This window comes from Streptomyces microflavus (assembly GCF_014650075.1).
GTDB lineage: Bacteria > Actinomycetota > Actinomycetes > Streptomycetales > Streptomycetaceae > Streptomyces > Streptomyces microflavus.
The window spans coordinates 57,103-99,830 of sequence record NZ_BMUG01000019.1 but is presented as its reverse complement, the minus strand read 5'-3'; the positions used below and the strand labels follow the sequence as shown (position 1 = coordinate 99,830).

Genomic DNA, 42,728 nt, shown 5'->3' with positions numbered 1-42,728 from the left:
TCCGACTCTATCAGACTCTTTCGTGTCCGATTCCCGGTCGAAGCGGGTCAAGCGGTTTTACTGATTTTCGCTTCCAGGTAATTCGCTTTCGCGTTTTTCCCTTTCGGCGAGTCCGACTCTATCAGGCCTTTTCCGTCTTCCTGACCACGTCCCGCGGGCATGCCGAAGGAAGGTTCAGGGTTAGGATCTGGGCTTAAAGGTCGCCGCCGACCCCCGACTCAAAGTCGCGTTGGGGTCAGGCAGGAGTACGACAGTACAGGCAGCCGGGGATCGAGGCAAATCGCTTGCGGTGCACCCCTAGGCCTGTCAACCGGGCGGTCTCGGGCGGAACCGGGACTTCATATGACTTACTCTGCTGAGCAGTACGCCGTCCCTCATCAGCCGCGGCGGCGACACCTGAATCTCCACCCCCTGGGAGGCTCCCCATGACCAACGTGACGTCCCCTCTTGCTGGACGCGCCATCGGACTCACCGCGGTTCCCGACCCGGTCTTCTCCGGCGCGATGGTCGGTCCCGGCACCGCCATCGACCCCGTGCGTGAGCCCTCCGAGGCCGTGTCCCCGGTCGACGGCATCGTCGTATCCCTCCATCCCCACGCGTTCGTCGTCGTCGACGAGCACGGGCACGGGGTACTGACGCACCTGGGCATCGACACCGTCCAGCTCAACGGCGAGGGCTTCGAGCTTCTCGTGAACAAGGGGGACACGGTGACCCGGGGCCAGAGCATCGTGCGCTGGGACCCGGCCGGCGTCGAAGCGGCCGGTAAGTCACCCATCTGCCCGATCGTGGCCCTGGAGGCCACCGCCGAGTCGCTCTCCGATGTCCGTGAGGACGGGGACGTGAAGATCGGCGACACGCTGTTCGGCTGGCAGTAACGCCTCGGGCGCAGTGACAAGCCAGTTGCACAACCACCGCGGTGACTCGGTCGCCGCACAACCGGAGACGGGTGAAATGGAGACAACGCTGCGAGGCGTCGGCGTGAGCCACGGTGTGGCCATCGGCGAGGTTCGGCACATGGGGACGGCGGTGCTGGAGCCGCCCGCCAAATCGATTCCCGCCGAGGAGGCCGGTCGCGAACAGGGGCGCGCCCGGCAGGCGGTGGAGGCGGTCGCGGCCGACCTGATCGCGCGCGGCAATCTGGCCGGCGGCGAGGCACAGCACGTGCTCGAGGCGCAGGCCATGATGGCCCAGGACCCCGAGCTGATGTCCGATGTCGACCGGCGCGTCGCCGTGGGCAGCACCGCCGAGCGCGCTGTGTACGACGCGTTCGCCGCGTACCGGGCGCTGCTCGCCAATGCCGGGGAGTACCTGGCGGGGCGGGTCGCCGACCTCGACGACGTACGGAACCGGATCGTGGCGCGGCTGCTCGGTGTGCCGATGCCCGGGGTTCCGGACAGCGACGAGCCGTATGTGCTGATTGCGCGCGATCTTGCGCCGGCGGACACGGCGCTGCTCGACCCGACTCTGGTGCTCGGCTTCGTCACCGAGGAGGGCGGGCCGACCAGCCACAGCGCGATCCTGGCGCGGGCGCTCGGCGTTCCCGCCGTGGTGGCTCTGCCGGGCGCCGGTGAGCTGGCCGAGGGCACGGTCGTCGCGGTGGACGGCAGCACGGGCGAGATCTTCGTGAACCCGAGCGCCGAGAAGCGTGAAGAGATGGAGGCCGCTGCCGCTGCTCGTAAGGCCGCGCTGTCCTCTTCCACCGGCCCGGGTGCCACGTCGGACGGGCACAAGGTGCCGTTGCTCGCCAATGTCGGCGGTCCGGGCGATGTGCCCGCGGCGGTCGAGGCGGGGGCCGAGGGTGTCGGGCTGTTCCGGACCGAGTTCCTCTTCCTGGACGACAGCAAGCAGGCTCCTTCCGAGGAGAAGCAGATCGCGGCCTACCGTGCGGTGCTGGAGGCGTTCCCCGAGGGGCGTGTCGTCGTACGCGTACTGGATGCCGGGGCCGACAAGCCGCTGGACTTCCTGACGCCGGCCGACGAGCCGAACCCGGCGCTCGGCGTCCGGGGGCTGCGCAGCCTGCTGGACCACCCCGACGTGCTGCGTACCCAGCTGACCGCGCTGGCGAAGGCCGCCGAGGGTCTGCCGGTGTACCTGGAGGTCATGGCGCCCATGGTGGCCGACCGCATCGACGCCAAGGCGTTCGCGGACGCGTGCCGTGAGGCCGGGCTGCAGGCGAAGTTCGGTGCGATGGTGGAGATTCCGTCCGCCGCTCTTCGGGCGCGGTCGATCCTCCAGGAGGTCGAGTTCCTGTCGCTGGGCACCAACGACCTGGCGCAGTACACCTTCGCCGCCGACCGTCAGGTGGGCGCGGTGTCGCGGCTCCAGGACCCGTGGCAGCCCGCGCTGCTCGACCTGGTGGCGCTGTCCGCGGAGGCCGCTCGTGCCGAGGGCAAGAGCTGTGGTGTGTGCGGGGAGGCCGCCGCGGATCCGCTGCTGGCCTGTGTGCTCACGGGGCTGGGTGTCACCTCGCTCTCCATGGGTGCCGCGTCCATTCCCTATGTGCGCGCCACGCTGGCCAAGTACACGCTGGCCCAGTGCGAGCGTGCGGCGAACGCAGCCCGTTCGGCCGACTCCGCCGAAGAGGCGCGCAACGCCGCTCAGGCTGTGCTGTCGGGCGAGTAGCCAGGGTGAGTTGATTGTCGGAGGGGCTTCCCGCCTGGTGGTGGGGAGCCCCTCCTTCTGTGTGCCCTGCCCTCGTCAGTGGTGCCTCTCCGCGGGGTCGGCTCCGATGTCGAATCCCGCGCTGTACTCCACGCCGGATTCCGGGGCGACGGGCTCTCCGGTCTCGGCGTCGGTGCAGTAGGCGTTGAAGACCTCGCCCGCGGTGAGCGGGGCGAGGGTGCCGTGGGCCAGTCGCCAGCCGTGGACGCGGTCCGGGCTGTCGGGGGCACTGGTGCGGAGCACCACTCCCCCGGGTGACTCCAGGGCGATCGCCACCGCGAGCACGGTGGCGAACTCCGCTCCTTCCGAGGTGTCCAGGCGGGCCGGGCCCGTGGTGTCGCGGTGGGTGTGGAGCACCGCCAGGAGCTGGTCGTTCTCCGTCGGGGTGGAGCAGACCAGGTGGTGGGTGCCCGGTCCGGCCGTTTCCAGCAGGCGCATGAGGAGGTGGGATGCCCGGTCGAAGGCCGCGCGTCCGATGTCCTGGCCGCAGTCCGCGCAGGCTCCGAGGTCGGCGAGGAGGAGCGTGGCGTACTCCCAGGTGGCCTGGCGGACGGCGCGGGAGACCAGGAGCGGGATGACGTCGGTCAGGCGTTGGCCGGTGTAGGCGACGGTGGCTCCGGCGGCGGCGATCTCGGCGGTGAAGCGGCTGCGGCTGGCGCCGGTGTCCGCGTCGAGTCCGGACTCCGCGCAGAACTCGGCGTAGTCCTCGGGGTCGAAGAGGGCGATCGTGGTGTGCATGCCCTGGGCGGCCAGGGCCTGGAGCAGGCCCTCGACCTGGTGCAGATAGGCGGTGTGGTCGTCGAAGGGGAAGGTGCCGTAGCGCCGCATGGCCGCGAAGTCCTGCTCGTCGACCAGGAGGCCGACGGTGCTGGGGGCTTCGCGGCGCAGTGTGCGGCGCAGGGTTGGGCCGTGTGGTGTTGTGCCGTGCTTCCTTGTGTGCTTGGAGCTGTTGTGCTTGGTGTTTTCCTGCTGCGCCATGTGTCCCCCTGTGCGCGGTGAATCCTTGCTCACTCAGCGTAACCAGGGGGACTGACAAGCAGACTAGCGGCGGCGGTTCGCGGCCAGTTCGGCGTAGAAGTGGAGGAGGTCGAGGTTGTCGACCGAGCCCGGGTTGACCGCCTTGGCGAGTTCGGTGCCCTGGAGCAGGCGCTTGACCGGGACCTCGATGCGCTTGCCGGTGAGGGTGTGCGGGATGGCGGGGACCTCGATGACCTCGTCCGGTACGTGGCGCGGGGAGAGGTTCTCGCGGATGGTCGCCTTGATCGCCGCTCGCAGGTCGTCGTCGAGGGTGGCGCCTTCGGCGAGGTGGACGAAGAGCGGCATCCAGTATCCGCCGTCGGGCTCTTCGATCCCGATGACGAGGGACTCGCGGATCTCGGGGAGCCGTTCGACGGCCTCGTAGATGTCGGCGGAGCCCATGCGGACGCCCTGGCGGTTGAGGGTGGAGTCGGAGCGGCCGTGGATGATCACCGAGCCGCGGTCGGTGATGGTGATCCAGTCCCCGTGGCGCCAGACGCCGGGGAACATGTCGAAGTAGCTGTCGTGGTAGCGGCTGCCGTCGGGGTCGTTCCAGAAGCGGATCGGCATGGACGGGAGGGGGTTGGTGACGACCAGTTCGCCGACCTCGCCGGTGAGGGGCTTGCCGGCCGGGTCCCAGGACTGGAGGTCGGTGCCGAGGCAGGGGGCCTGGAGTTCACCGATGTGGACCGGGAGGGTGGGGACGGCTCCGGCGAAGCAGCTGCAGACGTCGGTGCCGCCGCTGACGGAGGCGATCCAGAGGTCGTCGGCGACCTCGTCGTGGAGCCAGCGGAAGCCGTCGGGCGGGAGCGGGGAGCCGGTGGTGGCGACGCACTGGACGCGGGAGAGGTCGAAGTCGCGGCCGGGGTGGATGCCGGCCTTGCGGCAGGCCATGACGTACGCGGCGGAGGTGCCGTAGAGGGTGGCGCCGGTCTGTTCGGCGATCCGCCACTGGGCGCTGACGTCCGGGTAGCCGGGGCTGCCGTCGTACAGGACGACGGTGGTGCCGGTGAGGAGGCCGGAGACGAGGAAGTTCCACATCATCCAGCCGGTGGAGGTGTACCAGAAGAAGCGGTCCTCGGGTCCGAGGTCGCAGTGGAGGCCGATCTGCTTGAAGTGTTCGAGCAGGATGCCGCCCTGGGACTGCACGATGGCCTTGGGCAGGCCGGTGGTGCCGGAGGAGTAGAGGACCCAGAGCGGGTGGTCGAAGGGGACCTGCTCGAAGACCGGCTCGGTGTCGGCCGAGGTGAGGGCCGCCCAGGCGAGGGCGCCTTCGGGGGCGTCGGTGCCGAGCAGCGGGATGTGGACGACGGCGCGCAGGGTGGGCAGTTCGCGGCGGAGTTCGGCGACGGTCTCCGTACGGTCGTGCTCCTTGCCGCCGTAGCGGTAGCCGTCGACGGTGAAGAGGACGACGGGTTCGATCTGCTGGAACCGGTCGAGGACGCTGCGGGCGCCGAAGTCGGGGGCGCAGGAGGTCCAGACGCCGCCGACGGCTGCGGTGGCGAGGAAGGCGACGACGGCCTGCGGGATGTTGGGGAGGTAGCCGCTGACCCGGTCGCCGGGGGTGACGCCGAGGGCGCGGAGTTCGGCGGCCAGCGCGCCGACCTGGCGGCGGAGGTCGGACCAGCTGATCGGGACCTGGGTGTGGGTCTCGTCGACGTACAGGAGGGCGGGGGTGTCGGCGCGGGCCGGGTCCTCGGCGGTGCGCAGGGCGTGTTCGGCGTAGTTGAGGGTGGCGCCGGGGAACCAGGTGGCGCCGGGCATGGTGCGGTCGCCGATGACGCTCTCGTACGGGGTGGAGAAGCGGATGTCGAACCACTCGGCGACGGCCTGCCAGAAGGTGTCGAGCTCGTCGACGGACCAGCGGTGCAGGGCCGCGTACCCGCCGTCGGCCGGGGCTCCGAAGCGGCTCGCGGCCCAGCTCTGGAAGCGGGTCACGGCCGCGGCCTCGATGCGCTCGGGGCTGGGCTCCCAGAGGGGTGCGTCGGGTGTGGCTGCGGTCATCGGGCGGCTCCCTGGCTGGACGGGTACGCGGGTGGCGTGTCGGCGCGCACGGGCTGGGGTGTGCGCGTGAGCGGCTGACACGGACGATGCCATGTGATCGTCTTCGGCACCAGAGTGGGCCGGCGTGAGGCGGGGCGACGATCTTCCGTCGGGGTGGGTGAACGGGAGTTGAACGGGAGGTTCTGCGGTCCGGGCGGGTGGCAGGGTGTGCGCCATGGACGGTCGTGACCTGGTGCGTCGGGTGAGGTTGGTCGGTTCGGTGCGGGGGCTGCGCACGGTGCGTGCGGCGTGGCGGCGCCGGTCGGCGGATGCGCGTGCGCTGCCTCCGCGCGGTGCGGAGCGGGCCCGGGTGCCCGGTGCTCTGGTGGGGGCGGAGCCGGGTCCTGGCGGGGGTGTGGTGCGGTTCGCCCGTTCGGAGCTGCGGATCCGGGTGGCGGTGGGGGGTGCGGTGTTCTGGGCGTGGGACGGGGCCGATCCGCTGCCGTCGTACGCGCTGGCGGGTGAGGTGCCGGGGCCGGATCCGCGGGCGGTGCTGGAGCCGGACAAGGACGGTGGCTGGCAGGTGGTCTCCGAGCGGCTGACCGTGGTGGTGTCGCGGACCGGTGCGGTGGAGCTGCGGACGCCGGGCGGGGTGCTGTTGCGGCGGGAGTTGCCGCCGCGCTGGTGGGAGCCGGTGGGTGGGGGTGCGGTGCGGTGGGTGCAGCGGTCGGAGGTGCCGGCGGACGCTCAGTTCTTCGGTCTGGGCGGGCGGGCTTCGGGGCCCCGGCTGCGGGACGGGTCGTACGGGCTGTGGAACACGGACCCGGGCGGGCGGTTCGGCCCGGGGGACGATCCGCTGTATCTGACGATGCCGGTGCAGGTGGTGGTGTCGGACGCGGGCACCCATCTGGCGTTCCACGACAACACCTGGGCGGGCCGGGTGCTGGTGCGGGAGGGCGAGGAGGGTGCGGGCTCCGGGCACGACCGGCCGGGGACCTGTGAGGTGCGGATGGAGGGCGGTCCGCTGCGCTGCTGGGTGGTGGCGGGGACGCCGGCCCGGGTGCTGCGGGGGTGGACGGCGCTGACGGGGGCGCCGGCGGTGCCGCCGTCGTGGGCGCTGGGGCCGCAGCACGCCCGGTGGGGGTTCGGGAGTGAGCGGGAGGTGCGGCGGGTGGTGGCCGGGTACCGGGAGCGGGGGCTTCCGCTGTCGGTGCTGCATCTGGACATCGACCACTACGACGCGCACCGGGTGTTCACGGTCGACCGGGGTCGGTTCCCCGCGCTGCCCGCGCTGGCGGAGGAGTTGCGCGAGGGGGGCGTGCGGCTGGTGTCGATCGTGGATCCGGCGGTGAAGGCGGCGCCGGGTGACGCGGTGTTCGACGCGGGCGTGGCGCTCGGGGAGCGTGGGGCGTACGTCCGGGACGCGCGGGGGCGGGTGGTGGTGGGCGAGGTGTGGCCCGGGGCCTGCGTGTATCCGGATTTCACTGATCCGGTTGTGCGGGAATGGTGGGGATCTCTGTACGAGGAGCGGCTTGCGCAGGGCTTCTCGGGGGTCTGGCACGACATGAACGAGCCGGTGTCATTCGCCGCGTTCGGGGATCCGTCACTGCCGCGTTCGGCCCGGCATGTCCTGGAGGGCGTGGGCGGCGACCATCGCGAGGCGCACAACGTGTACGGGCTCGCGATGGCGCGTGCGGGGTACGAGGGGCTGCTCCGGCTCCGTCCCGAGGCGCGGCCCTTCCTGTTCTCGCGCTCGGGGTGGGCGGGGATGCAGAGGTACGGGGGCACCTGGTCCGGTGATGTGTCCACCGGGTGGCCGGGGCTGCGGGCCTCTCTGTCGCTGGTGCTGGGTCTCGGGCTGTGCGGGGTGCCGTACTCCGGTCCGGACGTGGGCGGGTTCGACGGGTTCCCCTCGCCCGAGCTGTATCTGCGGTGGTTCCAGCTGGGCGCGTACCTGCCGCTGTTCCGGACCCATTCGGCGATCGACGCGGGGCGGCGGGAGCCGTGGGAGTTCGGGCCCGAGGTGCTGGAGCACGCGCGGGCGGCGCTGGTGGAGCGGGAGCGGCTGCACCCGTACTTCGTGACGCTCTCGCACGTGGCGCGGTTGTCGGGGGCGCCCTATGTGCGGCCGGTGTGGTGGGCGGCGCCGGGCGACCGGGCGTTGCGGGGGTGCGAGGACGCGTTCCTGCTGGGCGACGCGCTGCTGGTGGCGCCGGTGATGGAGAGCGGGGCGGAGCGGAGGGTGGTGCGGCTGCCCCGGGGGCGCTGGTACGACACGGCGACCGGGCGGGCGTACGAGGGGCCGGGGCCGGTGGTGATCGACGCGCCGCTCTCCCGGATCCCGGTGCTGGCGCGGGCGGGGGCGGTCATTCCGGTGCGGGACGCGGACGGTGAGCTGGAGCTTGAGGTGTGGGCGCCCGCGCCGGGGCGTACCGGGGGCGGGCTGGTGGTCCGGGACCCGGGTGACGGGTGGGCCGAGGCCGAGGTGGAGCGGTATGTGGCGCGGTGGGAGGGCGAGCGGGTCGTGGTGGAGCGGGAAGGTGAGGAGGGGGCGGCGGCGGTCGGGCTTCCGGTGCGGGTGCGGGGGGTGGCGGGGTAGCGGGGCTCTTCCGGGGGGGGCGCCGTACGCCTGGGGTGGCGGGGCCCTTGGGGCGAAGCCCGGCACGCCCGGGTCGCGGGGCTCTTGGGGCGAAGCCCGGTACGCCGGGGTCGCGGGGCTCTAGGGGTGAAGCCCCGTACGCCCGGGTCGCGGGGCTCTAGGGGTGAAGCCCCGTACGCCCGGGTCGCGGGGCTCTAGGGGTGAAGCCCCGTACGCCCGGGTCGCGGGGCTCTTCGGGCGAAGCCCGGTACGCCCGGGTCGCGGGGCTCTTCGGGCGAAGCCCCGTACGCCCGGGTCGCGGGGCTCTTCGGGCGAAGCCCCGTACGCCGGAGTGGCGGGTCGCTCGGGCGAAGCCCCGTACGCCCTCGATGGGGTGTCAGTCGTAGTTTCCCGCGAACCAGGCGTTCACGGCCTCCGTGTGCAGCGGGAACGCCAGCGGGCGGGGGGCGTACAGGATCTCGTACCCCGACGTCTCGTCGGTGGGGACGGAGGGCGGCAGGCTCGACAGGGGCCGTTGCGGGAGGAGCCCGAAGAGCAGGAGGTGGCCGCCGGTGGAGCTGAGGGCTTCGGCGAGGCGGACGTCCTGTTCGGCGGCCTCGATCCCGGTCTCCTCACGCAGTTCGCGGACGACCGCGTGCCGCCAGTCCTCGGCGTGGTCGATGAAGCCGCCGGGCAGGGCCGTGCCGCCCTTCTGCGGCTGGATGGTGCGCGTGATGACGACGAGTCCGGCCGAGCTCGGTCCGGTCACGGGGAGGAGGGCCACGGCGACCGGGAGCGGGTTGCGGTAGGCGGTGGTGCCGCAGCGTGCACAGGTGCGGGGCCAGGTGTCAGGGGCGGCCGGGGCGGTGTACGGGGCTCCGCAGGTGGAGCAGTGGGAGTCCCTGACGTACGGGGACGGCTGCCGACCGGTCGTCGGGGCGGGGCTGCTGGTGGGCTCGGACACGGGCGGACTGTATCCGATCGTCCTTCCGCGGGGGCCGCGAAGCTGGTAGACGATGTGCCCATGACAGGAATGCGTACCGTTCTCCGCGCTCTGGCCACCGCTGCCGCCGCCCTGCTCGTCGCCACGGCCGTCTCCCCCGCGCCGGCGCAGGCCCGTCCCGAACCGAAGGCGCCTGAAGGGTTCGTGGCGTTGCGGTCGGTGGATCCGACGATCATCCAGGAGATGCGCTACACCACGGCGCACACCTTCCTGGGCGAACGCGTCGACGGATACCGGCAGCCGGTCTGCGTCCTGACCCGGCCCGCCGCCCGCGCACTGCACCTGGCGCAGAAGCGCCTGCTGCGTCAGGGGTATTCGCTGAAGGTGTACGACTGCTATCGGCCGCAGCGGGCGGTGGACCACTTCGTGCGCTGGGCGAAGGATCTCGACGATCATGCCATGAAGGGGGAGTTCTATCCGCTGGTCGACAAGTCCCGTCTGTTCGACGACGGTTACATCGCGGAGAAGTCCGGGCACAGCAGGGGAAGCACGGTGGACCTGACGCTCGTCCGGCTGCCCGCCCTGCCGACCAGGCCCTACCGTCCGGGTGAGCCGCTGGCGCCCTGCTTCGCGCCGAAGGGTGAGCGGTTCCCCGACAACTCGGTGGACATGGGCACCGGTTACGACTGCTTCGACACGCTGTCGCATACGGATGATCCCCGGATACGGGGAGCGCAGCGCGCCAACAGGCAGTTCCTGAAGCGGACGTTGACCGACGTGGGGTTCGTGAACCTGCCCGAGGAGTGGTGGCACTTCACCCACAGGCCCGAGCTGTTCCCCGACACCTATTTCGACTTCCCGGTGGATCGCAGGTCGGTAGCCGGGCACTGAAGGAACGGGCGACCGGGACCACCCCCGTGGGCTCCGGCCGCCCGTTCTTCCTTTCGGACGCGGAAGGGGCGTGTTCGGTTGCCGGTCGGGCGGCTACGGTGCCCGTATGTCACAGCAGACGTTCGATTCGTACGAGGAATTCTGGCCGTACTACGTCGCGATGCACTCCCGTGCCGCCACCCGCTGGGTCCATCTGACCGGCACCCTCACCGGTCTCGCGATCGCCGTCTACGGGCTGGCGCGGGGCCGGAAGCGCTACCTCGCGGCCCTGCCGCTGATCGGGTACGGCACGGCCTGGCCCGCGCACTTCCTGATCGAGAAGAACAACCCGGCGACGTTCGGGCATCCGGCGTGGTCGCTGCGTGGGGACGCGCAGATGATCGGGATGATGCTGGCCGGCCGGGACGCCGAATTGGCGGAGACCGCGGCGAAGTGGCTGACCGAGCACGGCGGGGACGAGCGCGGCTGAGGACGCCGGGCCGTCCCTCTCGCCGGGGGCGGCCGCCCGTGGCACACTTCTGACGTTCCGTCAGATCCAGTGCCGGGGAGGGGCTTTGCCACGTACACGCATACCCGTGGTGGCCGGTTGGTTCACCGAGGACACCGCCGAGGAGGGGTTCCGGCTGCTGGGCACCCGCTGCTCGGGCTGCCGGTCGGTCCACTTCCCCCGTGAGGACGACCACTGCCGCAATCCGGGCTGCCCCGGCGGGGAGCTGGAGGAGGTGGCGCTGTCGAAGCGGGGCACGGTGTGGTCCTGCACCGACGGGCGCTACCGGCCCCCTCCCCCGTACGTCAGCGACCCCGCGGTGCCCTGGGTGCCGTACACCCTCGTCGCCGTGGAACTGGCGGCCGAGCGCATGGTGGTCCTGGGGCAGGCCGCGCCCGGGGTGGGCGTGGGCGATCTGCCCGTGGGCTCGGTGGTGGAGGTGGTGCCGGGTGTCCTGGAGGAGGATCCGGCGGCGGACACCGTACACACGACCTGGCACTGGCGGCCCGTCGCGGTGGAGGCCCTGTCGTGAGCGGCGATGTGGCGGTCCTCGGGGCCGGGATGCACCCGTGGGGCAAGTGGGGGCGCAGCTTCGTCTCGTACGGGCGTGCCGCCGCGCGCGCCGCCCTCGACGACGCGGGCATCGGGTGGCCCGAGGTGGGGTCGGTGGTCGGCGCGCAGACTGTCCGGGGCGGCTATCCGGGGTACGTGGCCGGGGCGACGTTCGCGCGGGCGCTGGGGTGGCAGGGGGCGCGGGTGACCTCCGTGTACGCCGCGTGCGCGTCGGGGGCGCAGGCGATCAACACCGCGCGGGCCCAGATCCTGGCGGGGATGGCGGACGTGGTCCTGGTGGTGGGGGCGGATGCGGCGCCCAAGGGGTTCTTCGCCCCGGCGGGCGGGGACCGGCCGGACGACCCGGACTGGCTGCGGTTCCGGGTGCTCGGGGCGACGAACCCGGCGTACTTCGGGCTGTACGCCCGCCGCCGGATGGCCCTGTACGGGGACTCACCGGACGACTTCGCCCTGGTCAAGGTGAAGAACGCGGCGGCGGGGGCGCTGAACGCGTACGCCCGCTACCGGACGCCGGTGACCGCCGAGGAGGTCGCCGCGTCCGCGGTGGTGGCCGATCCGCTGCGGCTGCTGGACATCTGCGCCACCTCCGACGGGGCCGCCGCGCTGGTGCTGTGCGGCATGGACTTCGCCCGGCGGCGGGGGGTGGCCGATCCCGTGCGGATCCGGGCCGTCTCCACCGTGACGCCGACGTTCCCGAGGACCGTCCTCGACCTGCCGGACATCGGCACCGACTCGGCGGTGGCCGTGGAGCCCTCGCCGGAGAGCTTCCGGGCGTCGATCGCCCGGTCCGCCTACGAGGAGGCGGGGATCGGGCCGGAGGATCTGTCGCTGGCGGAGGTCTACGACCTGTCCACCGCACTGGAGTTGGAGTGGTACGAGGACATCGGGCTGTGCGGTCCGGGTGAGGGTGCGAAGCTGGTACGGGAGGGGGTGACCGCGCTGGGCGGCCGGATCCCGGTCAACGCGAGCGGGGGTCTCGCCTCGTTCGGCGAGGCGGTGCCCGCGCAGGCGATCGCTCAGGTCTGCGAGCTGACCTGGCAGTTGCGCGGGCAGGCCGGAGACCGGCAGGTGCCGGGCGCCCGGGTGGGGATCACGGCCAACCAGGGGCTGTTCGGGCACGGTTCGGCGGTGGTGGCCGTCCGCTGAGCCCCGGTCCGAACCGGTGACCTCACCCGCGTACTTGACGGATCGTCATGGCCGCAGAACACTCACAGCCCGGCCCGCCGGACGACGTGCGACCCGTACCCCTGTCGGCGGGGGTACGGGCCGTACGCGTACCGCTGTCGGGCGGCGGTGCCTGCCGGACGTCCGACGCTGTCAGGTGGCGACGGGCCGGCGGTCCCGGGCCGCGCGCTCCAGGGCGTTCTCGACCACCGCGACCAGGACGTCACGTACCGAGGACCGGTCCCGCGCGTCGCACAGCAGCACCGGGACCCCGGGGTCGAGATCGAGGGCGGCCTGCACGGTCTCGGCGGGGAACTCCCCCGCCCCGTCGAAGCAGTTGACGGCCACCGTGAACGGGATCCGCCGGCGCTCGAAGTAGTCGACCGCCGCGAAGCAGTCCTCAAGTCGCCGGGTGTCGGCGAGGACCACCGCCCCCAGGGCGCCCTGGGCCAGTTCGTCCCAGAGGAACCAGAAGCGGTCCTGCCCGGGCGTGCCGAAGAGGTAGAGGACCAGGTCCTCGCGGAGCGTGATCCGGCCGAAGTCCATGGCGACCGTGGTGGTGGTCTTGGACTCGACCCCCTCCAGGTCGTCCACCGGGCGGCCCGCCTCGCTGAGACGCTCCTCCGTGCGCAGCGGTCTGATCTCGCTGACCGCGCCGACCGCGGTCGTCTTGCCCACGCCGAACCCTCCCGCCACCAGGATCTTCAGGGTGACGGGCTCGACGGGCCGCTGCTTGACGCGGCTAGAGCGCCCGAAGGCCATTGATTACCTCGCGAAGAATGTTCACGTCCGGCAGCTCGGCCGGCGGAACGGGTCGGGTGACGTGCACCAGCTCGTCCTCGACGAGATCGCCGACCAGGACCCGTACCACCCCTACGGGCAGGTCGAGTTCGGCGGCGAGCTCGGCGATCGACTGGGGCATGTCGCTGCAGAGTTCGACGATCGTGACGTGTTCGGGCGCGAGCGTCTGGTCCCGGCCGGGGTCCTCGGCGGCCGGTTCGGGCACGACGAGGGCGATGAGGTCGAGCCGGTGCCGGGAGGCACTGCTGGTACGCCCCCGGGTCATGGCGTACGGGCGGACCACCGGCCCGGCCTCCGCGTCGTACCAACGCGAGGACTGCGGGTCGGTGGTCCCGTCCGGGGATCCGGGGTCCGTGCCCCGGGGGGAGTCAGCGCTCATGCCCGCCACTCACCCTCCGGCGGGCAGACCGGTCGTCCGTGGGGCGTTGGCCAGGTGGGCCCCCACGCGCTTGACCATCAGCGTCATCTCGTACGCCACCTGGCCCACGTCGGAGTCGGCATCGGCCAGGACGGCGAGACAGCTGCCGTCCCCGGCCGCGGTCACGAAGAGGAACGCCTCGTCCAGTTCAACGACGGTCTGGCGGACCCGGCCGGCGTCGAAGTGGCGTCCCACGCCCTTGGCGAGGCTGTGGAACCCGGAGGCGACGGCGGCCAGATGCTCGCTGTCCTCGCGGGTCAGATCCTGCGAGGTGCCGGTGGCCAGCCCGTCGCTGGAGAGCACCAGCGCCTTGCGGATGCTGGCGACGCGCTGGACGAGTTCGTCGAGCAGCCAGTTCAGTTCGCCCGAGCCGTGGCGTGCGGGGTTGGGTGCTGCGGCGTTCGGTGCGGTCATCGACCGTCCCCTCCCGGAGTGGTTCCTGGTGCTGTTCCCTCGGAGCCGGCCGCGTCCTGTGCGTCCTCGGCGTTCTGCCGACGACCGCGCTGCCAGCCGCGCTGGAGTGAAGCCATGCGATTGCGTACCTCGTCCGCGTCGCGCTCGACGTCGTCGAACGTGTCCACGGGCGCCCGGTGCGGAGTCCGGTCTGCGGATTCCTCACGGAGCTGGTGGGCGAGGCTGGCCTGCCGGACCCGGCGGGGCAGGCCGCCCACGGTGTCGGGGGCGGGTGGCCCGTTCGGCGCCGGGGGGTTCTCGGGGCGCGCCTCGGTGGTGCGGGGTGGTGCTGGGGTGTTCGGTGCCGCTGGGGTGTTCGGTGGTGCTGGGGTGTTCGGTGGTGCTGGGGTGTTCGGTGCTGCGTCTGTGGTGCGTGATGCGGTGGTGGTGCGTGGTTCGGTGGTGCTGCGTGGGTCTGTGATGCTCAGTGGTGCGGGTGCGCGGTGTGCTGCGCGGGCGGCCCAGGGGGTGGTGTGCGCGACCGGGCCGGTCGGGGTGCGGGGAGCGGTCGCGGGCGGCTCGGCGGTGGCGGCGGCCCGGTCCTCGTCGTCCGCCCGGCGGCCCCGGTCGGTAACCAGCGTCGGCGGGGTGCGGCGCGGCAGCGGTACCGGGCCCGCGGGGCGCATCGGGCGGACCTCGGCCGTGGGGCCTTCGCCGTGGTCGCGGGCCTGCTGGTGCTGTTCGCGGTCGGTGGCTCGGCGCCGGTCCCGGCCGTCGTCACCGCGTCGGTCCCGGCCGTTGTCGCCGCGCGGGTCCCGGCCGTCGTCGCGGCGCAGGTCGCGGGCGCGGAAGATGCCGCCGCGCTCGCTCTCGGTGTCCTCCAGGTCGGAGACGCCGTCGAGCACGGGTCCCAGGGCCGGATCGAGGGCCGGGTCCGAGGCGCGGTCCAGGGGGTCGCCGGCGAGGTCCAGAGGGCCGACCGGGCCTTCGAGTTCGACCGGGCCGTCGAGCACCGCCGGTCCGGTGAGTCCGGTGGGGACCGGGGAGAGGACGGCGGACCGGCCGTTGGCCCTGCGGTCGCCGCCCGGAGAGGTGCTCCCGGTGCCCGGTGCCGTGTCGGCGCCCCGGCCGCTGCCGATCGCCCGCTCGGCGCGGCGGTCGAGACGGAAGCCCGTGCCGTGGGTGTCCGGGGCGTCGGTGAGGAGGGCGGCGGGGATGAAGACGACCGCGGTGGTGCCTCCGTACGGCGATTTCTGCAGGGAGACCCGGACGTTCTGGCGCTGGGCGAGCCGGCTGACCACGAAGAGGCCGAGGCGGTCGGTGTCGGAGAGCTCGAAGTCGGGGGTCTCCGCAAGCCTCAGGTTGGCGTCGAGGAGGACCTCCGGGGGCATGCCGAGGCCGCGGTCGTGGATTTCGAGGGTGAAGCCGTTGGAGACGCGTTCGCCGAGCACCTGGACCGCTGTGTGCGGGGGTGAGAAGACGGTGGCGTTCTCCAGGAGTTCGGCGATGAGGTGGGTAAGGTCGGCGACGGCGGGGCCGCCCACGCCGATCCGGGGCAGCCGCCGGACCTCGATGCGTTCGTAGTCCTCGACCTCGGCGACGGCGGCGCGCACCACGTCCATGAGCTGGATGGGCTTGCGCCACTGGCGGGAGGGGGCGGCGCCGGAGAGGATCACGAGCCCTTCGGCGTGGCGCCGCATGCGGGTGGTGAGGTGGTCCAGGCGGAACAGGTCGGCGAGTTCGTCGCTGTTCTCGGTGCGGCGCTCCATGGTGTCCAGCAGGGTCAGCTGCCGGTGCAGGAGGACCTGGTTGCGGCGGGCGAGGTTGACGAAGACCTCGGAGACGCCGCGGCGCATGTCCGCCTGCTTGACCGCGGCCTCGACGGCGGCGCGCTGGAGGGTGTTGAGCGCCTGGCCGACCTGGCCGATCTCGTCGCGCTCGTAGGTGAGGTGCGGCGCCTCGGTCTCGACGTCGACCTGCTCCCCGGCGGCCAGTCGGCGCATGACGCTCGGCAGCCGTACGCCGGAGACCTCGTGGGCGTCCTTGCGCAGCCGGGAGAGGTCGCGGACGAGTTCGCGGCCGATGCGTACGGAGACGAAGATCGAGACGATCAGGGCCAGGAAGCCGAGGACTCCGGCGACCCCCGCCTGGGCGAGGACCCGGTATCCGGCCGGTTCCGCACGGTCCTGGAAGCGGTTGCCCATCTCCGTGGAGTCGTTGGCCAGCCGGTCGAGGACGGGCGGGGCCGCCTGCTGCCAGCGCTCGGTGTCGACGGCGCCCGGGCGCTTGGTGGGCCCGGCGGCGATCAGGGTGTCCTCGGCGGTGCGCAGCGGTTCGGCGTCGGGGCTGCTCCAGAACTGCTCGACCCGTCGGCGTTCGGTGGCGGGGAGGTTTTCGAGGCTGACCTCGTAGAGCAGTTGGCGCTGGGCCACCAGACCGGATACCTGGCGCAGTTCGGAGGTGGTGAAGCGGCCCGCGATGAGGCCCGAGGCGACCAGTGCGTCCTCGCGCGACAGCATCTCGCGGGCCCTGGATATCCCGACCAGCGCCCGCATCTGCTTGTCCATCGAGCCGTTCTCCGTGGTGTGGAGTCCGTTGAGGAAGCGGTACGCGGGGTCGACGAGGCCGTTGTAGAAGTCCAGCGCCTTCGCCCGGCCGATGGTGCGCTTCTCGACCGATTCACGCAGGGAACCCAGGCCGTCGACAGCACTCAGGATGGCGTCGAGACGGGTCCGGGCCTCCGCGTCGAGCGCCTCGCGGACGTCGTTCTGCCGGGCGCTGTCCCGGACCTCGGCCACGATCCGGTCGGTGTCGGCGCGTTGGCTCAGCAGGAGCGGAAGGGCGTCGGAGGCGCGGGGGTCGGCCAGGAAGACCAGGGTCTGCCGTCGTTCCGCCTGTACCACCCGGACGGCTTCCTCCAGTGGACCGGCGACCTTGTCCACGGTGGTGCTGACGCTCATCAGCTCGGTCGCCTGGCGGCCGGTGACGTACGTGGCGAGGACCCAGAGACCCGTGAGGGAGACGAGCGGCACCAGCAGCAACGCCACGATCTTCCTGCGGATGGACTTCCCGCGAAAGCGCATGGCCTCCCCCAGATCGGCCCCGCATGGCGGGGGTGGTCTTGTCTCGGTCGTCCCTCGACCCTGCCCCGACGTTCGCCGTGTGTACACCGGCGCGCATCGGACCGACGGGGGCGAGGGTCCGTCCTGCGTCAATAAACGGCGCGAGCCTACTACTGACACAGAGACAACTCGAAGACACGTCCGGATGATTTTCAGCCGTCCGATCGGGATTTGATCATGAGTTGCCCCGGTATTCCCGGAGATGAAATTCGCGAAAGCGACAGAGGATCCCCACCGATCCCCCAACTGCGGGCCCATATCAGTTGGCTGGAATTATTCGTTCCGTAGCCTTCTGGGCCCTGCGGTGGCTTTCAGGGGGAATCTTCTGAGCGAGTGGTTCGTCCATATGTACGGGGTAGACGCAGGGCGGGGGCGCGCACAGCAGTTGGGAGCCCATCCGCTCGCGTAGAACCGGCGCAAGCCGGGCAGCCACCCTGAAGTCGGACAGTGGTGGGGAGTTGAAGGACCTTGAGCACGCAGGAGCGCGGGAGCGCCGGAGCACCGGTCGGCACCGTGAGAGCGGACGCCGCGGACGGAGCGCGGATTCCGCGGCAGTTGTGGGTGGAGGAGCCGGCCAGGAAGCGGCGGATGCCCGATGCAGTACGGACGGCCGCCGTGCGCGCCGTCCTCATCATGTCGCTGACGATCATCCAGGCGATGGTCGCCTTCCTGAGCACGTTGACCGGCTCCTGGCTGGCCTTCCCGATGGTGCTGAGCAGTGTGGCCAGCACGGTGGTCGCCACGTGGGCGGTGCTCGACGTCTGGGTCACCCGGCAGGTGTGGAACCAGCGCCACGGCGTGGTGTCCGAGCCGAGCAGCACCGCCCGGCAGATGCGCCGGCAGCGGCGCCGGGCCCAGCGGGCGGCGCGAGCGGCCGAGCGGGACGAGGCGGGCGGCAGGATACGCGGCCGCCGGAACGCCGGCGAACTTTCCCGGGCGGGCGATCTCTCCCGGACGGGCGATCTCTCCCGGGCCTGAGGCCGACCTGCGGGCCCGATGCCTCATCGGGCCCGCGGGAGCCGGGGGTCAGGCCTCCGGCTCCTGCTTGGCGGCCTGCTGTGTGCTGCGCTTGAACATGCGGGTCGCCGTGATCTCACCGTGGACCGTCTCACCGTCCGGGTCCTGCTGGGGCAGGCCGGGGCGCAGGTGCTCCTCCACGCTGATGTACTTCAGCCCCGCCCTCAGATCGGCGTCGTTGCGCAACCGGATGACCAGGGGGAATTCGGCCAGCGCGGTCGTGTCGAAGAGACCGGTCGTGTAGAGCAGCTGCACACCCAGGGCGTCGGAGACCGCGCGCTGGAGCTCCAGCAGATACGTGGCGTTGGCGCGGCCGATCGGGTTGTCGAGGAACAGGGTGCCCGCGTGCCGGTGGCGGTCGCGGCCCCGGTCGTTGCTGCGCAGCGCCGCCATCGTGCAGTAGAGGGCGATGGCGGCGGTGAGCAGCTGGCCGCCGGAGAAGACGTCGCCCATCTGGCCGACCGGGACCCGCTCGGCGCGGAGCACCGCGTCCGGCTTGAGGATCTCCACGGAGATGCCCTTGGGCTGCAGGGCCGCCTCGACGCCCCGCAGGAGCAGCGACACACCGTCCCGGCGCAGGTCGGAGTTCTTCTTGAGGGCGGCGCGCGTCGCCTCGTCGATGACCTCGCCGAGGCGTTCGGTGAGGGTGGCCTGGTCGGGCTCCTCGAAGCGGATCCGGACGAACTCCTGCCCCGACCACTCCCCCAGCCCCTCGGGGAGTTGGGAGAGCCGCTGGGCGGAGCGCAGTGTGGCGAGGGCGGACTCGACCAGGCCGCGCAGCCGGTCGACGATGGAGTCGCGGTTGCGCTCCAGCTGGATCAGTTCGTCGGTCAGGACCCGCAGCCGGGGGGCGAAGGCGTCGGCCCACTTCTGGGCGTGCTCGGGCAGCGCCGAGGCGGGCAGTTCGCGGATCTGCTGGCGGGCCGGGGTGCGGACCTGCTCGTAGCGGGTGGAGTTGGCGTGCCGGACAAGGATGTCGCTCGCCTCCCGGACCGCGCTCTCGGCGGCCGAGAGGTCGGTGGTGCAGCCGCGCAGGGAACGGCGGGCCTCGGTGGCGGACTGCCGGGCCTCCTCCAGGGTGCCGGGGTACGGGTCGGGGGCTTCGGTGCCGTCCTCCGTGCCGTGGTCGCGGAGCAGGTCGCGCAGGAGGGCGGCGGTCTCGTCGAAGCCGCCCGCGGAGTCCTCGGCGGTGCGGTGGGCGTGGAGCAGTTCGCTGTGGGCGGCGCGGGCGGTGTCCAGGGCGGCGGTGGCGGAGGCGAGTTCGGCGGTGGCCGTACGCAGGAGGGTCTGGGCCTGTTCGGCGTCGGCCGGGACCAGCTCGTCGGGCAGCTCGGTGTGGTGCGGGCGCTCGTCGTCGGGTGCGAGCCGCTCGGCCTCGCCGCGGAACCGGCCCAGCTGCTCGCTGGCGGTGGAGGCCCGCGTTTCCAGCAGCTGTACGTGGGATTCGGCGCGGGCGGCCGCCGCCTGGCGGGAGGGTCCGTCGGCTCCGTCGGTGCCCTCCAGGAGCTGGGCGGCGCGGGTGCGGACCTTGTTGGTGAGGCGGTCCAGCTCGGCGAGGGCGGCGCTCTCGTCGCTCTCGGCGCGGGCCTGTTCGGCGCGCAGGTCGGCGCCGACGCCGACCTTCTCGTACAGCTGGGAGGCTGCCCGGTACGCCTCGCGCAGTGTGGGCAGCGCGGTGCGGGGCTTGGTCTCGTCGGGCTCCGGGAGGATCTCCGGGGCGCCGGCGATCTCCGCGCGCTCGGCTCGCAGGGCGCGGGCGGTGCGCCGGGCGTCGTCCCCGGCGCGCTGGGCGGCCCTGCGGTCCTCGTCGGCGGAGCGGGCCAGGTCGAGGCAGACGGCGGCGCGGGCCTCGGACTCGGCGGCCTCGTCGACCAGTTCGCGGAGCCGGACCTGCCAGCGGGCCCGCTCGCGCAGCCGGTGGGCGAGCCCGGCCAGCGCGTCGGCGACCCGGCGGGCGCGCTGGGTGGCCTCCTGGCGCTCGTCGCGGACCCGGGCGGTGTCGGCGGCGGCCTCGTCGGCCTCGGCGCGGGCGGTGCGGGCCTCGGTGAGGACGGCTTCGGCGCTCTCGGCCGCCGTACGGGCGGTGGCGGCGGCCTCGGCCAGTTCGGCGAGCATGCCGGGCGGGCAGTCGGCGCGCCAGGAGCCGATGCGGGCGGCGAGTGCGCGGTCCCCGGAGAGGCGGGCGGCGAGCGTCCTGATGTCCTCGTCGCGGGCAGCGGCGCGGGAGCGCAGCGCGTGGCGCTCCTCGTCGGCGGCGTGTTCGTCGTGCATGGCCGGGTTCGGCGGGACGAGGAAGACACCGTCGTGCTGGGCGTCGGAGCCGGTGCCGGGGTCCGGGACGGGGGCGAGGAGGGCGGCCGCGGTGCCGACGGCGACGGCCGAGCGGGGCAGCAGGGCGGCGCTGCCGAGGACTTCGCGGGCTCGGGTGTGGGCGTCGGGGTCGGTGATCACGACACCGTCGACCAGCTCCGGGCGGGCGGCGAGCACGGCGGCATGGTCGGCCGGGTCGACGGCCTGGGCGAGATAGCGCCAGCCGGGCAGGGCGGGGATGCCGTGCTCGCCCAGATACTCGACGGTGGCGAGGACGTCGGGGCCGGGGGGCAGCAGTCCGCCCTCACCGAGGGCGCCGAGGATGCGGGCGTCGTCGGCGGCGGCGGTGCGCAGGTCGAAGAGGCGGCGTTCGGCTGCGGTGACGGACTGGTCGAGGAGTTCACGCAGCTCGTCGGCGCTGCGGTCGAACTCCTGGGCGCTCAGGGGCTGGTGGTGGGACGGTGTGGGCTGGTCGGCGAGGGCGACCGCGCCCTCCGGGGCGGCCTCGGGGGCGGTGCCGTCGCTCTGGTGGCCGGTGCGTGCGGCTTCGCGCTGTGCCCCGCCCGGCGTCTCCTCGCCCGCTCCCCGGCGGGGGTGCGGGACGCCGGTGCCGGAGGGCAGGCCGAGCAGTTCGGCGAGGCGGGGGTCGGCGGCGATGGACTCGGCGGCCCTGAGCTCGTCCTCGTAGCTCTGCTCCGCCGCCTTGGCTCCGTCGGCGGCGCGGGCGGCCGCCAGCTCGGCACGGCTCTCGGTGGCCGCCGCCTCGCGGGCGTGGTCGGCGGCGGTGCGGGCGGCCTCGCGGGCGGCGTCCCAGGCGGCGACGGCGGACTGCTCGGCGTCGCTGGCGGCCAGGGCGGCGCGGGCCGGGTCGGCGTCGGGCGCGGTGTTGTCCAGCCAGCCGGCCTGGACGGCCTCGCTGGTCTCCTGCTCGACCTCGGCGAGGCGCTGGCGCAGGTGGCCGGCCTCGCTGCGGGCGCGCTGGGCCTCGGTGGCGGCGACGGTGGCGTCGCGGTGGGCGCGCTCGCCGGTGGCCTGGAGGGTGTCGGAGCGCTCCTCCTCCTCGTTGGCGACGCGCTCACCGTCCTCGGCGGCGGTGTGGAGCGCCCGTACGAGGTCGGCGGCGGCGGTGGCGCGGGCGGCGAGGGCGGGGGCGGCGTCGCGCTCGGCCTCGCGGATGGCGACGGCGACCCTGGCGGAGCGGTCGGCGGCGGCACGATGGCGCAGGACGGCCTCGGCGGCCTGCCAGGCGGCGTGCAGGGTGCGGGCCTCGGCCAGCTCCTTGCGCCCGGCGGCGGCCCTCTTCTCCGCTCCGGCCAGGGCCAGCGAGGCGTGCCGGTAGGCGAGTTCGGCGGCGATCAGGGAGCGGCGGCCGCGGGCGGACTCGGCCTCGGTGACGGTGTGGGCGGCGGCGGTGACGCGCTCGGCCAGCTCGGCGGTGCGGCCGCGCTCCTCGGCGGCGCGGGCGGAGAGGCGGCGGGCCAGGGTGCGGGTGCGGCGTTCGGCCGCGGTGTGGATGTCGCGGCTGCGGGCGCGGGCCCCGGTGGCTTCGACGATCCGGTTGAGCAGGTCTACGGAGCCCGCGGTGAAGTCGCGTTCGGCGGTGAGCTCGGCGCGGCGGCCCAGCTTGTTGCCGAAGCCGCTGACCAGGTCGGCGAGGCCGTCGGTGTCGCGGGTGTCGGTGACGGCGCGCAGCAGCAGGTCGGTGAAGTCGGAGTCCTTCTTGACCGCGAAGAGTCCGGCGGCCTCACCCTCGTCGGCGTTCATCTCGCGCTGGTAGCGGAAGAGTTCGGGGTCGAGTCCGAGGTCGCCGAGGTGTTCGTTCCAGCGGTCGTGGATCTCTTCCCAGTGCACGTCGAGGTGCTGGTAGAACTTGCCCGCGTCGACCAGGGCGTCGCGGAACCCCTTCATGGTGCGGCGCCTGCCCCGGGCGCCGGAGACCCCTTCGGCGGGGCGGCCGACGGCGGTGGCCTCCGCGACGGGCAGGCTGTCCAGGCTGAGCCCGGGACCGGGGCGGAAGGAGTACCAGGCCTCCGCGAACTTGCGCGGGTCGTTGGAGACCTGCCGTCCCCGCCACTCGCTGACCTTGCCCACGACGACGCATTCGCCGGTGAGGGTGTGCTGCCACTCCAGGGCGACATGGCCGCAGTCGTCGGCGAGCAGGAACTTGCGCAGTACGCCGGAGCTGGCGCCGCCGAGTGTGTTGCGGTGGCCGGGGAGCATCACCGAGAAGATCAGCTTGAGCAGGACGGACTTGCCGCCGCCGTTCTCCAGGAAGAGCACGCCCGCGGGGGCGGGCCGGCGCGGTGGTCCGATCGGCTCGTCCTCGAAGAACTCCGCCTGGGCGGGGGCGGGGCTGGGGACGGGTTCACCGACGCCGCGCAGGTCGAGGACGGTGTCGGCGTAGCGCGCACCGGCAGGCCCGATGGAGTAGAGGCGGACCCGGGACAACTCGTACATGGCGGCGGACTCTCGTCGTTCGGTGAGCGGGTGCGGAGCGGCAGGTGGCGGGCGGAGCGGGCGGGCGCGTCAGGAGTGGAAGGGCAGGCCCGCGTCGGCGGCCAGCTCCAGGTCGTCGGGGTCGGACGGCGGCAGCAGGGTGGCGGAGCCGTCGGTGACGGGGACGACGCCCAGCTCCAGCAGCTCGGCCATGGCGGCGCTGCCCGCCATGTCGCGGACCTGGAGCTGGTAGCGGGCGGTGGTGCGGTAGGCGCCGCCCGCGTCGTCGCCGGTGCGCTGGAGGAAGCCGGAGTCGGTGAGGAAGGCCACGGCCTTGCCGATGATGCCGGTGGTGGATCCGGCGAGGCGCCGGGCGTCCTTGGTGGCGCCGGTGGAGCTGCGGCGGGCGTAGATCCGCCAGCCGGATTCGAGGCCGGGGGTGTCGCTGGCGGGGTCGGTGTTGTCGCCCTGCTCCTCGGCGCGCTCCTCAAGACGCCGGCAGGCCTGGCGTACGAAGGCGTCGACGCCGTTGACCGTGATGCGGCCGATGTACGCGTCGTCGGCGAGGTCCTCGGGGCGGGGGAAGGCGAGGGCGGCGACGGCGAGGTGGGCCAGGCCGTGGAGGAAGCGGTCGGCGGCGTCGGAGGAGGCGCGGCGGGCGTAGTCGCCCATGCGGACGGCGAAGACGGAGTCCTCGCCCGCGGTGACGGCCATTCCGGCGCGCGGGGAGACCTCCAGGACGATGAGGCCGAGCCCGGTGGCGACGGCGTCGGCGAGCCGGGCGAAGGCGCTCTCCTCCCGGTAGCGGCGCAGCAGGTCGGCGTATTCGGCGTCGCGGGCGGGCAGCAGCTTGGGCTGGAGCCCGAAGGAGACCAGCCGGGCCGCGTCGGCGGCGTCGGCCGGGGTGACGGTCGGCGGGCCGGTGGGCCCGGCTCCCTGCGGGGGCGCGGAGTCACCGGCGTACGCGGTGGAGGAACCGGCGTACGCGGAGGGCTCGGTCCACGCGTCGGGGTGCTCGGCGTCGTGGTCGCTCACGGCTGGGACTCCTCGGTACGGAAAGGGTGGGGGTGCACAGAACGTACGGGGCCGGTCATGAGGCCTCCTTGCGGTCCGCGGCCATTCCGGCGGCGTCCAGAAGGGCCATGCCCACGATCAGATCAGCACCGCCGAACTCCGGGTCGTCCAGCTCCGTGCCGTCGTCCACCGCGAACAGCAGGCGGCGCTCGCCCTGACGGTAGGCGGTGCCGACGGGCGGGCTGGCCGCGTGGACGGCGAGCAGGGCGACCAGGTACGGCAGCTCGGGGTCGCTGCGGCGGGCCTCGGCGAGCAGCCCGGAGAGCCTGCGCGGGGCGTCGTGCTCCAGGTCGAGAAGGGCCATGGCACTGGAGAGCTGGGCGTCGCTGAACCGGCTGTCGTCCGGCGTCGCGATCAGGTCGGGCTCGGGCATCTCCATGCCGAGGTGCTCCCGCTCCAGCGGCGGGGTGAGGAGCAGGTCGACGAGGTCGCCGACGCGGACGGAGGTGGGGGTGCGCAGTCCGGTGCCGTGGGCGAAGAACGCGTCGGTGGCCCGGAGGGACTGTTCGACGGCGAGCGGGAGGAGCGGGGCGAGGAGCTGCCCGTACAGATCGAGGCCCGCGTGGGCGGCGGGGGTGGCGAACGCCTGCCGGTCCTGCTCGGCGCGGAAGAGCGGTCCGGCCTCCAGCAGCCTGGACTGGAGCTGGGTGTGGCGGCGGATGCAGTCCTTGACGATGTCGACGAGCTCGGCGGCCCGGCGCTTGTGCTCGGGGTCCTCGGCCTCGTCGCGCGCCTTGCGGATGTTGGTGAGGATCGCGTTCTCGTGGCGGTAGCGGTCGGCCACGTGGTCCAGGGCTTCGGCGATCATGTCCGGGACGGTGGTGAGCCAGTCGACCGCGCGGACGTTGCGCCGGGTGGCTTCCAGGGTGCGGCGCAGCGTCTCGGCGTACTGCACGGTGCGGTAGCGGGCCTGTTCGGCGGCGAGCTGGGCGTCGGCGAGGCGGCCCCGGCTGATCAGGACCTCCAGCTTGACCTCGGCGGCGATCTGGGCGCTGGTGACATCGGTGTCCAGGGCGCCGACGAGGACGTTGACGGCTTCGTCGGTGGCGCGGAGGTAGACCGTGCCGCCGTAGCCGGGAACCTCCTCGATCAGCTTGAAGTCGTAGTCCCGGCGGACGTAGACCCCGTCGGGTCCGAAGGTGCCGTAGACCGCGCGGAAGCCGCGGTCGACGCTGCCGACGTTGATCAGGTTCTCCAGGACCCAGCGCGCGACCCGTTCGTGCTCGGCGACGGGGCGGTCCGGGGCCTGGGCGCCGACGCGGGGCAGCAGCCTGGCCACTATCTGGTCGTGGTCGGCACCGGTGTCGAAGTCCATGTTGAGCGTGACGTGGTCGATCGCCGCGAGGGCGACCTCCGCCATGGCGTAGACCGTGTACTCGCCGGCCAGATTGGCCTTGCGCACGTCCAGGTCGTGCAGCGGCGCCGTGCACGCGAGCGCGCGCAGCCGACGCGAGAGCCCCTCGTCGGCTGCGGGGCCCGGGGCAGGCCTCGGCCCCGCGCTGAGCTGCGGCGCAGCGTTTTCCGTGTCGGCAGGCGAAGTCACGAGGAACAGATTAGGTCCTCGCACCGACAACGGTCGAAACGGCGTTTATGCGACCGGTGCCGGACGGCCGCGCCACGGCTTCCGGGCGGCCCCACGCGCCCCCGGTCACGCCCCCGCGGGCCCGTACCCGCCGCCGCCCGGCGTCCGGACCACCAGCACGTCACCGGCCTCCAGTTCGGCGGTGTCGCACCCCTCCAGCCGGTCGACGCCGCCTCCCGCCCGCTCGATGTGCTGCTCCCCGAGCGCCCCCGGCTCCCCGCCCTCCGCCCCGTACGGCGGGACCCGGCGGTGCCCGGAGAGCAGCGCCACGGTGACCGGTTCCAGGAAGCGGATCCGGCGCTCCACGCCCCCGCCGCCGTGCCACCGCCCCGCGCCCCCGCTGCCTTCCCGGACCGCGAAGCTCTCCAGGAGTACGGGCAGCCGCCACTCCAGGATCTCCGGGTCGGTGAGCCGGGAGTTGGTCATATGGGTCTGTACGGCGTCGGTGCCGTCGAAGCCGTCGCCCGCCCCGGAGCCGCTTGCGACCGTCTCGTAGTACTGGACGCGGTCGTTGCCGAAGGTCAGGTTGTTCATGGTGCCGGACCCCTCGGCCTGGCCGCCGAGCGCCCCGTACAGGGCCCCGGTGACGGCCTGGGAGGTCTCCACATTGCCCGCGACGGTTGCCGCCGGGTAGGTGGGGTCGAGCATCGAACCGGGCGGAATCCGCACGTCCAGCGGCTTCAGACAGCCGCTGTTGAGCGGGATGTCCTCCCCTACGAGCGTGCGGAAGACGTAGAGGACCGCGGCCGTCACCACGGAGCGGGGGGCGTTGAAGTTGCCGGGCTGCTGCGGCGAGGTGCCGGTGAAGTCGAGGACGGCGCTGCGGGCGTCCCGGTCCACGGTGAGCGTCACCTGGATCACGGCCCCGCCGTCGGTCTCGTAACGGAAGCCGCCGTCGTGGAGGCGGGCGACGATCCGGCGTACGGACTCCTCGGCGTTGTCCTGGACGTGCCCCATATAGGCCTTCACGACGTCGGCCCCGAACTGCTCGACCATGCGGCGGAGTTCCGCGATGCCTTTCTCGTTGGCGGCGATCTGGGCGCGGAGGTCGGCGAGGTTGGTGTCCGGGGAGCGGGAGGGGTACGGGGCGGAGGTGAGCAGTTCGCGGGTCTCGGGCTCGCGGAGGCGGCCGTCGCGGACCAGGAGCCAGTTGTCGAAGAGCACCCCCTCCTCGTGGATCGTCCGGCTGAAGGCGGGCATGGAGCCGGGGGTGGTGCCGCCGATCTCGGCGTGGTGGCCGCGCGAGGCGACGAGGAACTGAAGCTCCCCTTCGTGGAACACGGGCGTGACGACGGTGACATCGGGGAGGTGGGTGCCGCCGTGGTACGGGTCGTTGATCGCGTACACGTCACCGGGGCGCAGGGTGCCCTCGTTGCGCCGGAGCACCTCCTTGATGGACTCGCCCATGGAGCCGAGGTGCACCGGGATGTGCGGGGCGTTGGCGATCAGGTTGCCCCGGGCGTCGAAGAGGGCGCAGGAGAAGTCGAGGCGCTCCTTGATGTTGACGGAGTGGGCGGTGTTCTCCAGGCGGACCCCCATCTGCTCGGCGATCGACATGAAGAGGCTGTTGAAGACCTCCAGCATCACCGGGTCCACGCGGGTGCCGACGGCCGTCCGGTCCGGCCGGGGGCGGGCCCGGGTGAGCACCAGGTGCCCGGTGGCGCTGCCCGCCGCCTGCCACCCGGGGTCGACGACGGTGGTGGCGTCGTCCTCCGCGACGACGGCGGGCCCGGTGACGGTGTCGGTGGGGTGGAGGTCCTCACGGCGATACAAGGGCGCCTGCTGTTCCCGGCCCTCGGCGTACATCAGCACGGTGTCGCGCGGCTGGAGGGGGCCCTCGCGGGGTGCGGGCTCGCGGGGGTGGGAAGCCTGTTCGCCACTCGTCCCCGTGGCCTCCACCGAGACCGTCTCGACCACGATCGGCTTCTCCATCGTGAAGCCGAACCGGGTGCGGTGGGCGGCGGTGAACTCCTCGCTCATCGCGGCCACGGAGGCCGGTGCCACGGCGAGCGCCGCGTCGGTGCCCGCGTACCGCAGCAGGACCCGGGCGCGCGTACTGATCGCGGAGTCGGGCACTCCGTCGGCGCGCAGGTCGTCCCGGGTGCGGTCGGCCAGCTCCGCGCAGAGCTGCTCGGCCCGCTGCCGTACGGTCTCGTCGAGCTCCGCCTCCACGGACTGTTCCCGCATCGCGGTGGCGTCGGCCAGGCCGATGCCGTAGGCGGAGAGCACCCCGGCGAGCGGCGGTACGAGGACGGTGTCGATGGACAGCGCGTCGGCGACGGCACAGACGTGCTGGCCGCCGGCGCCGCCGAAGCCGGTGAGGGCGTAGCGGGTGATGTCGTGGCCGCGCTGCACGGAGATCTTCTTGACGGCGTTGGCCATGTTGAGCACGGCGATCTCCAGGAAGCCCGCCGCCACTTCGGCCTCGGCGGGCCGGTGCCCGGTGGCGCGTCCCATCTGGTCGGCGAGGTCCGTGAACCGTTCGCGTACGACGTCGGCGTCGAGCGGCAGGTCCCCGTCCGGTCCGAAGACGGCGGGGAAGTGGGCGGGCTGGATGCGGCCGAGCATGACGTTGGCGTCGGTGACGGTGAGGGGGCCGCCGCGGCGGTAGCAGGCGGGGCCAGGTTCGGCGCCTGCGGAGTCGGGGCCCACGCGGTAGCGGCGGCCGTCGAAGTGGAGCAGGGATCCGCCGCCCGCCGCGACGGTGTGGATGCTCATCATCGGGGCGCGCATCCGCACCCCGGCGACCTGGGTGCCGAGTTCCCGTTCGAACTCACCGGCGTAGTGGGACACGTCGGTGGAGGTGCCTCCCATGTCGAAGCCGATGACCCGGTCGTGTCCGGCCTGCTGCGACGTACGGACCATACCGACGACGCCCCCGGCCGGGCCGGAGAGGACGGCGTCCTTGCCGCGGAACCGGGCGGCTTCGCGCAGTCCGCCGTTGGACTGCATGAACAGGAGCCGGATGCCTTCGAGCCGGGCGGCGACCTCGTCGACGTACCGGCGCAGCACGGGCGAGAGGTAGGCGTCGACGACGGTGGTGTCGCCGCGGGGGACGAGCCTGATGAGGGGGCTGACCTCGTGGGAGGTGCTCACCTGGGTGAACCCCGCCTCGCGGGCCGCCTCGGCGACGGCCCGTTCGTGGGCGGGGTGGCGGTAGCCGTGCATCAGGACGACGGCCGCGCTGCGCAGCCCGTCGGCGTGGGCGGCACGCAACTGCTCGCGTACGGAGTCGAGTTCGAGGGCTCGTACGGTGTGCCCTTCGGCGTCGGTACGTTCGGGGACCTCGATCACCCGCTCGTGGACGGCCTCCGGCAGGACGATGTGCCGGTCGAAGAGGCGGGGGCGGTTCTGGTAGGCGATCCGCAGCGCGTCCCGGAACCCTTCGGTGATGAGCAGGACGGTCGGTTCGCCCCGGCGCTCCAGCAGGGCGTTGGTGGCGACGGTGGTGCCCATCCGGACGGCGGCGACCCGGTCGGCGGGCACGGGCTCGCCGGGGCCGAGGCCGAGGAGCAGCCGGACTCCGGCCACGGCCGCGTCGTCGTAGCGGCCGGGGTCGTGCGAGAGGAGCTTGCGGGTGACCAGTCGGCCGTCGGGGCGGCGGCCCACCACGTCGGTGAAGGTGCCGCCCCGGTCGATCCAGAACTCCCAGCGTCCGGTCATGGCGCCATTCTGTTCCGGCGGGCGCGAACTCGCAGGGAGGGAAGACACCCCCTAGGCCTGGAAGAGTGCCGCCAGCCGGGGCAGGTGGAGGCGCGTGGCGTCGGCGTCCTCCGGGTCCCAGTTCTCGCCGCCCGGCTCCCCCGCCCGTATCCGGCCCCGGTCGGCCGCCTCCACGGCCGCGTGGAAGCCGTCGGCCGCGCCCCCGGCACGCACGTACGCCTCCTTCACCGGCCCGTCCAGCGACTCGTAGCCGATCCAGCCGCTCTCCCCGCGGCTCATCCGGACCACCACGGGCAGCCCGGCCAGCGAGTCGGGACCGGCCACTGCCCGGGTGAAGGCCTCCCGTCCGAGCAGGACGAGCCCGTCGCGGAAGTCCATGAATCCGTCGTCACCGCAGCCGCCCTCGATGAGGTAGGCCGCGTTCCACAGGGGCCACCGGTAGGCCGACGCGGTCACCTCGTACGCCGTCACGGCGAAGTCGATGATCTCCGCGGGCTCCAGGGCGGCGAGCACATCGGTCAGTGCGCCCGGCAGCGGGTCGTCGGGCAGGTCCCGGTCGTCCGCCCGGTCCCCGGCCGCCTCACGAGCCCGTCCGACGAGCCCCCACCACTCGTTGATGTCCATGGTGAGAAGCGTAGGAGGGGGGTCTGACAATCCCCCTCCCACGCACCATCACGCGGTCAGAGGGCCGGTGCGTCCGGTCCGATCCGGCTCCGTACCGCCGTCTGCACCTCGGCCTCCTCGGCCGGGTCGGCGGCGAGGCGGCGCAGCCGTTCGGCGACGCGGATGTCTCCGGTCTCGGCGTGCAGGGCGGCCACCTCACGGGTGGTCTCCTCGCAGTCCCAGAGGCACTCCACCGCGAAGCCGGTCGCGAAGGTGGGGTCGGTGGCGGCGAGGGCGCGGGCGGCCCGGCCTCGCAGGTGCGAGGAGGACGTCTCGCGGTAGATGTGGCGCAGTACGGGGGCGGCGCAGGCGATGCCCAGGCGGCCGGTGCCGTCCACGAGGGTCCACAGCCGGGGGGCGTCGGGTCCGTCGCCGCGTACGGCCTCCCGCAGCGCGCCGAGGACTTGGGGAGCGTCCTGGGAGGCGCCGCGGCAGGCGAGGATTCCGGCGGCGGAGGCGCCGAGGGCGTCGGGCCGCCGGGCCCAGCGCCGGGCGCGTTCCACGGCGTCGTCGCCGCACATCCGCTCGAAGGCGGCGACGGCCGCGTCGGCGACCGTGCGTGAGGGACTGAGGGCGGCGGACTCGATGAGGTCGAGGACGGCGGGGTCGGCCGCCTCGGCGAGGTAGTGCAGGGCGGCGCAGCGGGCGCCTTCGGAGCCGTCGCGGGCGGCCTCGACGATCTGGGGACGGTCGTCGGGTCCGGCGACGGCGGAGAGGCAGCGGGCCGCGGGGACGTGCAGTTCGCTGCCGCGTTCCAGGGCCTGCTGGGCCCAGTCGAAGACGGCCTGGACGCTCCAGCCGGGGCGGGGGCCGCCGGGGCGCATCTGGCGCTGCCACCGGTCGAACGAGCCCTGTTCGGTGGCGGCTCGCACCCGGGCGCCGACCGCTGCGCGCGGGTCGTCGGCCCAGAGCCGCCAGGGGCGTGGCTCGAAGGAGTCCCGTACGGCGGCGGCGAGCTCGGCGGTGCCTTCCTCGGTGGCCGGAAAGCGACCCAGGACGGGCAGGGCGAGGGAGCGCAGGCCCGCGTCGTCGTCGCGCAGGGCGAGCTCGTCCAGGGCCCAGGCCCAGTTGGAGCCGGTGGCCGCGTAGCGGCGGAGCAGCGCCAGGGCGTCGTCGCGTCCGTAGGAGGCGAGGTGGCCGAGGACGGAGAGCGCGAGGCCGGTGCGGGAGTCGTCGGTGTCCGTGAGGTCGTCGGGATCACCGAGGTGGCGTTCGATCTCTTCGATGCCGCCGTCGAGATCCAGGTACAGGCGGGCGTAGTAGAGGGAGCGGTTCTCCACCTGCCAGTCGTGACGGGGGTCGCTCACGACGCAGTGGTTGAGGGCCGCGAGGGCCTCGGGGCGCGGTGCGGCGAGCGCGTGGAGCGTGCCGTCGCCGCGGCCCCTCTGCAGCAGGCCGAGCAGGGTGCCGCTCGGCGCTATGAACGGATCGAACATGGGAGAAAGCCTCACATCAAGCTGTCGACGCAACCGGGACTGTGCAGTGCCCCGTGCCCGTGGGCACGAGGGGGTGTCCGGGGGACACCCCTACGCCGCGCAGCAACATGATCGGCCGACCGCCGTCTTCCGCCTGGTGTAGAGCATCTTCCTCTGCCTCTCGTCGGTGGCCCGAAACGGACCCGCGACGTCATGATGACCCAGCCATTTCGCCACCGCGACCACATTTACGACGGACCGGTCAGCGGAGCCTTCGGCGGACACCCCCGCGGGTGCGTCCGCCGCCGTCTCAGCGGGCACCGAAGCGTTCCAGCAGGTCGGCCTTGCCGAACATCCGGGCCGTGTCCCGCGCGGACGGCGTACCTGCGGCGGGGTCGGCGCCCGCGGCGAGGAGGGCGTCGATGACGCCGTTCTCGCTCTTGAAGACGGCTCCGGCCAGCGGGGTCTGGCCGCGGTCGTTGGCCCGGTCCGGGTCGGCGCCGCGGGCGACGAGGGCGGTGACCGCCTCGGCGTGCCCGTGGTAGGCGGCGAGCATCAGCAGCGAGTCGCCCCGGTCGTTGGTGAGGTTGGCGGGGACGCCGGCGTCGACGTACGCGGCGAGCGCCTCGGTCTCGCCGGTGCGGGCCAGGTCGAAGACCTTGGTCGCCAGCTCGACCACCTCGGGATCGGGAGTTTCGCTCATCGCGCGGGCCGCCTTCCTTGACCGTTGCCGCAGCCGGCGCTGCCGCTGTTACCGGGGGGTGTACGGCACGGGGCCGTACGAGTGAATCGACAGGGTACTGCTCCGGGACGCACATGACCGGACCCGGATACGGCAAAAGATCACCGCGGGTGACTCCTGCCCGGCACGGACTCCGAAATACCGCGCGCGGGGCACCGGCTTCACTCAGCCAGTCAAGTGAAAATGCTACTTATTCACTCAATTGCACCTTTTATCGTATAGATACTTCGCGTGATCCTGGAAGGACTCATGGTGACTGTCCCCTCAACCAGGAGATCCGCTCATGATCCTTTCCATCTCGGGCGTGGTACTGCTCGCCATCGTCGTCTTCCTGTTCTTCAAGAAGGACGGGCTCAAGGCGTCCCACGCCATCGTCTGCGCGCTGTTCGGCTTCTACCTGGCCGGCACCGCGATCGCGCCGAGCATCACGGCAGGCGGGGCGAGCCTCGCCGGTCTGCTGGGCGGGATCAAGTTCTGACGCTCCGCAACCGCTCCCACCCCTTCAGGAGACAGCTGTGGCCCGGCGACCACTCCCCCGCATTCTGAGCAGCGGCAGCGCTTCGATCACTCGCAGCAGAGAGATCGCGCGCACGGCCGCCGACAGTGCCACCGATGTGCTCCATCCGCTGATCACGATCCTCCGTGGTCTGCGGCTGCTGGCCGTGTCCGGCCGGCAGAAGTGGGCCGCGACACCGAAGGAACGGCGTGGTCCCAAGCTGTTCCTGGCCGCGGCCTGCGTATTGGCAGTGGCGCTCGTCCCGTACGGGCCGATCCTGGCCCTGATCACGGTGATGGGCGCCGCCGCATGGAAGGGGCGGGAGCGGACCCCCGTGCAGACCGGCCCGGACGAGGCGGAATCCACCCGCCTGCGCGCCCTGTACGAGGCGCTCGTGCCGTACTTCTCGGTGTCCGAAGACCCCGACCCGCTCTTCGCCCACGGCGGCGACTGGGAGAAGGCCTTCGACGGGTACACCTTCGACGGCGACGGGCGGCTCACCCGCCTCCAGGTCTCCTACCCGGCGTACTTCACCGACGGCGAGGCCGCCGCGCGGTCCCGGATCGAGCAGCTGCTGCACACCAAGTCGGGCCGCGGCCGCGAATACCGCTTCGACTGGGACGAGGAGGCCAACCGCCTGGTCATGACCGTCCCGGCCCCCCTGTCGACCTCGATCGCCGCCCAGCGCTTCGTCACCGCCCCCGGTGAGACGGTCCTCGGGTTCACCGACCCCGACGCGGTCCGGCGCACCGTCCCGGTCCGCGACGGCGACACGACCGTGGACGCCTCCCCCGTCGTCTGGCGGACCGGCAACCGCTCCACCGAACCCCATCTGCTCGCCGTCGGACAGCCCGGCAGCGGCACCACCACCCTGATCCGCTCCATCGCCGTCCAGGCCCTCCAGCAGGGCGACGTCCTCGTCATCGACGGCAGCGGGACCGGCGAGTACGGCACCCTCACCGGGCGCACCGGCGTCCTCGCCGTCGAGTCCGGCCTGGGCGGGGCGCTGGCCACCCTGGAGTGGGCGGCGCACGAGACGGAGCGGCGGCTGATCTTCACCAACCGGGCGCGGCAGGGCGGGCACCCCGTTCCCGAGGACGTCAAGCGCCCCCTCTGGATCCTGCTGGACCGTCCCGCCGTCCTCGGCCATCTCGCGGCGGCCGACGGCAGGACCGACCCGCAGGAGCTGCTCCAGGTGCCGCTGCGGCACGGGCGGGCCGCCGGGGTCACCGTCGTCCTGGCCGACCAGTTCGACGCCCTGGAGACGCTCACCGAGACCGTACGGACCCACACCCGGGCCCGCGTCGTCCTCGGCCCCGCGTCCCGCGAGCAGATCACCGCCGTGCTGGGCGCCGAGCCGAACACCACCCCGCCGCCGGAGGTCCCGGCGGGCCGGGGGTACGCGCGCCTGGGCACCGGACCGGTCCTGCGCCTCCAGGTCCCGGCGACCCCGGACCCGTACGACGACGCCACGAGCGATGCCCTCCGGCGGGCGGTCCTCGATGTGCTGCCGGAGCGGCCGGGCGCCTCCCCGCAACCGGCCTCGGTGCCCGAAGGACCGGCCGACACCGCCACGGATGCCGCTGCCGATGCCCGTGACGACGCGGACACGGCGCAGGTTCCCGTCGCCGTGGAGGCGATGGCCGCGGAGTCCCGCCCGGTCGAGCCGCCGGCCAGGGCGCAGGCGGCGGTCGCCGAGGGGTGAGCCGGAGCGCCGTGACGTTGTGCGGGCGGGGAGCGGACCGGGTGGTCGGCTCCCCGCCCGCAGGCGTCCCCGGACCCCCGCGCCCCTCAGGCCACGAAGCTGCGCGGTGCGTCGGCCCCCGCGCCCGCGCCGGACCGCACCAGCTCCACCGCCGCCGCGAGCCGCACCGCCGCCTCGTCGGCCACCGGGCCGCCCACCGTGAAGGGCAGCCGCACATAGCCCTCGAACGCCCCGTCCACCCCGAACCGCGGGCCCGAGGGCACCCGTACGCCGACGCGCTCGCCCGCCACCGCCAGCCGGGAGCCGGAGAGACCGCCCGTGCGCACCCAGAGGGTCAGCCCGCCGCGCGGCACCGCGAACTCCCAGTCCGGCAGCTCCCTGCGCACCGCCGCGACCAGCTCGTCGCGGTTCTCCCGCGCCTGGTCCCGCCGGATCTCGACGGCCTGCTCCCAGCCGCCCGTACCCATCAGCCAGTTGATGGCGAGCTGTTCCAGGACCGGGGTGCCCATGTCCGCGTAGGCGCGGGCGGACACCAGGGAGCGGATGACGTCCGGGGCCGCCCGCACCCAGCCGATCCGCATCCCGGCCCAGAACGCCTTGCTGGCCGAGCCGACGGTCAGCACCGTGCTGCCGGCCGGGTCGAAGGCGCAGACCCGGCGCGGCATGACGGTGTCGGCGTCCAGCCGGAGTTCGCTCATCGTCTCGTCGACGACCAGTACGGTGCCGGCGGAGCGGGCGGCGTCGACCAGGTCCCGCCGCTGCTGCTCGTCGGCGAGCGCACCGGTCGGGTTGTGGAAGTCGGCCACCACGTAGGCGAGCCGGGGCGCCGAGTCACGCAGCACCTGCCGCCACCGGTTCATGTCCCAGCCGCCGAGCCCCTCCTCCATCGCGACGGGGAGGAGGCGGGCGCCCGTCTCACGCATCAGCTGGAGGATGTTGGCGTACGAGGGGGACTCGACCGCGATCCGTTCGCCGCGGCCCGCGAAGAGGTGGCAGATGGCGTCGATGGCACCCATCGCACCGGTGGTGACCATGATCTGTTCGGGCATCGTCGGGATGCCCTGCGCGGTGTAGCGGTCGGCGATCGTCTGCCGCAGGGCGGGCAGCCCGGCCGGGTAGTCGCCGTGCGTGTGGGCGTACGGCGGCAGCTCCTCCACGGCCCCCTGGAAGGCGCGGGTCAGCCAGGGCTCGGGCGCGGGCAGGGAGGCGCAGCCCAGGTCGATCATCGAGCCGAGCGACTCCGGGGGCAGCGGTTCGAGGCCCCGGGCGGGCAGCGGGTTCCCGGCCGGGACTGCGGTCCAGCTGCCCGCGCCGCGCCGCGACTCCAGGAACCCCTCCGCCCGCAGCGCCTCGTAGGCGGCGGCGACGGTGGTGCGGCTGACGGAGAGGGCGAGGGCCAGTTCGCGTTCGGCGGGCAGCCGGGCGGCGACCGGGACCCGGCCCTCCAGCACGAGCAGCCGGACCCCGTCGGCGAGAGCGCGGTAGGCGGGCGGCTTCCGGCCGGCCGGGCCGGTGGGCCGGGGCTGCTGGGCCTGGAGCTGCCGGGCGAGCTGAGCCGCCCCCACCGTCGAAGTCCACTGTGCCATCGAAATCAGTCCACCTTCCTCGAATTGGCCATGGTTGGTGGCCGATCCCCTGCCACAGGGTGACATGCAGCAGTCCACTACCACCACACCAGGGGGCAGCACGTGTCCGACACCACCGCCCGGAGCACCACCCACCTCACCCGGCGGCTGGTCCAGCTCTACGCCGGTCTGGCGCTGTACGGAGCGAGCTCGGCGCTCCTGGTCCGCGCCGGACTCGGTCTGGAGCCGTGGGGCGTCCTGCACCAGGGCCTCACGGAACTGACCGGTATCTCGATCGGCGTCGTCTCGATCATCGTCGGCGCGATCGTGCTGCTGCTGTGGATCCCGCTGCGGCAGCGCCCGGGGCTCGGCACCGTCTCGAACGTCTTCGTGGTCGGCCTGGCGATGGACGGGACGCTCGCCCTCGTCGGCGGCCTCGACGGCTTCGGGATCCGGATCCCGGTGATGGTCCTGGGCATCGTGCTCAACGGGGTGGCGACCGGCCTCTACATCTCGGCCCGCTTCGGCCCCGGTCCGCGCGACGGGCTGATGACCGGCCTGAACCGGGTCACGGGCCGCTCCATCCGGCTGGTCCGTACGGCGATCGAGGTGGCCGTCGTCGTCACCGGCTTCCTGCTGGGCGGCTCGCTCGGGGCCGGTACGGTCCTCTACGCGCTGGCGATCGGCCCGCTGGCCCAGCTCTTCCTGCGGGTCTTCGAACTCCCCGCGCCCGCCACGGCCACCGTCACCCCCGCGCCTCCCGCCGGACCCGACCCCGTTGCCACCCCTCCATCCGGGCAGGCCATACTGCCGCAGTGAAACCGAGCCGCCACCCCTATCTGGATCACGCGACACCCATTGCCTTCGCCCATCGCGGCGGTGCGGCGGACGGGGTGGAGAACACCGCGGCCGCCTTCCGCCGGGCGGCAGCGGCGGGCTACCGCTACTTCGAGACCGACGTCCACACCACGGCGGACGGCCGTCTCGTCGCCTTCCACGACCCGACGCTGGACCGGGTCACCGACGCCACGGGCAGGATCTCCGCACTGCCGTGGAGCGAGGTGCGCCGGGCCCGGGTGGGCGGCACCGAACCGCTCCCCCTCTTCGAGGAGCTGCTGGAGGAGTTCCCCGAGGCCCGCTGGAACGTGGACGTCAAGGCGGAACCGGCGCTGGAACCCCTCCTGGAGCTGATCCGCAGGACCGGCGCCTGGGACCGGATCTGCGTCGGCTCGTTCTCGGAGGCCCGGGTGGCCCGCGCGCACCGCCTGGCGGGCCCGCGCCTGGCCACCTCGTACGGGGTGCGCGGGGTCCTGGGGCTGCGGCTGCGCTCGTACGGGATCCCGGCGGCGCTGCGCTCGGGCGCGGTCTGCGCGCAGGTTCCGGAGCGCCAGGGCGGCATCCCGGTGGTCGACGCCCGCTTCGTCCGCACCGCGCACGCGCTCGGGCTCCAGGTGCACGTCTGGACGGTCAACGAACCCGGACGGATGGCGGCCCTCCTGGACCTCGGGGTGGATGGCATCATGACCGATCACATCGAGACGCTGCGTACGGTGCTGAGCGAGCGAGGGGCCTGGGCCTGACGCCGGGCCCGTCCGCGTCCGCACGCGACGACCGAGGGGGCGCGGGATGAGCACCGGGACCACAGGATGGGCCGATCCGGCCGGAAAGCCGCCGGGCGACGGGACGGCTGCCGCCCGCAAGCGCGAGCAGCACGGCTGGTACTTCTACGACTTCGCCTGTTCCGTCTACTCCACCAGCGTGCTGACTGTCTTCCTCGGTCCCTATCTGACGTCGATCGCCAAGGCCGCCGCCGACCCCGACGGTTTCGTGCACCCGCTGGGCATACCGGTGCGCGCGGGCTCGCTGTTCGCGTACTCCGTCTCGGCCTCCATCGTGGTGGCCGTCATCCTGATGCCGATCGTGGGCGCGGCGGCGGACCGTACGGGCCGTAAGAAGCCGCTGCTTGCGGCGGCCGCCTATACAGGTGCCGCGGCGACAGCGGGGATGTTCTTCCTGGACGGCCACCGCTATCTGCTGGGCGCGTTCCTGCTGATCGTGGCGAACGCGTCGATCTCCGTGTCGATGGTCCTGTACAACGCCTATCTGCCGCAGATCGCCGAGCCGGAGGAGCGGGACTCGGTCTCCTCGCGCGGCTGGGCCTTCGGCTACACCTCGGGCGCCCTGGTCCTCGTCCTCAACCTGATCCTCTACACCGGCCATGAGTCCTTCGGGCTCGCGGAATCGGACGCGGTACGGATCTGTCTGGCCTCGGCCGGTGTGTGGTGGGGCGCGTTCACCCTCGTACCGCTGCGCCGGCTGCGCGACCGACGGGTGGCACCGGACGGTGAGGGGGCGGTCGGCTCCGGCTGGAAGCAGCTGATGGCGACCCTCAAGGACATGCGGCGCCATCCGCTGACGCTCTCGTTCCTGCTCGCCTACCTCGTCTACAACGACGGCATCCAGACGGTGATCTCCCAGGCCTCGCTGTACGGCTCCGAGGAGCTGGGCCTGGACCAGACGACCCTGATCGTCGCCGTACTGCTGGTACAGATCCTGGCCGTGGCGGGGGCGCTCGGCATGGGCCGGCTCGCCCGGGTGTACGGCGCCAAGCGCACGATCCTGGGCTCGCTCGTCGTGTGGACCGCGATCCTGATCTCCGCCTATCTGCTGCCCGCCGACGCGCCCGTCTTCTTCTTCGTTCTCGCGGCGGCCATCGGACTGGTGCTGGGCGGCAGCCAGGCCCTCTCCCGGTCGCTCTTCTCCCATCTGGTGCCGCGCGGCAAGGAGGCGGAGTACTTCTCGGCCTACGAGATGAGCGACCGCGGACTGAGCTGGCTGGGGCCCCTGGTGTTCGGTCTGGCGTACCAGCTGACCGGCAGCTACCGGGAGGCGATCATCTCCCTGATCGTGTTCTTCGCCCTCGGTGCCGTGCTGCTCGCGCGGGTCCCGGTACGGCGTGCGATCGCGGCCGCGGGCAATCCCGTACCGGAAAGGATTTAGACGTTGAAGTCAAAGGCCGGTAGTGTACGCCTTTGGCCTGCCCGGAGGACCGTTACTGCGAGTGGAAGCAGCTCGACCGTTGGGTGACAACGCCCACCAGAGGTGACAAACCGGGCAAGGTTGGGTACTCAACCCAGATAAAGCAGCGGCACGAACGGGCGACGCATGACCGGCGACGGGAATCTTTGCCAGCGACCGGACGTTGACCGGATGACGACGACAGCGACATTTTGTCCTGTGGGCGACAAGCCCGGGAGGCACGATTCATGAGTGAGCGAGCTCTTCGCGGCACGCGACTTGTGGTTACCAGCTACGAGACGGACCGCGGCATCGATCTGGCCCCGCGCCAGGCGGTGGAGTACGCATGCCAGAACGGACATCGATTCGAGATGCCGTTCTCGGTAGAGGCGGAAATTCCGCCGGAGTGGGAGTGCAAGGCGTGTGGCGCCCAGGCACTCCTGGTGGACGGGGATGGCCCCGAGGAGAAGAAGGGCAAGCCTGCGCGTACGCACTGGGACATGCTCATGGAGCGGCGCACCCGCGAGGAGCTGGAGGAGGTGCTGGCCGAGAGGCTGGCGGTTCTGCGCTCCGGAGCCATGAACATCGCCGTGCACCCGCGGGACAGCAGGAAGTCTGCCTGACCGCGTAGCACCACCGCACTCCGCGTAACCATCGCATCGAGCGCGACAACAGCACAGCACAAGAGCCGCGGGCCGTGACACAGAACGTGTGTCACGGCCCGCGGCTCTTGGCATGTCCGGCGTCAGGGCTCTTGCGCCGTGTCCGGCAACAGGGCTCCTGGCGCGTCCGGCGTCAGGCCTCTTGACGCGTCCGGCGTCAGGGCGTGAGGGGCGGGCGTGGGCCCCGGGGGTCGTCTTCCGGGCCGGAGGGGGGCTGCGTGCCGTCCTCGCGGATGACCTCTCCCTGGACGACCTTTCCGTCCGGGCGGTGCATCCGGGCCTGCTGGAAGGCGTCCGACAGGCTGCCGGGGGACGCGGCCCGCATCCGGCGTTCCAGGGACCGCTCCGCCCGGCGGCCGATCAGGGTGCGGACGGGCGGCACCAGCAGGAGCAGACCGGCCGCGTCCGAGATCAGACCGGGGATCAGGAGCAGCAGCCCGCCGAGCATCAGCAGTCCGTTGCCCTTGCCACCCTTGCCTCCGGTGACCTGGGGGGCTTCGGTGGCGCCGGGCTGCCCCGGCATCTGCTGGAGGGTCTCGGTCAGGTTCTTGAAGGCGCGGCGTCCGGCGCGCTTGATCACCACGGTGCCGAGCACCGCCCCGGCCACCAGGATCAGCAGGAGCGTGAGCCCGCCGGCGGCCGAGGCGACCATGGTCAGGAGCCAGATCTCCAGGACCAGCCAGGCGGCGAGGGCCAGCGGCAGAAATCTACGGGCGCGCGAGCGCCGGGGACGGGTCGGGGGCGGAGTGCCGGTCGTCATGCATCCAGTGTGCCCGTACGGAGGTGGAAGCGGCGTAAGGGGGTGATCATGGACCGGCCCGTACGTCCGTGGAGGGTCAGGGTTTCTTACGGCCCAGGACCTTGTTGGCGCGGGAGGTGATGCCCCAGCCGGTGACCCGCCACAGCGCCTCGACCAGGATGTCCCGGCTCATCTTGGAGTCGCCGATCTCGCGGTCCACGAAGGTGATGGGCACCTCGACCACGTGGTAGCCGGCCTCCACGGAGCGGCGGGCCAGGTCGACCTGGAAGCAGTACCCCTGCGATGCGACCTCGTCGAGTCCGAGGCCCTCCAGGGTCTCGGTCCGGAAGGCCCGGTAGCCGCCGGTGACGTCGCGGACGGAGAGGCCGAGGGCGAGGCGGGAGTAGAGGCTGCCGCCCCGGGAGATGACCTCGCGGCTCTTGGGCCAGTTGACGACCCGGCCGCCGGGCACCCAGCGGGAGCCGAGGACGAGGTCGGCGCCCTTGAGCGCGGTGAGCAGCCGGGGCAGCTCCTCGGGCTGGTGGGAGCCGTCGGCGTCCATCTCGACGAGGACGCCGTAGCCGTGCTCGGCGCCCCAGCCGAAGCCCGCGAGGTAGGCGGCGCCGAGCCCTTCCTTGCCCTTGCGGTGCAGGACGTGGACCTGCTCGTCGGCGGCCGCGATCTCGTCGGCGGCCTTTCCGGTGCCGTCGGGGCTGTTGTCGTCGGCCACCAGGATGTCGGCATCCGGCGCGGCCGTGCGCACCCGGTCGACGATCGGCCTGATGTTCTCGACCTCATTGTAGGTCGGAATGATCACCAGGACCTTGCCGAGCGGGCCGAACTGCCTCTGACCGCCGTCGTTCACTGCTGCCCCTTAAAGTCCGTACACAGGGGGACACCATATCCAGCGGACCGCCCCCGGAGTCCGCTGCGGTCGCGTGGTCGCGTGGCACAGGCCGGGCAGATGGACGGAACTGCGGACAGAAGCACGTGCGGATCGACGTGACGGCACGTGCGGGACTGCGGATCGGGGCCCGGCGCCCTTCGGGCCGACCTGGGACCCGCTGGCTGCGGGTCGACCGAAAGCCGTTGTCTACTGAACGTCCGGGCCCCACCCGGGTCGCACCCTCCGTCCGGCTGAAACCTTCCCTCGCCCCCGAGGCGCGGGCGCTGAACCTGGCTGTCAGTGGTGGTGGGCCGGTGCGGCACACCACCCCATGACCCAGCGGCGTTCGACGACTGCGTGGAGGTTTAACCGGTCGGACGTCCTGTGGTGGACCCGGCCGAACCTACCGGCCCGTGGGCGCGTTCTGTCAACACCCGCGCGACCTGCGGCTTTTGCCCAAATCGCCTGGTCAGTGCCGGGGGCGCCCGGGTCGTGAACACGTGCCCGGGCCATCGATCGGCGGTACGGAATCCTCCGACGTCACTCGTTCGGTCGTACGTAGACCGTTTGTCCGGAGACCACCGTCCGCAGGCAGACCGGCAGTTCGGCACCGGGTGTCAGATCCGGCAGCCCGGGCGTGCCGGAGCGGGGGTCGGTGGACCACCGGGCGACCCGGTCGTCGGGGGCCTGGACCAGGAGTTCGGCGGTCCGCCAGACGGCGTAGTCGGCCGGTGCGCCCGGCACCAGGAGCCCCGCGTCGTCGCGGCCGATCGCCCGCCAGCCGCCCCGGGTGTGGGCGGTGAAGCCGGCCCGGACGGAGATGCGGTGCTCGGGGGTGCGGTGGTGGGCGGCGGCCCGCACGGTCCCCCAGGGGTCGAGGGGGGTGACCGGGCTGTCGGAGCCGAAGGCGAGCGGCACTCCGGCGCGCAGGAGTGCCGCGTACGGGTTCAGGGTCGCGGCCCGCTCGGCGCCCAGGCGCTGGGCGTACATGCCCTCGGGGCCGCCCCACGCGGCGTCGAAGGCGGGCTGGACGGAGGCGGTGAGGCCCAGTTCGGCGAAGGCGGCGACGGTCTCGGGGGTGAGCATCTCGGCGTGCTCGACCCGGTGGCGGGCGGCGCGGATCCTGGCCAGGCCGAGCGTCTCGGCGGCGGCCCTGACGCCCTCCACGACGGCGGTGACGGCCGCGTCGCCGATGGCGTGGAAGCCCGCCTGGAGGCCGGCCTCGGTGCAGGCGGTGACATGGGCGGCGATCCGGGCGGCGTCCAGGTGGGCGGTGCCGGTCTGCGGGTCGTCGGCGTACGGCTCGTGGAGGCAGGCGGTGTGCGAGCCGAGGGAGCCGTCGACGAAGAGGTCTCCGGCCGCTCCGATCGCGCCGAGGTCCCGGATGCGGCGGGCCCCCTTCCCGTCGGCGATCTCCTCGGCCCAGAGGCCGAAGACCCGGGGTCCGGGCCGCTCGGCGGCGAGGGCCAGGAGGGAGGTGAAGTCCTCCTCGTCGGAGATCTCGGGTCCGCCGCACTCGTGGAGGGCACCGATGCCGAGGGAGGCGGCGTGGTCGAGCGCGGCGCGCTGGGCGGCGGTCCGCTGCGCGGGGGTGAGCGCGGCGTGCGCGGCGGCGCGTACGGCGTGGTGGGCGTCGCCGGTCAGCGGCGCGTCGGGGTGGTATCCGGCCATCGCGGTGACGCCCGGGACGAGGTCCAGCAGGGCGGTCGTGACGACGGCCGAGT

32 protein-coding genes (1 of these 32 running past the window's edge) are annotated in these 42,728 nt (G+C 72.9%); 14 read left to right on the top strand and 18 right to left on the bottom strand.

The features are described from left to right. Window positions 1-425: 425 nt before the first annotated feature. Together IE264_RS36455 and ptsP are read left to right on the top strand one after the other, a co-directional pair. Complete coding sequence (locus tag IE264_RS36455; protein WP_015607275.1) at window positions 426-875, top strand: PTS sugar transporter subunit IIA; 450 nt, start codon at window positions 426-428, stop codon at window positions 873-875. A gap of 76 nt (window positions 876-951) precedes the next feature. Continuing rightward, window positions 952-2,622, top strand: coding sequence for a phosphoenolpyruvate--protein phosphotransferase (ptsP, locus tag IE264_RS36450; protein ID WP_032760579.1), 1,671 nt, complete (start codon window positions 952-954; stop codon window positions 2,620-2,622). A 75-nt stretch (window positions 2,623-2,697) separates the two neighbouring features. Here the strand turns inward: ptsP and IE264_RS36445 are convergent, their stop codons facing one another. Continuing rightward, complete coding sequence (locus IE264_RS36445) at window positions 2,698-3,639, bottom strand: DUF8829 domain-containing protein (protein ID WP_032760577.1); 942 nt, start codon at window positions 3,637-3,639, stop codon at window positions 2,698-2,700. A 63-nt stretch (window positions 3,640-3,702) separates the two neighbouring features. Then, window positions 3,703-5,682 carry an acetoacetate--CoA ligase gene (locus IE264_RS36440; protein WP_032760574.1) on the bottom strand — a complete coding sequence of 660 codons (1,980 nt, stop codon included), beginning with the start codon at window positions 5,680-5,682 and terminating at the stop codon, window positions 3,703-3,705. Between the two features lie 214 nt (window positions 5,683-5,896). On the opposite strand from IE264_RS36440, the gene IE264_RS36435 reads away from it, so the two are divergent. Beyond that, a complete protein-coding gene (locus IE264_RS36435; RefSeq protein WP_190167883.1) occupies window positions 5,897-8,260 on the top strand; it encodes a glycoside hydrolase family 31 protein in 2,364 nt (787 codons plus the stop codon). 376 nt (window positions 8,261-8,636) lie between these two features. Here the strand turns inward: IE264_RS36435 and IE264_RS36430 are convergent, their stop codons facing one another. Next, window positions 8,637-9,203: an NUDIX domain-containing protein gene (locus IE264_RS36430; RefSeq protein ID WP_015607280.1), complete on the bottom strand. Its 567-nt coding sequence runs from the start codon at window positions 9,201-9,203 to the stop codon at window positions 8,637-8,639. Window positions 9,204-9,263: 60 nt separating this feature from the next. On the opposite strand from IE264_RS36430, the gene IE264_RS36425 reads away from it, so the two are divergent. From IE264_RS36425 to IE264_RS36410, 4 genes are all read left to right on the top strand, one after another. Next, the gene (locus tag IE264_RS36425; RefSeq protein ID WP_032760570.1) at window positions 9,264-10,073 is read left to right on the top strand and encodes a M15 family metallopeptidase; all 810 of its coding nucleotides are present in this window, start codon (window positions 9,264-9,266) and stop codon (window positions 10,071-10,073) included. A gap of 106 nt (window positions 10,074-10,179) precedes the next feature. After that, window positions 10,180-10,542, top strand: a complete 363-nt coding sequence (locus tag IE264_RS36420; RefSeq protein ID WP_032760567.1) for an Mpo1-like protein — start codon at window positions 10,180-10,182, stop codon at window positions 10,540-10,542. 109 nt (window positions 10,543-10,651) lie between these two features. Next, window positions 10,652-11,092: a Zn-ribbon domain-containing OB-fold protein gene (locus tag IE264_RS36415; RefSeq protein ID WP_032760587.1), complete on the top strand. Its 441-nt coding sequence runs from the start codon at window positions 10,652-10,654 to the stop codon at window positions 11,090-11,092. Continuing rightward, window positions 11,089-12,279: a lipid-transfer protein gene (locus IE264_RS36410; RefSeq protein WP_032760565.1), complete on the top strand. Its 1,191-nt coding sequence runs from the start codon at window positions 11,089-11,091 to the stop codon at window positions 12,277-12,279. Before IE264_RS36415 ends, IE264_RS36410 begins: the two co-directional genes overlap by 4 nt. Window positions 12,280-12,450: 171 nt before the next feature. Here IE264_RS36410 and IE264_RS36405 read toward each other — a convergent pair whose 3' ends face one another. The 4 genes from IE264_RS36405 to IE264_RS36390 are packed head-to-tail and all read right to left on the bottom strand — an operon-like array spanning window position 12,451 to window position 16,992. Further along, on the bottom strand, window positions 12,451-13,059 hold the full coding sequence (locus tag IE264_RS36405) for a GTP-binding protein (RefSeq protein WP_015607285.1): 609 nt from the start codon (window positions 13,057-13,059) through the stop codon (window positions 12,451-12,453). Then, window positions 13,040-13,477, bottom strand: coding sequence for a DUF742 domain-containing protein (locus IE264_RS36400; RefSeq protein ID WP_032760586.1), 438 nt, complete (start codon window positions 13,475-13,477; stop codon window positions 13,040-13,042). Before IE264_RS36400 ends, IE264_RS36405 begins: the two co-directional genes overlap by 20 nt. A 9-nt stretch (window positions 13,478-13,486) precedes the next feature. After that, complete coding sequence (locus tag IE264_RS36395; RefSeq protein WP_015607287.1) at window positions 13,487-13,930, bottom strand: roadblock/LC7 domain-containing protein; 444 nt, start codon at window positions 13,928-13,930, stop codon at window positions 13,487-13,489. Continuing rightward, window positions 13,927-16,992, bottom strand: coding sequence for a sensor histidine kinase (locus tag IE264_RS36390; RefSeq protein ID WP_063605811.1), 3,066 nt, complete (start codon window positions 16,990-16,992; stop codon window positions 13,927-13,929). Before IE264_RS36390 ends, IE264_RS36395 begins: the two co-directional genes overlap by 4 nt. Before the next feature lie 627 nt (window positions 16,993-17,619). Between IE264_RS36390 and IE264_RS36385 the strand changes: the two genes are divergently transcribed. After that, entirely contained in the window at window positions 17,620-18,009 is a 390-nt protein-coding gene (locus IE264_RS36385) for a hypothetical protein (RefSeq protein WP_043971638.1), read from the top strand. 48 nt (window positions 18,010-18,057) lie between these two features. Here IE264_RS36385 and IE264_RS36380 read toward each other — a convergent pair whose 3' ends face one another. From IE264_RS36380 to IE264_RS36350, 7 genes are all read right to left on the bottom strand, one after another. Next, a complete protein-coding gene (locus IE264_RS36380) occupies window positions 18,058-22,815 on the bottom strand; it encodes a hypothetical protein (protein ID WP_032760561.1) in 4,758 nt (1,585 codons plus the stop codon). A gap of 69 nt (window positions 22,816-22,884) precedes the next feature. Then, window positions 22,885-23,829, bottom strand: a complete 945-nt coding sequence (locus IE264_RS36375) for a membrane protein (RefSeq protein ID WP_032760559.1) — start codon at window positions 23,827-23,829, stop codon at window positions 22,885-22,887. Between the two features lie 55 nt (window positions 23,830-23,884). Next, on the bottom strand, window positions 23,885-25,411 hold the full coding sequence (locus IE264_RS36370; protein ID WP_032760557.1) for a hypothetical protein: 1,527 nt from the start codon (window positions 25,409-25,411) through the stop codon (window positions 23,885-23,887). Window positions 25,412-25,516: 105 nt separating this feature from the next. After that, a complete protein-coding gene (locus IE264_RS36365) occupies window positions 25,517-29,113 on the bottom strand; it encodes a hydantoinase B/oxoprolinase family protein (protein WP_190167882.1) in 3,597 nt (1,198 codons plus the stop codon). Window positions 29,114-29,164: 51 nt separating this feature from the next. Further along, window positions 29,165-29,737 carry a DUF4240 domain-containing protein gene (locus IE264_RS36360; RefSeq protein WP_032760553.1) on the bottom strand — a complete coding sequence of 191 codons (573 nt, stop codon included), beginning with the start codon at window positions 29,735-29,737 and terminating at the stop codon, window positions 29,165-29,167. 56 nt (window positions 29,738-29,793) lie between these two features. Then, entirely contained in the window at window positions 29,794-31,212 is a 1,419-nt protein-coding gene (locus IE264_RS36355) for a HEAT repeat domain-containing protein (protein ID WP_032760549.1), read from the bottom strand. Between the two features lie 289 nt (window positions 31,213-31,501). Continuing rightward, window positions 31,502-31,894 carry an ankyrin repeat domain-containing protein gene (locus tag IE264_RS36350; RefSeq protein ID WP_032760547.1) on the bottom strand — a complete coding sequence of 131 codons (393 nt, stop codon included), beginning with the start codon at window positions 31,892-31,894 and terminating at the stop codon, window positions 31,502-31,504. A 322-nt stretch (window positions 31,895-32,216) separates the two neighbouring features. Between IE264_RS36350 and IE264_RS36345 the strand changes: the two genes are divergently transcribed. Beyond that, window positions 32,217-32,411, top strand: a complete 195-nt coding sequence (locus IE264_RS36345; RefSeq protein WP_003970432.1) for a hypothetical protein — start codon at window positions 32,217-32,219, stop codon at window positions 32,409-32,411. 37 nt (window positions 32,412-32,448) lie between these two features. Then, window positions 32,449-34,134, top strand: coding sequence for a membrane protein (locus IE264_RS36340; RefSeq protein ID WP_032760545.1), 1,686 nt, complete (start codon window positions 32,449-32,451; stop codon window positions 34,132-34,134). 86 nt (window positions 34,135-34,220) lie between these two features. Here IE264_RS36340 and IE264_RS36335 read toward each other — a convergent pair whose 3' ends face one another. After that, window positions 34,221-35,720, bottom strand: a complete 1,500-nt coding sequence (locus IE264_RS36335) for an SCO1417 family PLP biosynthesis transcription factor (protein WP_015607298.1) — start codon at window positions 35,718-35,720, stop codon at window positions 34,221-34,223. Window positions 35,721-35,822: 102 nt separating this feature from the next. Here IE264_RS36335 and yczE point away from each other — a divergent pair, with 102 nt between their 5' ends. The 4 genes from yczE to IE264_RS36315 all read left to right on the top strand — a co-directional run bounded on the left by yczE (window position 35,823) and on the right by IE264_RS36315 (window position 39,340). Next, window positions 35,823-36,518: a membrane protein YczE gene (gene yczE, locus IE264_RS36330; RefSeq protein ID WP_015607299.1), complete on the top strand. Its 696-nt coding sequence runs from the start codon at window positions 35,823-35,825 to the stop codon at window positions 36,516-36,518. Beyond that, window positions 36,515-37,279 carry a glycerophosphodiester phosphodiesterase family protein gene (locus IE264_RS36325; RefSeq protein WP_032760544.1) on the top strand — a complete coding sequence of 255 codons (765 nt, stop codon included), beginning with the start codon at window positions 36,515-36,517 and terminating at the stop codon, window positions 37,277-37,279. The genes yczE and IE264_RS36325 overlap by 4 nt, the downstream gene beginning before the upstream one ends. 46 nt (window positions 37,280-37,325) lie before the next feature. After that, window positions 37,326-38,699 (top strand): MFS transporter, encoded by a 1,374-nt coding sequence (locus IE264_RS36320; protein WP_032760542.1) that lies wholly within the window; start codon window positions 37,326-37,328, stop codon window positions 38,697-38,699. Window positions 38,700-38,965: 266 nt separating this feature from the next. After that, window positions 38,966-39,340 carry an RNA polymerase-binding protein RbpA gene (locus IE264_RS36315; RefSeq protein WP_003959706.1) on the top strand — a complete coding sequence of 125 codons (375 nt, stop codon included), beginning with the start codon at window positions 38,966-38,968 and terminating at the stop codon, window positions 39,338-39,340. Window positions 39,341-39,536: 196 nt separating this feature from the next. Here the strand turns inward: IE264_RS36315 and fxsA are convergent, their stop codons facing one another. From fxsA to IE264_RS36300, 3 genes are all read right to left on the bottom strand, one after another. Continuing rightward, a complete protein-coding gene (gene fxsA / locus IE264_RS36310) occupies window positions 39,537-40,139 on the bottom strand; it encodes an FxsA family membrane protein (protein ID WP_032760540.1) in 603 nt (200 codons plus the stop codon). 76 nt (window positions 40,140-40,215) lie between these two features. Beyond that, complete coding sequence (locus IE264_RS36305; RefSeq protein ID WP_032760537.1) at window positions 40,216-40,983, bottom strand: polyprenol monophosphomannose synthase; 768 nt, start codon at window positions 40,981-40,983, stop codon at window positions 40,216-40,218. Window positions 40,984-41,544: 561 nt separating this feature from the next. Next, window positions 41,545-42,728: the 3' portion of an amidohydrolase gene (locus tag IE264_RS36300; RefSeq protein WP_032760535.1), read on the bottom strand. 463 nt of this gene lie beyond the right edge of the window; only the last 1,184 of its 1,647 coding nucleotides appear in the window; its start codon lies off the right edge, out of view — the gene reads right to left on this strand; its stop codon occupies window positions 41,545-41,547.

Bases quoted from the DNA above. Each gene is read 5' to 3' on its own strand.
- IE264_RS36455 (WP_015607275.1), top strand. From the start codon at position 426: ATGACCAACGTGACGTCCCCTCTTGCTGGACGCGCCATCGGACTCACC.
- ptsP (WP_032760579.1), top strand. From the start codon at position 952: ATGGAGACAACGCTGCGAGGCGTCGGCGTGAGCCACGGTGTGGCCATC.
- IE264_RS36445 (WP_032760577.1), bottom strand. From the start codon at position 3,639: ATGGCGCAGCAGGAAAACACCAAGCACAACAGCTCCAAGCACACAAGG.
- IE264_RS36440 (WP_032760574.1), bottom strand. From the start codon at position 5,682: ATGACCGCAGCCACACCCGACGCACCCCTCTGGGAGCCCAGCCCCGAG.
- IE264_RS36435 (WP_190167883.1), top strand. From the start codon at position 5,897: ATGGACGGTCGTGACCTGGTGCGTCGGGTGAGGTTGGTCGGTTCGGTG.
- IE264_RS36425 (WP_032760570.1), top strand. From the start codon at position 9,264: ATGACAGGAATGCGTACCGTTCTCCGCGCTCTGGCCACCGCTGCCGCC.
- IE264_RS36420 (WP_032760567.1), top strand. From the start codon at position 10,180: ATGTCACAGCAGACGTTCGATTCGTACGAGGAATTCTGGCCGTACTAC.
- IE264_RS36405 (WP_015607285.1), bottom strand. From the start codon at position 13,059: ATGGCCTTCGGGCGCTCTAGCCGCGTCAAGCAGCGGCCCGTCGAGCCC.
- IE264_RS36400 (WP_032760586.1), bottom strand. From the start codon at position 13,477: ATGAGCGCTGACTCCCCCCGGGGCACGGACCCCGGATCCCCGGACGGG.
- IE264_RS36395 (WP_015607287.1), bottom strand. From the start codon at position 13,930: ATGACCGCACCGAACGCCGCAGCACCCAACCCCGCACGCCACGGCTCG.
- IE264_RS36390 (WP_063605811.1), bottom strand. From the start codon at position 16,992: ATGCGCTTTCGCGGGAAGTCCATCCGCAGGAAGATCGTGGCGTTGCTG.
- IE264_RS36385 (WP_043971638.1), top strand. From the start codon at position 17,620: ATGCCCGATGCAGTACGGACGGCCGCCGTGCGCGCCGTCCTCATCATG.
- IE264_RS36380 (WP_032760561.1), bottom strand. From the start codon at position 22,815: ATGTACGAGTTGTCCCGGGTCCGCCTCTACTCCATCGGGCCTGCCGGT.
- IE264_RS36365 (WP_190167882.1), bottom strand. From the start codon at position 29,113: ATGACCGGACGCTGGGAGTTCTGGATCGACCGGGGCGGCACCTTCACC.
- IE264_RS36360 (WP_032760553.1), bottom strand. From the start codon at position 29,737: ATGGACATCAACGAGTGGTGGGGGCTCGTCGGACGGGCTCGTGAGGCG.
- IE264_RS36355 (WP_032760549.1), bottom strand. From the start codon at position 31,212: ATGTTCGATCCGTTCATAGCGCCGAGCGGCACCCTGCTCGGCCTGCTG.
- IE264_RS36350 (WP_032760547.1), bottom strand. From the start codon at position 31,894: ATGAGCGAAACTCCCGATCCCGAGGTGGTCGAGCTGGCGACCAAGGTC.
- IE264_RS36345 (WP_003970432.1), top strand. From the start codon at position 32,217: ATGATCCTTTCCATCTCGGGCGTGGTACTGCTCGCCATCGTCGTCTTC.
- IE264_RS36335 (WP_015607298.1), bottom strand. From the start codon at position 35,720: ATGGCACAGTGGACTTCGACGGTGGGGGCGGCTCAGCTCGCCCGGCAG.
- IE264_RS36320 (WP_032760542.1), top strand. From the start codon at position 37,326: ATGAGCACCGGGACCACAGGATGGGCCGATCCGGCCGGAAAGCCGCCG.
- IE264_RS36315 (WP_003959706.1), top strand. From the start codon at position 38,966: ATGAGTGAGCGAGCTCTTCGCGGCACGCGACTTGTGGTTACCAGCTAC.
- fxsA (WP_032760540.1), bottom strand. From the start codon at position 40,139: ATGACGACCGGCACTCCGCCCCCGACCCGTCCCCGGCGCTCGCGCGCC.